The organism is Methylocystis sp. (assembly GCF_051061225.1).
GTDB lineage: Bacteria > Pseudomonadota > Alphaproteobacteria > Rhizobiales > Beijerinckiaceae > Methylocystis.
In genome coordinates this window covers 1-49,279 of record NZ_JBPFEB010000128.1, presented here as the reverse complement: position 1 = coordinate 49,279, position 49,279 = coordinate 1, and the positions used below count along the sequence as shown (strand labels likewise).

Sequence of the window (49,279 nt, the reverse complement as noted above, 5' to 3'; positions counted from 1 at the left end):
CGCCGGATAACGCTCAATAACGCCATGTCTATCACTCCGTCGACCCCCGCTGAAAACAGCCAGGGCGGGTTCAGAACATGGGTCAATTCTCAGCGGAAATTTCCCGCTCTCCCGGGTCAACTCTCAGCGGAAATCAACATCCATTGCGTCGTAGCCCGTGGTAAGTTCCGGGAACGTTGTCGTGTAGCTTCTCCAGAGAACCGCCTCGTCGGATGGCGATAACGCTTCATGGTCGCTGCAATCGAGACGCAGACTCTGAGCTCCGAAAGCCGCCCCGACATAATCGCAATGGTGCGGCGTCTTTGATTCGTTATGGACGTTGGGGCGGAAATACCGGCAGGTGACGCACATGCGTTGGGGCGAAAGCGCGCCGGCGATTTGAAGCGCGCGGATTGTTTTGATGACCAGTTGCAGTAACTCGGTTTGTTCCCGGTCTGACAATGTTTCAAGGGCGCGCTCGGTCGCGGTTATGACGAGACCGATCCCTCGCACGATGTCGCATCCGGCTTGGGTGATGCGCATGGTGACGGCTCGGGCATCTTGTGGGTCAGATGTCTTTGTCAGCAAGCCTTTGCGAACCAGAGCCGCGATCGAGTCGGTCGCCGTAGGCTGAGACACGCCAAGCTGCGCGGCGATCGCGCCGACGCGCACACCTTTTTCCGCTCGGCCGGCAATAAACGTCAGAACATATGTCTGGGTCGGATTAAGCCCAGCCGTCCCGGCGATCGCCCATTGATCCGCGCGCATGACGGCGCAGATGCGATCCAGACCGTCGCGAATCCGGCGGGTTAAGAGGGGATCTGACGCAACACAGGTCATGTCATATACATAGGACACCTATATATTTAGGTCAAGAGAAATTTGAAGCGGGGGCTGCAGCGGAAACGCGAGCGCCGAGGACTTGCGCGTTTTGCTGCCGGCCATCGTCACTGGCCCGCGCGCTATTGGGGCGCGGTGGATAGTTTGTTTGGGCCTTTCCGCGATTCAATGACAGTCGAGAGGCCTGGCTTTTCGCGGCCGGAGGCCGCGATTCTTAGCCCTTCTCTGACACGCGCAAGCGCCTCATCGGCTCGGCCGGCGGCGTAGACGGCGTGAGTGGAGTAAGAGAACTCGGGAGCTCCTCGCACCCGATGCAACCGTCCATCGTCGACGAAGGGTTGCGCCGTGCCAATGCGGAAGTAGCCAGAACCGCCGACCGACAGAAGGAAGGTCAAAGCAAGCGGTCCTAGGGAGATTGACGTAGCGGGACTACCAAGCTCAGGGAACGCTGCTTGATGATTAGCTTGGAACGCGTTGCCCCAATCTACGAAAATGTAACTGCTCGGATCGACGCTTCCGTCAGGCGAACTCGTCACTTGGACAAGTTTTTCTTCCATAAGTAACTCACAAACGAGCCCAGAGCGCTGAGGCGGGCTATAGACGACCGCCAAGTCTAGAGATCCCTCTTCGACTCGTTCGACGAGGCGCGTCGCAGCATCGACTTCCGCTCTGACCGCGATGTCAGGACACTTCAGGCGCATCCAAATTAGCCAATCGGCAAGTAGGGGATGCCAAAGGCTCAGTTCGCCTCCAAGGGTGATTTTGTCGGCCTTGTTGGCGGGAAGAGCGACCTGTTGCCGGGCCCTCTCCCATATCTGCACAAGCGTCTCGGCAAAGCGCTTGAAGCGTTCACCAGCTGGCGTCAGCCGGGCGCCCGCCTTGTTTCGAATGAAAAGCACCCGGTCGAGTTCCATTTCCAGCGTTCGAATTCGGGCGCTGACGGCAGTTTGGGTCAGGTGCAGGCGCTCTGCGGCCGCAATGAAGCTTCCGCTTTCAGCCACCACCAGAAAGGTCCGAGCAAGGTTGATGTCCATGAGTTAGTATGAAAAAGTTTGATAATAAAATCAATAAAACACATTTGTCTGTTCCTAAATCAAATGCGAACCTGTTTCCGACCGGCGCCCCTTGCGCACGGCAGAAATTGTTCGTGCGAGCGCCATGTTGCAGAGATTGTTGTCCGATCAGTCGCCATTTCCCGAGCGCGCCGGTCTTGGGACGCACGATGTTCGTTGACAACAGGCCGTTACGCGGCTGGCGTCTCTGGCTGTTCACTGCCGCGCTAGCGCTTGGTACGGTCGTTGTCCTCTCCAATGTCCCCGGTTACACGATAACCGTACCCTATGTGGCCGGCAGTCTCGGCGGCGTCACGCCGAGTTTCGGCGCCTGGGGGACGACCGACCATATGGTTGGGCTGGCGCTTGGCCTGCCGTTTGCGCGTTGGTTCTCGGGCCGCTTCGGCGACTATCGCGTCTATGTCGTCGCGTTCCTCCTTTACGCCTGCGCCGCATCGGTTTGTGCGGCGAGCGAAACCCTTTGGATGTTTCTGCCGGCCCGCATTGCGCTTGGTTTCGCAGGCGGTGTGACCCTCCCGCTCGCACAATCGCTGGCGCTTAGGGAGTTTCCCGAGCGCCGACGTACCTGGGCCGTCGGATTGTGGGGGGTGTTGAGCATGACACCCTTAACGATCGGCGTGTTTCTCGGTGGATGGTACGCCGAATTCTTGAGCTGGCGCTGGTTGTTTTATACCGACGTCGTCGTCGGCGTGCTAGTGGCCGCCCTTGTGGGCGCGCTGCTCTATGGCCGGGGTTTCAATGTGAGGATCGTGCGCTTTGACTTCGTAGGCGTCGCCCTGCTTACCGTCATCGTCTATGGCGCTCAGACTGTGTTTAATATGGGTAACGATTTTGACTGGTTCGCGTCGCCGATCCTTCTGACAGCCCTCGTCGTTGTTGAAATTGCGGTTCCGGCATTTGTGATTTGGGAGCTCGGCGAGCGCAATCCCGTGCTTGACTTGCGCTTGTTCGGGCATCGCAACTATGCGATCGCGACCTTCTGCTCCGTGTTCGGATTTCTGATCATCCAGGGGCTCTTGTCGGTATTCGTCTTTCAGCTGCAGCTGCTGATGGGCTATACCTCATCCCTTGCGGGAATGGTTTACCTATTGATGTTCGTCGTCGCGGGGCCGGCGGTCGCCATTCTCCATGAACTCAACAAAACGGTCGACGGGCGCCTAATCAGCTTCTTCGATTTTGTCGGCCTCGCTGGGACCCTTACTTGGTTGGGGCTGTTCGACCGGCTTGCCTGGTTCGACCAGCTTTTTTGGCCGATGCTGTTCTTCGGCTTTTTCATTGCCCTCTTCTTTGCCCCGCTTGCCAGCCTGGCCATGCACGGGCTCTCTGGAGCGAAGCTTATTCGCGCCGCCGAGGAACTGGCGTTGCTGCGCACCGTGGCGGGCTCTTACGGCATCTCTTTACTCGCTGTCGTGCAGTTCCGCCGGTTGCCGTTCCACCAGCTCGATCTTGCCGATCACCTCGGTGGGCGGCGGTTCGCATCACTGGATCTTTTCGCGCAGACAACCGCAAAACTTGAAGCTGCGGGTCTCAACTCCTCGACGGTGATGCGCCGGCTTGCAAACCTCATACGTGAGCAATCAGCCCTGCTCGCGTTGAACGACGTGTTTCTGGTCGGCGCTGTCGTCTTCGTGTTGCTGGCCGTCCTCCTCTGGTTCGCACATCCGACGATGATCGCCTTCTGGCGGCGTGGGGATGCGGCGCATCTGCGAGCGGAGGAGCTCATGGAGTCGCCATGACGTGGAGCTAGGGCGCCATCGCGTGGGTCTTGCAGCGCCGCCCGCGGGCTGCGTCTCGGGCAAGGAAGATCGCGGCCTCCGCCGCGGGTTAAACTCTGTTTGCTACGAACGACGTCAAAGACCGACAAAGGCTTCGGCTGCCGGGAACTCGGGAGCATGGCCGCCGCAACTATGGGCGATTGAAATGAGATCTTCTCAAGCGTCTTGAAGAAGCCAGAGCATCAAGCGCGGCGCGATCCGGTTAAAAAAACTTGATGCTCGGGGGTAAGAACCTCCTATGCAAATGCATCTAACAGGCGACGTCACAAGAAAGATAATCATGCATGCAGGATAAGTGACCACGTTCAATAGGACTTCGCGCGATTTTAGAGGCTCACGCTAACGCAAAGGCGTCACGTCGAGCGGGACGTGGCAGGAAACTCTGTAACGGAATTGACGATGCCTTCAGTCGCTCGATCCCAAGCAAGGTCAAAGGAGACACATCGATGAAATATCTTCTTTCTGCGCTGCTGATCCTATTCACTACGGCGCAACTTGCCGTCGCCTCGCCTCGGCATGAATTCGCTGAGCGTCCCCACCCGCATGCATCGGCCGTCTCGCCCTCCACGCAGGATGTCCGAGCGAATGTTAACCATTCGGAACGCCTGAGACAGCAGCAAGACGGACAAGCCTTAGTTCCAATCGCGAATCAAGACCTGCGAGGACTTCTTTTCGTGCTTGCTGGATTGGCCGGCCCCGCAGCGTTTTTATTTGCAACGCCATAGCTTAGAGGCTGCGGCCAATCATCGACTTCATGCGCTTCGAAAGTCGAAGTGCATTTAGCGTCTTATGTCGATGATCAAGAATCGCGCCATCGCCCCCCAAATACCTCTCGATGGCGCGATAAGGGGGCGCGGCGTTTCTCGCGCCCCCGCCCTTAACCTGAATGGGTTGTCGGATGCGCATGAGCGAAAAAAAATCGAGGGGCACAGAGATGCTATATCGGCGATATTTCGAGGCGGCCGTCTCTCGTCTGAAGGACGAACGCCGCTATCGCGTCTTCGTCCATCTCGAACGCGACGTCGATAGCTTCCCGCTCGCGGGCTGGCACTGCGACGACGGCTCCGTCCAGGACGTGACGGTCTGGTGCTCCAACGACTATCTCGGCATGGGTCAGCACCCCGAGGCGATCTCCGCCATGGTCGAGATCGCGAGCAGGGTCGGCGCCGGGGCGGGCGGCACCCGCAATATCTCTGGCACGAGCCACGCCATCGTCGAACTCGAGCGCGAACTCGCCGATCTCCATGGCAAGGAGGCGGCGCTCGTCTTCACCTCCGGCTGGATCTCCAATCTCGCGGCGATCTCGACGATCGCCGATCTGCTGCCGAACTGCCTGATCCTGTCCGACGCCTCCAATCACAATTCCATGATCGAGGGCGTGAAGCGGTCGCGCGCCGAGCGCAAGGTCTTCCGCCACAACGATCTCGCCCATCTCGAAGAGCTTTTGATCGAAGCCGGCGACCGGCCGAAGCTGATCGTCTTCGAAAGCCTCTATTCGATGAACGGCAACATCGCGCCGGTCAACGAGATCGCCGATCTCGCCGAGCGTTACGGCGCCATGACCTATGTGGACGAGGTCCATGCGGTCGGCATGTATGGCCCGCGCGGCGCGGGCATTTGCGAGCGCGACGGCGTGATGGACCGCATCGACGTGATCGAGGGCACGCTCGCCAAGGGCTTCGGCGCCATGGGCGGCTATGTCGCCGGCGACGCCGTGGTCATCGACGCGATCCGCTCCTATGCGGGCGCCTTCATCTTCTCGACGGCGCTGCCGCCGCCCGTGGCCGCCGCCGCCTGCGCCTCCGTGCGGTTGCTGAAGCGCCGGCCCGATCTGCGCGCCGCCCATCAGCGCGCCGCGCATATCACCAAACATGCGCTCGCCGCCGGCCGCCTGCCGGTGCTCGAAAACGGCTCTCATATCGTGCCGGTGATGGTGCGCGACGCCGAGCTGTGCAAGGCCGCGAGCGATCTGCTGCTCACGCGTCACCACATCTACATCCAGCCGATCAACTATCCGACGGTCGCCAAGGGTTCGGAGCGCCTGCGCGTCACGCCGACGCCGCGCCACACGCAGGACCACATCGCCCATCTGGTCGAGGCGATGGTCGATGTATGGCACACGCTCGGCATCCCCTTCGTGGAGCCGCCGTCGCATCTGCATGTCGATGAGAACGGCAAGGAACACTGCGCCTATCCGGGGATCAAGCTCGCGGCGCAGTAGCGGAAGAAGTCGATGTCGCAGACGACGTCGGCGCCTATACCGTGCGGCGTGGGCAACAACAAACGGAATCGTTGGTTTGGCGCTGCGGTTTCCAACCTCACGCCAGAGGCCGGTTTATTGGGGGCCGACCGACCTTGTCGTTGGCTGGTTGGCTCATTCTGGGAATTGGCGCTGTAAAATCCACTACCATGGTGGCATGGGCCTGCTGTTTGACGCCCGGATGGGCCTCCGATGAAGGGCCGCCGTGGTGATTTCGAAACCAGGCGTTCCATGTGAGCGAAGGAAAATATCCCGCTGAAATTTTTTATCTATCGACCGGCCGCTAGTCTGCGATGAGAAGCAAATCAGACTTGCGCCTGACCGGTTGATCTTTGTAAATTCCAGCAACCATCGACAGCAGGGGAACTTCGCCTCCAGCTGCAGACTAGAGATGATCTGGCGTCCATTGGACATCGTCGATGGCCTGTGAGGGACCGAGCGTGTGGCTAATCGTCAACTCCAGGGGCGTCGGTGACGACAAGATCCAACACTGAGTGGCTAGCGGCTCTGCGCCAGACGGGGCAGAGGCAGGAGAACGCCGTCAAGGAGCTGCGGCAATTGTTGCGCCGCGCCATTTTCAGTTTCCTGTCCCGCAAAGGCGCCACCAACGCCGCCGGCCCTAGCTACGATCATGAGGATCTCGCGGAAGACTGCGCACAGGAGTCCGTGCTCCTCATTCAGTCCAAGCTGGATCAATTCCGCGGCGATAGCCAATTCACGACATGGGCCTATTCGATCGCCATCCGCGTCACCCTCAACGAACTGCGGCGTCGCCGCTGGCGAACCTCGGCCATCGAAGCCGCACGCCTTGGCGACGCCATGCCGCATTGGCCAATCGACAATCCCGGACCCGAACGAAGTCTCGAGCAGCAACAAGCTTGGGCGATACTGACTGAGCTAATCGAAACAACGCTGACCCCTTTGCAGCGCAAGGCGTTGATTGCCCACGCATTCCAGGAAATGCCGCTCGACCTCGTCGCGGAATGGCTGGGAACCAATCGAAATAGCCTGTATAAGCTCATCCACGATGCGCGCAAGCGGCTCCAGGCGGCCCTCCTCTCAAGGGGCGTCACACATCGCGAGCTCATCGCCATTTTTGATACGCCTCGGCCCGAGCGGCCCTATTTTGAAGACGGTAAGAAATCTTTGTTTCAGGCATCTAATGATTAGCGACGAGAATCCAACATGAAACGGACCGAGTTCGGACGCCTGATCGACACCATCTTCGCCGCGAAAGCCGGCGAGGAGCTGTCATGCAGCGATTATTTCGAGCGATTGCCGCGTTATGCCGAGCTGGAGGCTGCAGGCGAGGACGCCGCGGCGCGCCTCCCGAACGTGCGCCATCATATGCATCAGTGCCCGGAGTGCGAAGAGGTTTACCTCGGTCTCCTTGAAGTCGTTCTGGCTGAAAAAAAATCCGACGCCTCCAGGTAAGAATCCTCCCTGACGCTCCTCTAAAGGAGCGTTCGAAGAAAATTGGCCGCCGTCGAAACGCGGTTGGCCTGAGGGAGGGATACGCATGTCTAGTCTTTACGAGCGTCTCGGTGGCGAAAAGGCGGTGGACGCCGCAGTCGACCTTTTCTATCGCACGGTTCTCGCCGACGGTCGCATCGCACGCTTCTTCGAAGGCGTGAATATGGAAGACCAGCTCGCAAAGCAAAAATCCTTTTTGACCATGGCGTTTGGCGGCCCCAATAAGTATACGGGCAAAGACATGCGAAAGGCACACGAGAGGCTTGTCGCCAAGGGCTTGAACGATTCGCATGTCGACGCGGTGATCGAAGACCTGTCGAGAACGCTCCGGCAGCTCGGCGTCGCTGAAAAGGAAGTACAAGAAGTTGCGGCGTTGGCCAATTCCGTTCGCAGCGACGTACTGAACCACTGAGGCCCGAGCGATGACGCTGCTGACTTATCGAGAAGCAGCCATCGAGATCGAGCCGGGGGAGGACGTCCTTTCCGCGCTGCTACGCGCTGAAATCGACGCGCCTCACTCCTGCCGATCCGGGGTCTGCCAGAGTTGCCTGCATCGCGCGGTCGAAGGCAATCCGCCGACCGCCGCGCAGAAGGGGCTCAGCGACGCGCAAAAGGCGCTGGGTTATTTTTTGCCTTGCGTCTGCGTGCCCGATACGCCTCTGACCGTCGTCCCTGCTCAGGAAACCGGGACCCGATCGGAGGCTGTCGTCCACTCGATGGAACGCCTTTCTGGCGACGTGGTGCGGCTGCGGCTGGAACATGACTCGAACTTTGCCTATCGTCCCGGTCAGTTCCTGGAGCTCATCACCGACGACGGACTTGGACGGCACTACTCAATCGCGAGTCTGCCGGAGGACGATCCCTTCGTCGAGCTCCACATCCGTCTTCATCCGGGTGGGAGAATGAGCGGATTCATCTCCGACGAGCTTGTGCATGGCCGTCGGCTTCATATCGCCGGTCCTCTCGGAACGTGCATTTATGAAGGCGTCGATCCCGATCAGCCGATGGCGCTGATCGGCTCGGGGACTGGCCTAGCGCCTCTGATCGGCGTCCTGCGAGACGCTCTGAGGCGCGGACATCGTGGTCCAATTCGGCTCTATCACGGGGCGCGAGAGCGCGAAGGACTGTATCTGCACGATCATCTGCGGGCGCTGACGAAGAGGCACGCCAACCTCCACTATATCCCGCGCGTCCTCAGCGACACCGGACCTCACGGCGGCGACGTGGCGGCGGCGGCGCTGGAGCATGAGAACGCGCCCCCCCACACGGCGTTCTTCCTCTGTGGCGGCGAAAAATTGGTAGGCCGTCTGAAACGCGATCTCTATCTGAAGGGCGCCAGCCTCAAGCAAATGCGTTCCGACACCTTTCTTCCCGCGGGCTCTGGCCGTTGAGGATACGTGGCCTGCCGCCACGACATTCCTTTTGATTCATCGGCCAGGCGTGCCGGTATGGCGGTCGATGTCCTCGTCCGTCGTCCCGTGGATTTTCGGAATGGCGCTCATGTAAGGCAGCGCTGTGGCAAATCCCGCACGACAAAGTTTCGGTCGGGCGAACAGAGTAACCACCAACGCTTTTCAGCGTCACCTCGACAGGCTCGAAGCCGACCACGGGCCTTGCTCTCCTCGGCCTATGCGACAGCCCACAAACGGGCTTCTTTCTCTGCGAGGTGGAAAAAATGTTGGAAGCGTATATCAGCGATAGAAGCGGAGTTTTAGATGCGCGGTGAGAGCCCTCAACCGACTCGTTTCGACGCTTTCATGCAAGGCGCTTGAGCAATGAGTCCTATCTCCACAGACGACTCCCGAACTGCGCCGCAGCTAAACCCAGAAGTCGTTGAATTCAGAAATCGCCGCGGCCGTAGCCTAGTATTATGGCTCTATCCTGCGATTATGTCTGGGTTAGCCATCGGGGCTATCGGAGCGCTTACGTTAGCAGCCGACCAACCCTGGCTTTTCCCCAGCCTTGGGCCGACCGTTTTTCTACAGGCTGTCACGCCGCACGAACCTGGCGCAAGGATCTGGAATACAATCGTTGGCCATGCTATCGGCCTTTGCGCGGGGTTTGTGGCGCTGTTTGCATTCGACGCCCAAAGCACACCGGCGGTCATGAGCGGTGAGATTCTGTCACTGCAGCGGGCGGCGGCAACGGCTCTTGCGGTGTCTGTAACGGTTTGCCTGCAATCGGTTTTGAATGCTCAGCATCCCCCTGCCGCGGCGACCACCATGCTTGTCACGCTCGGCGGCCTGAAACCGAACTGGAACACGGTTTCTATCGTCACAGTCGGGGTTCTATTCGCTTCCGCTATCGGCTTGATCGTTAGAATATGCCATCCTGCAATCTCTCGAAAAGACCAATGCTGGCGACATCTGTGACGCAGAGGGAATGCCGCCCAATTTTCGGATTTTTGTGTCATCTAAACGGAAGCGGCCGGGTGCAGACGATGAGAAGGGATAAAAGGATTGTCAGCCCGAAGGTGAACGTCGCCGGGTCCTACAAACCTACGGTCATCCCTGTCCCTCGGAAAAATTCCACAACGGGAAATCAGCCTTTCCCAAAAGCCGAATGGGGCGCACGTTTGGATAACGTCGCCTTGCGTCCATACATGTCACAAAAGGCCTAAACACGGGAGGCGGCCACCGTGAGGCGGCCTCCCGTGGTTGGAAGATCAAAGCGTTCCCGAGCGTCCGCGAATGGCGTCCCGAATTTCTTCGAGCAACAGTTCGTTGCGCGGCGGCGACGGAGGAGCGGCTGGAGCCTGCTTCTTCAGCCTTTCGAACTGGCGGATGACGATAGAGAGGATAAATGCAACAATAAGGAAATTGACCGTGATCGTCACGAATTGTCCGTAGCCGATCGTCGCCCCAAGTTTTTTCGCTTCGTCATATGTCATGTCGGAATGCGCCGCGGGCGAAAACGAGTAATAATAGTTGGAGAAGTCCAACCCCCCGTCAGCTTGCCGATGATCGGCATGATGATGTCGTCAACAAGCGAGGAGACGATCTTGCCAAAGGCGGCGCCAATGATGACGCCGACGGCGAGATCGACGACGTTGCCTCGCATGACGAAATTCTTGAAATCCTGCAGCATGCTGGTCTCCATAGATATTCTGAAGCCGAAGCCAAGGGTGCGCCGCATGTCCCGCTCTTACAACGAGTGCCGCGCTAGCGGACGCAGGAAAGAAGAGAACAGGGCCACGCCCGCGGATTCTGCGCCGATGCCTAGGTCGGCGCAAACGTCGATTTTTTAAAGAGCATCCCTAAAAGCCGAAGCCGAGGGCCTTTCCCGCGGGATCTCAAGCGCAAACGGACGCTACTCCCAGAACTTCACAAGCTGGAAGGGTTCGATCAAATCAGGACGCTTTGTCATCTGGGGGTCAAAATCAAGGGGACCGCCGAATGTCAGACGCCAGGATAGCTTCTCGACCGGATGGCCGACAACGCCCATCTGGCCAAGGCTGCAGATCGCGTCAGTCGTCGGAATATTGAGCGCGCCCGTGCATGTCCGGAAAGGCGGATCGGTGGCAAGGAATGAGCCGGAGCCGTAAGCGATCTGCTGAGACCGAGAGTTGAACATAATGAAGACGTCGAGGTGGAGCGTCCAGCGCTCTTTCCACCGATAGCCGACGCGCGCGTTGACACTGCCAATCGCAGGACTTTTCAGAAATCCATCCTCCGTGAGCGCGCGCGGCGCGATGTAGTGGTAATTAAAATTGCCAAACCACCCCGTCGCCTCACCCTATTCCAGAACTGCAGCGGCGATGATGGCGTCGCATTGACCAGATAGTTGCCGGGCGCATTGCTCACCCCGCCTCGGCCGCCTTGCAGCGCTCCTGAACGGGGGCTGGGTTCAGAGTTTGACGCTTTCAATGGAGTGGAGAACTCGCTGTCGCTGACGGGCGTCGCCGAGGTAGTTGGCATAAAAAATCCAAGCACAAGCGCTGCTGCAGCCATGCGAACGGCGGCGCTCACGGCAGACCTGCCCTCGAGAGGACGCCGCTTCCGATCCCACGGCCTCGCGCCGAGCGCCTCCACAGATGCAGCGAGGCGATTGATCCAAAATGTGGAGAGGCCGGAAATATCTGTTCCCGCCGCATCCCACGAGGGCGTTCTTGCCGCATGGCAGACGGAAGGTCGTCTCCGCCATTCGGTGGGATCACCTAATCACTGTCCCCGCTATGTCGCTTGGCTCGCCCCAGCCTTGCCGCCGCCCGAGCCTGACCTAAGTAACCTGCCAAGTTCAAACTTAGGGAGGCGCTCATGGCTAACTCGAAGCGAGGCTTTGCTTCAATGGACCCGGAGAAACAGCGGGAGATTGCCCGTAAGGGCGGGCAGAGCGTGCCGAATGAAAAACGCAGCTTCTCGCAGAACCCCGAACTCGCGGCGCGCGCCGGGCGAAAGGGTGGACAGAGTGTCGACCCGACTAAACGGAGCTTTGCCAAGAACCACGCTCTTGCATCAGAAGCGGGCCGCAAAGGCGGGCACGCGTCGCACGGTTCACATAGAGGCTGATAAGCATTCGGCCTGAGCGCGGGCCAGCGCGCTCAGGCCGCTTAAGCTGATAAAGAGGCGACAATCAGCGGAATGGTTATTGCGCTCCGTAGTTGGTGTGGCAAGCTTTGCCGCGTACACCATGTTCCAGCGACATATGCGAGTGCGGATGTTCCACCCTAAGCAGCTTGTCCTCATCCCGATCGACATGCAAGAAGCCTTCGATCTTCCCGGTCGACCGCGAGGTTGGAACGCGGATCTCGATCAAAACGGCCTCGCGCTGCTAGCCGCGTGGCGCGGGTCGCGCGCCTGAACGACGGCGCATCACCCCAAACCGCATTGGGCGTGGCAAGCGCCCACGCCGCTCAATAATCAGGCGCGTTGAATTGCCGCGACGATAGTCAACAAGGCTGCACCTAACTTCTCGGACAACGCCAAATCGGACACGATGGCATTCGCGGCCCGGTCTCTCGCCTTTCCTTCAATTGGGATAGTGAGGGACGCCGCCTCAATGAGGCTGGCGGACATTGTGGCGAGGGTTTCCCGAAGTTGGGCGTCTGCATGGACCGCGCGCGCCGAGGTGTTGATCAGCGCGACGGGCTTTTCGGGAAATTCAATGCTGCCGACGAGCCAGTCGAGCGCGTTCTTCAAGGAGCCGGGAACGCCACGCGCGTATTCCGGGGAGCAGATCATAACGCCGTCGCTTTGACCGATGTTTTGGCGTAACTCGCCAACTGCGCGGGGAAGAAGATGAGGAGCATCGGCGCGATCGAGATCGGGATTGAAATGCGGCAGGCTTGCGAGCCGATCGTAGAGAACAAAGTCGACGCCAGGAGGCGCAAGCAACGCCATTGCCTTTAACGTCGCCGTGTTCGTGGACGCGCATCGCAAACTGCCAGAAATCGCCAATAAGCGCATGGCCGCCTCTATGCGTCACTTGCAAAAGATCGAGCCGTGGCGGCGGCTCCGACCTCCAGCGGCGTCGGGTCGGACCAAAAGCGAGAAGAGAACTTGCTCGCATCGACCCTATAGGGACGATCCCAAAGAAATCGCATCTCGGTCATTTCGCGCAGTAGAGGGGAACCCAGGCCAAGGACCGGCATGAGCGCAAGCGGCAAAGCAAAAATGCCTGGCGCGCTATCGAGCGCCTGGGCGCCGAGAGATACGATTTCGCGCGGCGTGCGCATCGGCGCGCAAGGGAGGTGCCAAGCGTGGCCGTAAGCGTCGTCCGGCGCATCGAGCAGGGTGACGACGGCACGTGCGACATCCGGGACGTAAGCGAAATCATGCTGCGTGTCTGGCGGCGCCAGCAAAAGGGCGCGCTTCCTTTCCGCGATTGCGCCGAAGGCGTTCGCGCCCAAATGAGATAAAGTGATGCCGGGTCCATAAAAATCTGAGGCGCGTAGAGCCGCTACCCGAGTTCTTCCGGCTTCTGTCGCCGCCATCCAGATGCGGGTCGTCTCGACGCGAACGGCCGGCTTCACGCCGAAAGGAACAAGGGGCATATCCTCCCGCAAGGGCGCGTTTTGTGGACCATCCATGTAAAGATTATCGACAAAAACCATACGCGCCCGCGCCCCCTCGCAGGCGTTGATAAAATTGGTCATTGCGCGCGGCCAGGCGACGCGCCAGAAATCCCCGTCGTAGGGAAGTCCAACCGCGACGACGATTTGCTGCGCGCCTTCTGTCGCCCGTCCCACAGCTTCGGCGTCGAGGACGTCGCAAGCCATGAAACTGGCGCCTTGATGTAGATCAGGCGGCGTGTGGCGCTGCGCAACGCGAACGGAGCCCCTTGCGCGAGAAGCCGCCGCGTCGTCTCCCTTCCCACAGGGCCGAAGCCGAAGATAGTAATATCAGTGCTCATCCGCCTCTACTTTCAGTCTTACGATATTAACGCGGCGCGCGCTCCCTCGGGGGCGAGGCTAGGACTCCGCGCGCACCAATCGTGAGCTGTTCTGCCCGGCAAAAACTCAAATCGGAGCGGCGGCGGTAGCTCTCTTCCCCATCGAGATGCTGTGCGAGCGTATCGCCGCGCCTTGCATATCCAAAATGCATTGTTATGATCCCGGCTATGCGTGAAACGAATTTAGCCGGCGTCGACCTCAATCTTTTACCGGCGCTCGACGCCTTGCTTCGGCGGCGCAACGTCACGCGCGCCGCCGAAGACGTCGGGCTCAGCCAACCGGCTATGAGTCGCGCGCTCGCGCGGCTCCGGCACCTGCTCGGGGACCAGCTCCTCGTTCGCGCGCGCGAAGGCTATGCGTTGACTCCGAAAGCGCAAGCGCTGGCGCCGCGCGTCATCGCAGCGCTCGACGGCCTGAAGCCAGTATTCAATCCGACGCCATTCGATCCCACAAAAGAGCGCCGAGCTTTGCGCGTCGCTGCAGCCGATACGCAGTCGATCTTGCTCGGCCCAGCGATCATGAGCCGTCTGTCGCGTGAGGCCCCCCTGGTCGATCTTTGTTTCGAGCCCTACAACGACGTTCTCAAGCGATTGGAGCGCGGCGCGCTCGATCTCGCTTTCGCGCTGGCGAGCACGCCTCTCCCGCCTGGGGCCGTGAGCGAGACCGTCGCGCGCGATGAACTTGCACTTATTTTGCGCCGAGGTCATCCGGCCGCGAAGCGCCGGTGGAAACTCGAAGATTACGGTCGCTTCGATCATGTCGGCGTCGCGCTGCTTGGCGACGGAACGTCCGAAATTGACGCCATGCTCGCCGCGGAGGGCGTTTCCCGCCGCATGGCCTTCACCGCGCCGCATTTTACAGCCGCGCTCGCCTGCGTTGCGGCGACCGATATGGTGACGACTCTCTCGGCCACGTTCGCTCGCCGTTTTGCCGATCATTTCGGCCTTGTTTTGTTGAAGCCGCCTTTTAAGAACACAGCATTGCCGATGACACTCGTCTCCTCTCAAATTCGGGCTACCGACCCCCTGCTAAAGTGGTTCTGCGCGCTTGTGCGTGGTGAGGCTAAGGAAATATACGAAGGAAAAATTGAGTCGCGTAGACAGTCAGAAGCGCCAGGGACAACAGGAGAACCTGGCGAATTGGCGAAGGCCGTCGAAGTCCGTGCCAGGAATCGGCAGAATCTTAGAGGCGTTTAGTCCTTCGGCTTACATTCGCTGTTTGCCGATGTAGTTTATGAAGGCGTGCAAGAGTGATGGCGTCAACCGGCTGCAGCATTAAAGTCGTGGCCGGTCAAATTCAGGCGGCCATTTCGTGGCGGACGAGGCGCCAGATTATTTCTGCGAACAGCTCGGCGGATTTCTGTCTGATTAAGAGCAATTGCCTCATTTACGCGTTGGTAGCCTGGATAGGAGCCGCGGCGTTGGAGCTGCGGCGCGGTAGTTCACACTGGGGTCAGCGTCGCTGCTCGTCCTTCTCCGGCTGATTAGGTTGATCTCAGCATTTCGAACAAGCCGAGTCATATTGCTTCAACACTTCGATCAGGTCCGCGACGTAGTGTCTTGCGCCGAGTTCTGTAAACCGTTGGATGTCCGAGCAAATCATCTCGCGGACAGACGCCGGGCCGCGCGGGCAGTTGAACAAGTAGCTTGTGAGCATACGACGAACACGCGCGGCGACGACGTCTTGACCGCTGTTAGGCGGACGGCTGAGGTCGATCATCTGGCTTAGTTCTCCTCTTCGGTGAGTTCTCGTGCGCGATGCCGTTCGCAGCGCCACAGAACGCCCCTCTAGGCTTTGGTGATGGAATCAGTTTGGGCGGGATTGTGGAACGTGAGGAGAAGCGGGGCATGGAAACCAACGCCCGGCTCACTTTTGAGGTCATCTGCTCGCCCAAGCCCTGTCCGCAATATCCCGAGAATAGTTGCATGCGACAGCGCGAGAATAATCCGAATAGAGGCCCCTGAGCGAGAAGGCATTCTTCGTGACCGACGCGACAGAGGTCGGCGAGAGGGGCGCCCGATCATTTAACAGGCTAATAAGGAGTTCGCCTCCACTCCCAGTGTTGGCATGAATGCAGAGGAGTATGTCTAACATTTAAATCCTCCGTAAATTCCGGCTTGATGTGTGCTCAAGCCGCCAATGGCGGATAATCCGTGTAGCCTTCAGGCCCCTCGGCGTAGAAGGTCGCCGACTGGGGCTCGTTTAAAGGCGCGCCGCGGCGTAAACGCTCCGGCAGGTCCGGATTGGCGATGAAGAGCTTGCCGAACGCCGCTGCGTCGGCGTCGCCCGCGGATATTGCGGCTTCCGCCGTTGCGGCCGTGAATCCCTCGTTGACGATGTAGGCGCCGCCGAACTCCTCTTTGAGGTAGGGGCCAAGGGCGTCTGGCCCCGCATGTTCGCGGGCGCAAATGAAAGCAATATTCCGCTTGCCGAGCTCGCGGGCGACATAGCCGAAAGTCGCCTTTGGATCGGAATCCCCCATTGAGTGCGCATCGCCGCGCGGCGCGAGATGCATGCCGACACGGCCCGGCCCCCAGACCTCGATGGCGGCGTCCGTCGCCTCGAGTAACAGGCGGGCGCGATTTTCCACTGAGCCGCCATAGCGGTCCGCGCGCTTGTTCACGCTGTCCTGAAGGAATTGGTCGAGCAGATAGCCATTCGCCCCGTGCAATTCGACGCCGTCGAAGCCGGCCGCTTTGGCGTTGGCCGCGCCGCGTTTGTAGGATTCAACAATTCCCGGAATCTCGGGAAGCTCCAGAGCGCGGGGAGTAGGATAGGATTGATGCGGGCGCAGGAGGCTGACATGCCCTTCAGGCGCGATGGCGCTCGGCCCGACCGGCTCCGCTCCGTTGAGATAGACCGGATGCGACACGCGGCCGACATGCCAGAGCTGGAGCATGATGCGGCCGCCGGCTTGATGAACGGCCTGCGTGATCTCCTTCCAGCCCTCAACTTGCGCCTCCGACCAGATGCCTGGCGTATCGGGATAACCGACGCCCATGGGCGAGACCGAAGTGGCCTCCGTCAGAATCAGGCCGGCCGAAGCCCGCTGCAGGTAGTAATCCTTCATCAGAGCGTTTGGAACGCGGCCTTCGCCGGCTCGGCAGCGAGTCAACGGCGCCATGACGATGCGGTTTGGAAGTTCGAGATCGCCGAGACGAAGCGGCTGAAACAGCACGGACATGAGAAAGCTCCGGTTTTGTCGAACGCTCATTGGGAATCTTGTCAGCGCAGGTCGCGCTGGCGCTGATTGCTGCTCCGCGGGTTTTGTTCTACTATGTATATAACTCGGCGCTAGCCATTTGTCCACCTGTGGACAAAAATTCGGGAAAGGGGACATGCAATGGCGCGTCCGTCGAAATTCGATCGGGACGAGGCTATTCAGACCGCTATGCGGGAGATATGGCGCGAGGGATACGAAGCGTCATCGGTGAAGCATTTGTCCGAGGTGCTCGGCATTACCCGCTCGAGCTTCTACAACGCCTTCAAATCGCGGGAGGATTTGTTCCGTGAAGCGGTCGGCGCCTATCTCGCTTTGATGCCGCCGGCGCCGACGCTAAATTCCGACGCCGCGGTTCTGCCGCGCCTCACGGACTTCGTGCGCGAGGTCTGCCGCTTCAACGCCCAGCATGGATGGCAAGGCTGTCTCATCGCGAACACAATCGCAGAATGTTGTCCCGCTGAAGAGGGGCCGGCTGCGGAGATGTCGAAGATGGCCTGCGAGTCGGTATGGAGCTATCGCGCGCTTCTCGACCGCGCAAAGAAGAACGGCGAAATCCCCGCAAACGCGGATACGCGTATTCTCGCTCTCGCGCTTCAGAATCTGATCATGGGCCTCGGGGTCTTCGCAAAAGCGCTGAAATGCGAAGATAAGCTTTGGGAGTTGGCCCGGATGACGCTGTCTGGTCTCGGGCTCTATGCGGATTGGTCAAAGGAGGCGACCCAACACGAAAAACGTAATGTGCGGAAGAAACTCAAGAGCCGTTAATGCGGAGCTCAGATGCTTCGCTTTTTCGGCGGGGGCATTTGCATATCTTAGAGGACAATCTTGGCCAGATTGCCGCTCATTCATCGCCAGAGTGTTGAAAAACTATAAGGCATCCTAAGGCGTCGTCTCGGCGCAGCCAACGTAAAAAGCGTGATCCAGCAGAAGCTCCGATCGCCGCTACGAGACAGACCGCGGTCAAATAGCAATACCAATAGCTGACCGTGCATTAGGCAATAAAAAACGTGACTGCCTATTGCGAAGGGTAAGAATGGCGTCCTTGCGTAGCTTTATCTGCAGCAGGGCCAGCCGCGGCTTGAAAGTCCGATGGTGTCAATAGCTGGCCAGTGTGCCGGTCGATGACGACCGGATCAGGCTGTTGGCCAGTTTTGCGATTGATAATCACCACGCTGGGCCCTTCGGGCGCAAAGTGCTTGTTGCCCCAGGCGAGCAAAGAACACAGGACGGGCCAGAAATCTCTGCCTTTTTCAGTAAGAATATACTCGTCCCGTGGTGGTCGGATTGAATAGCGGCGGCGTTCTAACAAGTCTGCGTCAACCAAAGCATTGAGCCGTCGGGTGAGCATATTGGGCGAGATGTCGAGGCTGCGCTGAAATTGGTCGAAGCGCGTCAGCCCAAGCGACGCGTCGCGCAATATCAGAATACTCCACCATTCGCCGACACGCTCAAGACTCCGAGCGACTGGACAAGGCATGGCCCCAAAACTTTTGCGCCTCATCGAGGACCTCAAGGTTGCTTTCATGGTGGAAGTAACATAGTCTCTACCATCATGCAAGTAACGAGGAGAGCGACCGTGGCGGCGGAAGTGTATCTGGCGGCAGGGGAGCGGTATTACTTGGAAGATATGCGCGTAGGCCAGCGATTCCGCAGCGGCGCCCATTTGCTCGACGCGCAACAAATCAAGGATTTCGCCAAACAGTTTGATCCTCAGCCTTTCCATATCGACGAAGGCGCGGCCAAGGCGACGTTTTTTGGCGCGCTCGTCGCGAGCGGATGGCATACGGCGGCGATTACAATGAGACTGTTGGTGGACGGAGGCGCTCCAATAGCGGGCGGCGTTATCGGGAGAAACATCGAAATAAAGTGGCCGCGTCCAACACGCGCGGGCGACGTTCTTTCTGTAGAGAGCGAAATAATAGAGGTCTTGCCATCGCCGTCGCACCCAAACAGGGGCGTAATCGTTGTACGGACAGAAACGCGCAACCAGCGCGGGGAGATCGTTCAAATCATGACATCTAAGCTACAGGTAATGCGTCGCCTAGATGCTGATCTGGAGCGAGAGGAGCCAAACGTAAGCCTGTCTTAGCCAGGCCGCGGCCTTCGAATGAGTCTTCAGCAACGCCGTTGGATACCCCGACAGATTTGCTCGCCATTGCGTGGCGGTAAACGGCCCATTCGCAGAAAGTTTTCCTGCCAGGGCAGGGAAGGAGCGATTGGCGTGTGGTGAGACGATTCCCGTTCCCTATGAAAAGAAGGCCCGAATTGCTCCAGGCCGACTCTGGGAAGAAGGTCGTAAGCGACTGGCTCAGGCAAGCCGCTCAACGAGGACGGACTTGCCCTCCTGCCGGACCTTGAATTTCATGCCGTGACGCTGGCCGAACATCTGGGCGGCGCTGCGGACGCGTGCGAGTGAGACGCTGTAATAGCGCCAAGCATCGCCGAGATTGAATTCACCGAAGCCATATTTCACGCGTTTGTTGGAATGCTCCATATAAGCCGTGTCCCATTTTCGATCGAGCGGAAGGTTTGTATATATAAGGCGGGTCTTATGTGTTCAAGGATTGCTTTCCCTTGTGCCAAGCGCAGGGCGTGCAACGGCCGATACCTCGTGCATTGGAAGCTGGAGGAAATCGGCGTTCACTACTCGCTCGAAGTCAAGGAGTATGGGACCTCGATAAAGGCGACCGAATATTTGGCTATCAATCCGATGGGCAAAGTCCCGGCCATCAAACACGGCGACACGGTGGTAACCGACACGGCCGCCATTTGCGCCTATCTCGCCGATGCGTTCCCGGAAGCCGGTCTCGCTACCGATGGCTCTTTTTCGCCGCTGGCTGCGTGGAAGCGGCTATGGGCAATCACGCAGTCGGCTGGGATCCGACGCCGGAGATGCAGGGACGCTTCGGCTATGGCTCGCACGCCGCTGTGGGCGATACCCTTGCAAAGGCCGTGGCAGGTCGCCGCTATATTGCGGGGGAGAATTTCACAGCCGCCGACATCTATGTCGGGTCGATGATCGGATTCAACTTGCGATTCGGCACAATCGAGAAGCGTCCGGAATTCGAGGCCTACTGGAGCGGCTTGGAGAAACGCCCTGCGCGGTTGCGCGCCGGCGCTCAGGTGGAAAAGCTCGCGGCGAAGCGCGCCTGGGAACCAGCCTGATCCTGCTCCCACTCTGAATTTCTGGGTGCGGACCAACCCGCCTTGCGACGGGTTGGTTCCTCGTTCCACAATTTGAGCTTTGCAGCGCCGAAGGTTGTTGTTAGTTCTGTGTTACAGAGTGCTCTAACAATGGACATCCAAGACCAAGCGACCGCCGCGCTCGCGGAAATCGCAGCCGTCGAACGACGGAAACTGGGAGGCCTGGGCACGACGCCCCTCCATGTTTCCTGTTTTGCGGCCTGGTCGGTCGCAGGCCATTCTGCGATGCTCCATGCTTCCCGGAGAGCGGCGTATCATGCCGCCCCTCCCGCGCTACCTCGCCCACCGACCGTCAAGCTCTCGGGCTTGAAACTGAGCCACCATCGCTTCCGACCAGATGCCCGCGCCCATGCCAAGGCTACAACCTTGGACCGGAATTTTTTGGCTTCGCGCTTGTTGATTTTGTTGCAGGGCTCGCCCTTATCATCTTCGCCGAGCCGGGCGACCATTCCATCGTCAATCAACCGACCGCCGCGCTCTGTTGTTGTGCGCATGCAGCACGCAGATGCGATGTAATATTCTTCCCGCTCGATTGTTTCATGCCCATCGATGTGAGTTCAATGGCGAAGCGCTTCAACCAGGTCAGACGAACTTCTCGCCGTTTCAGGAAAAGTTCCTACATCTTCAGAATGAGCGAGACAGGGAAACGCAGATTTTTAGGTATCGTAAGGACGCAGGGCTCTTCGACGAGCATCCCGGTCGATGCCAAGGACGAGAGATCGGCAACAAAGGCTCTACAAGATCGGTACGGAACCGAAAACATAATCGAAGTCCGGGGGGTCGAGGGGAGCGAGCTTCCGGAAGCGATGTCTCAGGCCGAAGCCGACGTTCGCAATAAGGTAATGCTCGGCTTGCCGGCGGCATGGTTCGCTATCGTCAAATGGGTGCTGCTGGGTCCCTTGCGGAAGTAATTTTCGGGGTGCCGTCTGAAGGAGTCAATTTCCAAAACGCAGCTTCGCGACGGTGCACGCTTGTGTGGAAATTCGATGCCTTGTCACGCCCCAAGCATGCGCCCGCTCCCAAGTTTAGCTGCTCACCCTGTTCACTTTGGCCACCTACGTCAACTACAGATGCGGGTCGGCCCCATCTAGCGCAACGCGGCCCGCCGGGATTGCGCTGCTCCCCTGCAATGCTGACGGAAGTGTCCGTGGTGTCATTGAAGAGTTAGACATCCCGTCGACGTGGCGACCCTCAGTTTCCGATGTTCCCAGGGAAAACCCTCGTCCGGGAGACAATTTCAGGGCTCGGTTCGTCGCCTTTGTCTCGGTCTGGGATCGCCGTATACTAGCCCGCCTTCTGCCGCAGCATTCGCGAGCTAAACCTTCCGGTCGCTCGAAAAGCGATAGAGGCCGGGGCCGCCGGGCGAACGCCCAGGTCACTTCTCGAGCGCTTCGGCCAGCAGCTGCCAAGAGTGCGGCGTCTTATCGCCTCTCCTCGAGCGGTAACAAGCAACGCTTGTATTTATGCGGAAAAGGTAATTAGCTTTCTCCACATCGAGTTTCGGCCACAAGCCCAATATCGATCGGGGAGCCCATTAGCGTTTCTGCCGGGTGCTCTCAACCCTCAAAATCTGAAAAGGAAAACCTATGGGAGCTATTCTTGAGCTGACCACCTACGCGGCTACGCCAGTCGGAATGTTGGCAATCGTCGCGATTGGCGCAGCCGCCTATTTCGCAGCCCGCTGGGTTCTGGTTGATTGATTGAAGTCTGATGCACGATCGGCGCGATCGATAGCATCGTAAACAAGCATCGGTCGCGACATCTCGATCGCGACCGTTATCACAATCTGGAGGCGGGACAGGCGTTTGGAACGTCTTCCAAGCTGTGCGATTCCGATTATAGCGCTTACGACGTCGAGCTGCCGAGAGCGATTCACCGCACCCGGGAGGGGTGCAAAACACGCTCTGCAACGACGCTTCCACCTCACTCCTCGTCTCATATTCATTGCCTCCGGCTCCCGCGCCCCTCAGCCCGGCGCGCCGCTCGCTCGGGTGACGACTGCCCGCTTCCTCGAGGTCTCCACGCTCGGAAGTCTACGGGATTTGCCCGATCTCGATGGAAGTTTGAGGAAGTTCCTGTCAACTCGATTGCTTAGCCTCGGACTGAATTGTATGGCATTCCCCCGGGCCTCAGAGTGAAACCGAAGTTGACAATACGACGCCCTCTGTTTCCTCAGCAGTGAAACTCGCGATACAAGGAAGGCTCAGTGGCAAACAACTGCCCGAGCCGGTTCAGTCAGATCAAACAAGCGCGCAGCATTCCTCAACTACACCCTAGGGGCGCCGAGTGGAGGCAATTTTGCGAGCCGGCTTTTCACGCGAGGGATGGCGTCAGCGCTGCCGCTCAATCTTGGTCATATTCGCTATGGTAATGACAGCTTTCGTGTTGGGATCTATCATGCGAGCTAGCCCCAGACCGGGCCCTGACAGTGGCGCGCAGCGAACTTCAGGGGCTGAGTGACGGAGTCAACTCGATGTGTATCACGCTGTCCGGCGGCCCGTCCCCCATCCCGAGTTGGGCCACCGCCAGTCTCAATCTGCCCACCCCCGATCTATGCGGGCCGTCGCCAATGTGTGAGCTTTGCGAAAGCGAGGCTGGTTAGTCTGGCCTGGCAATTGTCCGTCTTTACGACCAAGATCGCCTCAGTAGTGCCGCCGGGCTACACGACGCGTGGTGCGGCGGGCAACCCTTCGAACAACGCGCGCCTCCTGAACCACAGCCCCTGTGTAGGCCGACATCTCGACCGTGTTCGATGGCGCAGCGGCCGGAAGAGCTTCCGCGGCAGGCTCATAGCCTATTAGCAACGATGCGCCGATCAAGAAGCCAAGCGTTTTGTTGCGAATCATAGTGATGCTCCTCACTTCGGGTCTCACGCCCGTTGCCCCTCTTCCCAACCTGCGAAGCGCGCGCGTGTTCCGCTTCTATATTGCCGATCATAGGGATAATTCGGCATGGCGTGCCCGAGGCCGCCATGTGGGCGGCGATCTGCTCGGCCGAGGGATCTTGGCCGCCGCCCATGCCGAGCGGGTGAAGGTCGAGCTAAGCAGGAGGCGGCCGCGAGGTGTAGCCCTTATCAGCAGCCCGTGTATTCCTGCCGCCAATGGATGGCGGCTGAGTCACCCGTGGTCTGCATAGTCCCTGACTGATGGGCTATGGTCATTTTCCTTCCGGGGCGAAAGTGAGAAGCTCGCGCGAAAAAGGGATCGAAACAAGCGGAGAGCAGCATGCGGCCGTTCTCATCCGAGATGGGCGATGTATGCTAGATTAAGGTGCTCTCCCGCGAATTAGCCGCCGCTCGTTACGAGGTCTAATGCCTTTGGCTCCAGGAATAGAAAACTTTTCGCTGCTTGGCGGCCCGCTGCACCGACTGGGTGCGCGGTGCGCTCTTGTACGCGGCGACAAGAACACGGTCCCGCTAGGATTGGCGCTGGGCTGGCTTCTCTGGCTCGTTCTAGTCCTTCTCGCTTTGGCTCAGGGCGCGAAGATTATTTTTGCTCTGTCGGTCGTGGCGGTTCATGCGCGGCTGCTCCTGGCGCTGCCGCTGCTCTTCGTCGCCGAAACGGCGTTGGACGCAAAATCCCGTGAATTTGTCTTGTTGTTGGTGCGCTCAGGAGTCGCGGGGGAGCGCGCTTTGCCCGAACTGGAGATGGCTGCTGGTCGCCTCTTGCGTTGGAAGAACTCATGGCTGCCCGACGCGACAAGCCTGATCGCCGCCGCCGCCCTGTCTCTGCTCTGGGTGCGAATGCGCATGATAGGAGCGAACCCGCATGAATCCAGCCAGTCGCTCGCCGCCATGCCTCTCGCCGCGGCGTGGTATTGGTTTGTTTGTCTACCGCTCTTTCGGTTCTTGACGTTTCGCTGGGCCTGGCGGCTCGCGCTCTGGTGGGTTTTCCTGTGGCGGCTGGCGAAGAGCGATCTTGCAATGCAGCCTGATCATCCTGACCGCGCCGGAGGGCTCGGCTATCTCGAGATCGTGCACACGCGATTTGCGATTCTCGCTCTTGCAATCTCGATTATTGTTTCGGCGACCTTCGCCGAGGATATCGCTTCCGGCAGAACTAGTCTGCAGGCCGTCTATCCAGCGCTGTTCATGACGCTGCTGATCGACGTTGTGTTGTTCGTCGCGCCGCTCTGTCTCTTTGCTTTCAAGCTGAGGGCGTGTCAGGAACGAGGGCTATGGGACTATACGACGCTTTCCTCTCTCTACGTCCACGCCTTTGAGCAAAAATGGATTAGGCGCGAGGGCCCGCAGGAACCGCTGCTCGGAACGCCCGATCTTCAATCCCTCGCGGACCTTGCGAACAGCTTCACGGTGGTTCGCAACATGCGCCTTGCTCCCATCAGCTTACGCCTATTTGTGATTATCGGTGGTGTCGCTTTAGTGCCGATGGCGCCATTGCTTCTCTTCGACTATCCGCTCGTGCAACTGGCTCAGATGCTTCTGCGCAAGCTCGCGGGGTATAACTTTCTGCTCTTTCTCGATGCGTGTTGCTTTCGTCTTTCTGCTTCAGGGGGTTATTCATCCTTGAAGTCCCGAGTGTGGCCACTCTCGGCCTTCAACTCGGTGTACAACTCCTTGGAGGCCGCAGTTAGATGCTGGATCGTCGGCGTCAGCACGCCCCCGTGTCCAATCCAGGCATCGTGGCAGATTGTGCATCAACTGTCCTCGTAGCACTCGACACTCTCGTCTGGGCTACGCGGACTTTATATGCCATATGATTTCTTCGAGGCTCCGCCGCCTAGTGCTGCGCGCTCGCTCCAAACTGACCAAAGTCCTGTTGCTTTCCGACTTCGACACGCATCGAGGAAGCGAGGCCGTCGACCGCCGGAGGCGACGCCTTGGCCTCCTCCGCCAGTTAGCCTATCCTCAGCGCCATGTGCGGCTGCTTACGCAGCCCTATGCCGGGAGCGAGGGCCACGCCTTCTTGATCGTAATCGGGCCGGCTTGAATCACCGATCGGGCGCTGGCGGCGACGAACCGAGGTTGATAGAGGCTCTTTGGCTAGGAAGCTATCCGTCGTACCATCGATCTAGCTCGATAACCGCGTCACTCCTGCCGCCATGATCTAGTAATGGAAGCGATCAGGAGAGGGTCAGGCGACAAATAATCGACTTGCCTAACGGGATCACATCACAAGAGCACCGGAGGATGCGACTCCGGTGGTCTCGGTTGGGCGGCCATCAGTGCTTCTTCCCGGAGAAGCCAGGTGGGGCGTGCTCCCACGGATAGCCCTGCACAGCCTTGTCATAGGCGTAATGGTAAAGGGCACGCATAAAGGTCTGATCGAATTCCTCCGGATGGGGCGCGCGAAAGTCATCGTCGACATAGGCCAAGTTGAAGGAAGACCCAGCCCGTTGCGTAATGAGATACATGCGATAGAGATCTCCCACGCCATTGTAGTTGATCATGGTGGAGACCGCCTTCCCGGCGATGGGCAGCGTGGTCGGCGCGACGTCGGTATATTCGGTCGTTAAGCGGGAATTACGGACGATGTAAGCAACCACGGATTTGCGCTTGTATCCTGATCGGTTGAGAACATCTCTAGTGTTGAGACTCGGCGGAACGAGGAAAGCTTGGCTCACCGCGCCGCCGTCTACGTGCATCTCCTGATAGGGCTTGCCGTCTGCTTCGACGTCAAAGATCACTGGTGGGAAGGCGGCAGGAATCGAAGCCGACGCGAGCAGGATATGGCGGATAAGATCCGGCGCGCGCGGATCGTCGCTCGCGGCGATGGCGCCGATGTTCCAGATTGCCGGTCTTCCCGCGTCGAGATCGGTCGTCTGGATCAGCAGCAATCTGCCCTTGCCATATTCCGCGGCAATGCGCGCGAGCATGGGCCCGTCGAGATAATGCGAGATTGTTTGGTAAAGTGGCGCGCTGTCGGACAAAGCGTCCTGCGCCAGCGCGGCATAGGGCAGGATCCGCTTCTCATATACGCGCGACGGGTTAATGTTCGTGTAGACGTCTGTAAGCGCGGCGTCGTATTCTTGGCCCAAAAAGGCGAAAGGCGCGATCAGAGCGCCCGTGCTTACGCCGGTGACGAGCTTGAATTTGGGGCGGTCGCCACGGGCAGTCCAACCGGTTAGAAGGCCGGCGCCGAAAGCGCCATTGTCGCCGCCGCCCGACAGCGACAGAAGATGTGCCGAGGGCAGAACGCCGCCTTTCGACACGCCCAGCGTCTTAGCCTCGCGCTCGAGGGCGAGTTTCTGTTCGGCCGCCAAAGCAATCGGTTGATCGACAAAGAATCGGGCATTTGGGATGCCGAGAACGACCGTGTTTTTCCGCTCATCTGCCGGAACGACCGCCCGCGGTCCTACCGAGGCGCAGGCAGCGAGAAGAAGAGTTGAAAGCGCCAAAAGGCTGACGAGGATGGCTCCTGCGCTGCCGCTACATTGCTTAACTCGACACATAGAGCCACTCATTTCTCGAAAACGCGGCGACGAAACCCAGCCTGACCCAGGTTTCTGCGATCCCACCCGAAGCTTGAATACCCGATTGACAACGAATACACAAACTGTCTTGCACCCGCAGGGTTTGCTGAGGGGTTACGGGAGGAACGAATTTTTCGACCTCCTGTATCTGCTCGGTATCACGCAGGGCTTGGAGGTTGCGAATGATGAGTTGATGGAGCGTAAACATCCGCGCATGTTCTGCATTCCGTCGAGGCTGGCGTTTACCGGAGAGCAGTCGCATGAAATTTTGAAACGTTTTGTCGAACGTTATCCTCCAAAGGAGAAGGCGCTCGTGCCAGTCGCGAGCCTCGAAGCCCTCAAAGAGGCCTTTCCTTGCGGAAAATAATTTAACACCCCAACGCCGTGATATGACGTTCTCGACGCAGGGTGAATTTCTTGGCCAAGCCATTTTCCATCGAACACCTGGCAAGATGACCGCAACCGTTCTTCATCGACCGGAGAGCGTACACTATCGTTAGCAGCCCGTTGACGAAGTCGCGTCTGACTGATTCCGTTTCCAAGTGAGATTCGGCTGAGGTTGGTTCCATGGCGATGCGGCGTGAGACGGGGACGCAGGGGGATCTGGTTGTCGGCTGGGCCGAGCTACCGCGCTCTCCGGGACACGCATTTTACGACGAGCTTCAGAAGGTTTTACTGGACGCGGGCTTCGACGTTTTCGTCGAGAACGCCTGCAAGCCCTACTACGCGGCGAAGATGGGCGCGCCCTCGCTGCCACCAGGGCGCTATTTCCGCATGCACATGGTCGGCTACTTCGAGGGGCTCGACAGCGAACGCGGCATCGTATGGCGCTGCGCGGATTCTTTTTCGTTGCGGGATTTTTTGCGGCTGTCGACGCGCGAGAAAGTTCCGGATCATTCATGGTTGTCGAAGACGCGCTCACGTCTGCCGCACGAGGTTCACGAGAAGGTATTCGGTTTCGTCTTGAAGCTCGTCGCCGAGCGCGGCCTCGTGAAGGGCGAACGCATCGGCGTCGACGGCTCGACCATGGAGGCGAACGCGGCGCTGCGCAGCATCGTGCGACGCGATAATGGCGAGACCTATCGCGCAATGCTCGAGCGCATGGCGGAGGAAAGCGGGATCGCGACGCCGAACGCCGAGGATTTGGCGCGTTTCGACCGTAAGCGCAAAGGCAAAAAGCTCTCGAACGACGACTGGACGAGCGCCACGGACGCCGAGGCGAAGATCGCGCGGATGAAGGACGGGACGACGCATCTCGCCTACAAGCCGGAACATGCGGTCGACCTCGACACAGGCGTGATCGTCGCCGCGCTGATCCACGAGGCGGACAAGGGGGATACGACGACGCTCGGCGACACACTGGAGACGGCGAAGGCCAATCTCTCGGCTGTCGGCCTCGCGCCGACTCCGGACGATCCTTGCGAAATCATCGCGGACAAAGGCTATCATTCGCGCGAGGTTTTGAAAGGCCTCGACGACGGCGAGTGGAAGAGCCGGCTCAGCGAGCCTTTGCCGGCGAAGGGCTATTTGCGCTGGCAGGGAGACGAAGAAGCGCGCGACGCCGTTTACGCCAACCGCGCACGGCTGAAATCGGGCGTTGGACGCGCCGCCATGCGCAAGCGCGGCGAGCTGGTCGAACGCAGCTTCGCCCATGTGCTGGATCGCGGCGGCATGCGCCGGGCTTGGCTTCGCGGTCGCGAGAACATCGCCAAGCGCTATCTAATCCACGTCGCAGGCTTCAATCTTGGCGTCCTGATGCGCGCCCTCGTCGGCTGCGGGACGCCAAGAGAACACTCCGAGGCGGCCAGAAACGCCTTTTTGTTCGTCATTCGGACGGATAGCGCCACGGGCATCGTCATCATCGCCGAGATCGGCGGCGCGCTGGCCATGCTCGCCGTCATCGCCGCTCCGGAACCAGATTAATCAAGCTGCGACTTCGTCACCGCGCTGTTAAGGCGGAGACTAATTCTTCCAAACCGACTGCCGAGTGTCCGGCTACAAGATAGGAACACCGGAGCCTGGATTTAGCTGGGGACAAAGATGAAAACATTTTGGCGGATATGCATTCCTCTCGCAGCTCCTGTTTTGCTAGCCAGCACTGCCGTCTTTGCAGACGATCTGCAAAAAGTTCGCAGTGCCGTAAATTCTTTCCTCATTAAAGCTGGCAGCGGCTTGGTCTCCAACGAATCGATGTGTCCCAGCACGGCGGGAAATCTCTCCGAATACGTTACGCGCATCGAGTTCGTTCCGGTAGACGCGACGACGAACGCGTTGCTTCTCTCGAGCGAAACATGCGGGGGCGGCAACAAACATGGGCAGTATCTCTACATTGCAAAATCCTGGGGCGGTGGCGAGCTGGTCATTGACGCTGAAATCGGGGACTTGAGTTTTATTGGCGCGATAAGCCATGTCAAAGATGGGGTCGTATATCTCGTGGGCAAACGATGGATGCCCATCGATCCTCATCGTTGCCCTTCGACCGAGGCGACGCTCGAATACAACGTTCTAACGAAGAAGCACATTTTCAGCGCCGTACTTGATGCGAAGAAAAGTGAAACGCGCTGAGTGATGAAGAGCGTCACGACACGCTAGCATTTCTAGCGTGGCCTTTAACTGCTTTACCAAAAGGCGTATATCGAATCGGGAACCAGTCTGCTTGCGACGGTGAGCGCATGCCCGTCGGAGGGCGACGCTGCAACAGCGCATTCATATATGAGAAAAGGCACTCTATGAAAATGCGGGCGAAGCCGGATTCCGCGGATACCTCAACTCCTGACCACGGCCACGAACGGGGCGGCCCCCTTGGTCTGATCATCGGATCTATCGGCGTCGTTTACGGCGATATCGGCACCAGTCCCCTGTACGCCCTACGCGAATCGTTGGCACACAGCGTGAAGGCGGATCGTCTTACCGAGGAAGCAGTGTGCGGGGCGATATCGCTTTTAATTTGGGCCTTGATCTTTACTGTTACGGTCAAGTACGTTCTCTTTCTCATGCGCGCAGATAACCGCGGCGAAGGGGGAACATTATCCCTTATGGCCTTAGCATGATCTAGAGTTTGCGGTCGTTGCTTGAATTCCTTGCCAGTTTGGGCGGGCGACGCCATAAACAGACAAAAGAAATCGTCCCCTATCTTGAGACCGGGGAAGGCGCGGCGCACATTCGAAGGGGAGGATTGGGGCCAATCGCCAAGTCCGGCGGAAGAGTCTCGACCAGTGACGGACGATCTGGGCTGAGGGACTGGAGAACACAAAAATGAAGAATTATTTTGCGATATTGCTAGGCCTCTGGCCCATATTGGCCCAATCCGCGGCTGCGCATCACCTGGATGAATATGATGAGCGTATTCGGCGAGAGGCGAACCTGCCGTCAGCATGGTTCCAATGTAAGTCGGAAAAGGATTGCGACCTAGTTTCTGTTCCCTGTCAATCGGATCTCGCAGTGAATGCAAACCATAAGGAGGAAGCGCGAGACGCGCTGATCAAGCAATATCCTTTCTGCTTGGGAACGAGTCTGCACGACACAAAAGCTTCTTGCCAGAAACATGAGTGCGTCACCGAAGGGACAAAGCCAAGCGACCAAAACCAATGATTTCCGACGACGCTGGCGCGCCGACCGGCGTTCAGAAAGCCGCCCGAAGCCGCAGGGCGAATAAATTGACAGGGCCCCTGTCGAGATTATGTGCAGGATTGACAATCAGTTGGTAGTCGAAAGTTGCGTCCAGGTTCTTTCCAAAGCCAAGCTTATAATAGGCTTCCAGGTTCTTCTCGCCACCATAGGTTAGCGTGCCGTCGTTGATGAACACGCCGGGACCGCCAAGCGCCAAATAGCGGACATGATCGCCCATCAGTCCGCTGAGCGCGCCTGCGACGCCGATCTCGTCGTCTTCCCGTCCCCAGGCCGTTCCGTCGGCGACCAGACCCATGGACAGTTGCCGGTCGACATCGGTGTAGTCGACAATCTCGTAACGCCCATTGGAGGCGCTGGCGCGCAAGAAGAAGCCCAGATTTTCGATGATCTGCTGCTTGATATTGATGCCGCCGCCGAGCTTGAAATGTCGTTCCCGCACAGCGCTCAGATCGGGCGGCAGAGCGTCGGTCGACAACGCAAGATTGATCGCGTCCTGGTATGCGGCGAAGCGGCCGTTGTCGCCAAAGACCAGAAACTTGATCGCGCCGGGTTGTCCTAGCAACTCATACCGCGCTTCGAGCTCGGTCACGCCCATATACTGCCGAAACAGTTCCTGCTCGATGACAGGGCCGTTCGGTACGGTCGAAAGTTGGAAGACGCCGCCTCTAAGCGTCCACCAGTTCTGCTTCCATTCGACCGCCAGCCCATGCGTATAGCCCCAGGCGTCCGCAGCATAATCAAAAGCTCCCATGGAGTTGAAAGCGAAATTCAAAAAGCCGGTTGTCGGATCGTGGGCATAGACATTGTCGTCGAAGACGTCGCCGACCGCGAATTTGCCGAGCGTGACGATAATGCGATCCCGATCGACCTTGCCGGAGACCTGATTCTGCACCGATTCGAGCACTTCGCTCCGTGAACCTTCGTCAGGGTCGTTTATCCTGTCGCCGTCCGTGTCGAGGCCGATGATTTGCCGCAGGAAATAGCGCTGGAACCTCATGTAAGGCGCGGCGCGTCCGATCTTCTGGGCAATTCCGTTCGGATAGGCTGCCGCGCCGAGTGCATTATGCGGCCCGTAGCCTTCATCGACCTCAGGATTCAGATACGCCGCCCCTCCCTCCCAGAGGCGCAGGCCCAAAAAGAGATTGTTCTGGGTTAGAACATTGCCGATCCCGTGGGAGGGAAAACTGCCGGGGCCATCATACTTGGCAGGAAATCCAGGAAGCACTTGCCCGACATTCGCCGTTTGGGCGTGAACGCTGTAGCGTTCGGTCTTGACGTCTTCCTTGTCGCCGCCGCCGTCCCCAGCGTCTCTGTGCGCGCCATACTCCAGCGCCCCTGGAATCCGCTCGCTTGCGCCGAAGTGATAATTTAGGCCGAAGCGGAGAATGTGGTTCTCGTTGCGAATTCGCGAGAAGTACTGGTTGCCCGAACCATCGTCGAAGACCTGCGTATTCAGCGACTGACTAAGAAACAGATATTCCGCGCGCGCCGACCAGTCGGCGGCGAAGGCGTATTCGAAGCCCCCGCCGAGAGCATATTTCATTCGCGAAGACTGGGACCAGTCGGCGGCAAAAGCGCTGCCGCCGCCGAGAGAAAGCATCGTGGGTCCCCGCGCGCCGCCCGCCGCGACGCCGCCGGTGAGGTAAACCAGGCCGCGGTCGTAGGCGACGCCGACGCGCCCGCGGATGCTGGCGGAAAAATTCGCGCTCGTTTGCGGCGTCAACGTGAAGACGGGCATGCCAGGATAGGCGGCGGATGTCGGGAATAGGCCGCTGGGCGTTCGGCGCCCGTCAAGCAGGCTCAAATCGGTCTCGAAGCCCCAGACCCACGGTCCGCGCTGCCAGTTGAAGCCCACCTGAGCGCCACCAGTCACCCCAGACCGGGTGTTACTCGTCGGATAGAGGTCATAGATGGGAGACTCGAAACCACTACCGGCCTGCAATCGCTCTCCGCGATGCAGAGGAACGCCCGCGCCCAGGCTTGCTCCGAGGTAGAGGCCCGCCCAGTTGAAAATCGGCGGCGTCGTATCCGTAGCGCTCGCCGCCGCGGGCGCCAAACCGATGGCGGCCACGACGTGCCTGACCAGGCGCGCATGCGAGGTTCGCGGCAGGGTATTTCCAACACAGCGCATGCGCCAAGCTAACTGACCAGGGTCTTGAATTGGAATTCCAATCTCGCGGCGCCCCCGCCCACTCCTCGAAAAGATCTGAACTGTGCCTTTGGCGCAACATGGATTTCGTAGAAGTCGTAACAACGAAATCGGTTCATCAAATCGTCATACACATACTCTGTGTCGGGGCGTACCCGGCGGACGTTTGAAGCTCCTCGCTTGATAAAAGGACAATATGCACAAAAACTCCCTGGGGTTTAGAGAGGCCTGGGTCACCTGCGCCTGTGGGTCCTTCGAGGCATCACCAAAATCTGGGAATTTTAGCGAAGGCGCGTGCAGGACGAACGCCGTTAGAAGGAATTGCTCGTATGAGCGAGCCGGCCCACAAGCAGTCGAATGGGCTGCCCTCGAAAGAAATTGACAATAGTGACAAATCTTGCTGTGCAATTGCAGCCGAACTGCGGCTATAGCGCCTGAGGCTACTGCAAGTGACGAATCAGACTGCGCCAATCTCGGTCGGGAAGATCCCGCGAACGCCGGTGTACTGGGATTTAATCGCCATCGTTCTTGTGCTCGGCCTAATCGTCTTCTTTGCCGAGACGAGCAGCGGCCTCATGATCTCGCTCCAGGAGCTCAAGAAAAACCCAATTTCGCTCGATGTTGCCAACCTTCCTGGTTTTGCGGCTCGAACAACTTTGCGCATGTTGGCCGCAATGGCCTTGTCGTTGCTCTTCACCTTTACCTACGCGACATGGGCGGCAAAAAGCCGGCGTGCCGAGGTCATTTTAATTCCATTGCTCGACATCCTGCAGTCGGTGCCGATTCTCGGCTTCATCTCTGTGACGGTCGTTTACTTCATGTCGCTCGCGCCGGGGTTAGTGCTCGGGGCGGAATTCGCCGCAATTTTCGCAATTTTCACGAGCCAGGCTTGGAACATGGCGTTCAGCTTCTATCAGTCGCTGCGCACCGTGCCTGAGGAGCTGGTGGAAGCCTCGCGGAATTTCGGGTTCAACGCCTGGATGCGCTTTTGGCGCCTCGAAGTCCCCTTCGCCATGCCGGCGCTCGTTTGGAACATGATGATGTCCATGTCCGGCGGCTGGTTCTTCGTCGTCGCCTCGGAAGCAATCAGCGTCGGCGATACGACCGTCACGCTGCCCGGCATCGGATCCTATATCGCGGCCGCCATCGCCGAACGCAATCTCGGCGCGGTGGGCGCGGCCATCGCCGCCATGCTCGTCGTGATCCTCATCTATGACCAACTCCTGTTTCGCCCTCTCGTGGCATGGGCCGATCGGTTTCGCTTCGAACAGGAAGCCAGCGCCCAGGCGCCGCGCTCCTGGGTTTTAACGATCTTGCGCAAGTCGAAGCTTGTGACGCGCATCTTGGCGCCGTTTTCGGCGGCCTGGCGCTGGTCGTATCGAGCCATACCCATTGCCGGCGATCCAAAGACGATCGACCGGACGAGCGGCGGCGCGAACCGGATGGTGTTGATTTGGTATCTGCTTATTATAGCGGCCGTCTTAGTGGCGGTCCGGCAGATCGTCCAATTCGTCACGGAAGGCGTTCCCGTTTCCGAGATCGCGACAGTCGGTTTGTTTGGGCTAGCCACAATGGCGCGCGTCTTCGTCCTCATCGCGATTGCAAGCGCGATTTGGGTACCGGTCGGCGTATGGATTGGCCTGCGTCCGAACGTTGCACGCGTTGTGCAACCGATCGCTCAGTTCTTGGCCGCGTTCCCAGCCAATCTGCTGTTCCCCATCGCCGTCTCGGCAATCGTCCTGTTCAGGCTCGACCCGAATATATGGCTGAGTCCTCTAATGATCCTGGGGACGCAATGGTACATTCTGTTCAACGTCATCGCCGGCGCGTCCGCCGTACCAAGTGAGCTGCGTCAGATCGGCGCCAATCTCCAGGTTCGCGGCTGGCTGTGGTGGCGACGCATCGGATTGCCCGCTGTCTTTCCCTTTTATGTGACCGGCGCCATCACGGCTTCGGGCGGGTCCTGGAACGCCAGCATCGTCGCCGAAGTCGCGAGCTGGGGCGACGACAAACTGCAAGCTTATGGCCTTGGCGCATACATCGCGCGAGCGACTGCCGCCGGCGACTTTCATCGCATCGTGCTCGGCATCGCGGTCATGAGCGCTTTCGTCACTATCATCAATCGCGCTTTCTGGCGCCCGCTCTATTATTACGCGGAACGCAAGTTCCGCCTGGGCTGAAGGAACAAGGCTCATGGATCAGTCTCCGCTGCTCAGCCTCCAAGGCGTTCGCAAGTCTTTCCCCAAGCCAGACGGCGGCGAACTGCTCGTCCTCGACGACATTAATTTGACCTTGCATGAGAGCGAGGTCGTCGGTCTCCTGGGCCGTTCTGGCTCCGGAAAATCGACCCTGTTGCGCTTGATCGCGGGATTGTCGCGACCGGGCGGCGGCTCGATCAGCTACCTCGGGCGCAAGGTCGAGGCGCCGGCGCGGGGCGTCGCCATGGTGTTTCAGGGCTTTGCGCTCTTTCCTTGGCTCACCGTCTTGGAGAATGTGGAAATCGGGCTCGAGGCCTTAGGGCTGCCTCGCAAGGAAATTCGTAGCCGGTCACTCGCGGCCATCGACCTGATTGGCCTCGACGGCTTCGAATCCGCTTATCCGCGCGAACTCTCGGGCGGCATGCGGCAACGCGTGGGCTTTGCCAGGGCGCTCGTCGTTCATCCGAATATTATTCTAATGGATGAGGCCTTTTCAGCGCTGGACGTGCTCACCGCAGAGACATTGCGCACCGACTTTCTTGATCTTTGGTCCGAGGGGCAGCTTCCGATCAAGGGCGTGATCCTGGTCACGCACAACATCGAAGAAGCGGTCCTCATGTGCGATCGGATTCTCGTCTTTTCGAGCAATCCGGGCCGGATCGTCACCGAGTTGAAGGTCGACCTCCGGCACCCGCGCGACCGGCTCGATCCTCAATTCCGGAAACTGGTTGAGCGGCTTTACTCGGAGATGACCGCCAGGCCCGCCGACGATCGAGCGGCGGCGCGCGCCGAGCGGTTTCCCGGCGTCGGAATCGGCACCATTTTGCCGCAGGTTTCAACGAATTCTCTTTCCGGCCTGCTCGAAGCCATCGCCGCGTCGCCTTATGACGGCGTCGCCGAGTTGCCCGCGATCGCGGCAGCACTGCTCATGGAGATCGACGATCTTTTTCCCGTCGCCGAAACCCTGCAAATGCTGCGGTTCGCGGACATCGCGGGCGGCGCCATTAAGCTCACGGCGGAGGGCGCGACCTTTGCGAACGCAGCCGTCGACGAGCGCAAAAAGCTGTTCGCGCAACGCCTCCTCGCATACATCGACCTTGCGGCGCATATTCGACGCATCCTTGACGAACGCCCCAGTCACAAAGCTCCGCGTAGTCGCTTCTCGGACGAAATTGAAGACTACATGTCTCCAGAAGCAGCCGACCAAACCTTGCGCGCTGTGATCGACTGGGGAAGGTACGCCGAGGCGTTTGCTTATGACGATCAGACGCAGATGTTTAGCTTAGAGAATCCTTAGAGTCGGTCCGCGCCGATACCTTTTCGTCGCATTTGATCTGCTCAGTTGCGATATGCTCAGACGAACCCGCTACGTCGTCGGCTGTTCGATACAGTTGCGTCGTTTCATAGTTGAGCTCGGGCCCGGCGGTCATCGTTCAGAAATACGAGAACGCCTGCAGTCGAGTATGGTGACATTTATGCAGCGCAATCTTTCATAAATGGTTGGCGACATTGCCTGGCCTGACGCCATCGCGAATCCCGATTTCTCTGACGCTAGCGATCTCTCTTGGCTCCGCCAATGCAGCTGTTGGAGCACAGGTCAAATCCGGCGCGTGGGAATTCCAGTGCAGTCAACCGACGGAATCGTCGAGGCAGCATTGTGTCCTATCCCAAGCAATAACTGCGGTAGACAATCCCGACGTGACTGTCGGGATCATTGTCATCAAAAGGGCCGATGCAAAAAACGGAATCATGCAGGTGATTGCACCGCTGACCGTGCTGTTGCCTAATGGCGTGAGTTTCAAGATCGGCCAATCGGAATTAAGTCACTTACCGTTCTATTGATGTTTTGAGGCAGGCTGCCGGGCGGAAACCATCATTGACGAGAATCTTCTCGAGCGCCTCAACAGCGGCAAAATCGCGACGATTGTGATCTACATGGATCCCGGTCACAGCGTTAGGCATCTCGTGCCGCTGCGGGGCTTCAGAGAGGCCTACGAGAAGCTTAAGTAAACGCTACGATAAAATGTTTAAGGCCTGGTGTTGAGGGAGGAGCTCGGTTTCTTCCACGGTCACACCTCTCTCCGTCTTTTCTCACATGACCATTAGGATCCTCCACCAAAATACCAAGTTAAAAACAATTAATAGCGAGATCGCTATACGAATCAGCCTAAGCTGACGCCAAATGCTTAAGTGGCACGCTACTCGCCTCCGCATCCTTGCCTCGCGTTCAAGTCGCTTTTTGAGATCGATTTGCAAGGCGAGGATCAGCAAACTGCACACGCAAGCAATCGCTGCAGCGATTGACGCGAGGTTAGGGTGGGAGGCATGCACTTAACCGCTTGCTCTCATCTGAACGAGTCAACTGTCGGTCATACGGCTTGAGAAAAGTCGCATGTGAAGCAATTCAGCACAATAGACGCAATAAAAACACAGGCATGCAGAGCAAATTTGCCCGGTTTATCGGGGATTTAACCTAGATGCACAGCCTTTGCTTGCCTGCGTTGGCTGAACGCTTTGAAGGCCCTGGCTATCTCGCTCGCGTCCGTGAGCCTAGGACCGGTTCACTTCTAAAGGTGGAAGAGTGCCCACCCCCGGGCCCTTGGGCCCGCGGGTGAGCCCGGTCGGGCCCGTCGTTGTTCATCAGGGCCCTCCTTTACGCCGCCCTCTGGAGTGCTGGGGGAGGCTCCTCGGCATCGATTGTCGCGGAGCCGCTCTCCTTACCTGGCCTCCGCCAGGTGCAGATGAGGCGGCCTGTCTCTGGGTCGGGAGTCCAGACGCTAATAAGCCGCTCGCGACGGCGGTCAGCTATATGCGCCGCGGTGTGGCGCGGGCTAAGGGCGCCCCGAGCGACTGGGCGCGGCCCAAAAAGGATTTTTGTAAGCTTGTTCATCGCTCATCTCCTTAGCCGTTTAGATCCACGGCTCGGAGCATGAGCGGCAGGCAGGAGCTTTAGGCTCGCGCGACGCCTCTCACGCGGCCACCGAGACCGCGGGTGGGTTCGATTTGCGATAGCGTCGTTCGCGCAGACAAGGCTGCGAGCGCGTCGCCGAAGCTGCTACTGCCCATGTGTCTTTCGTGGGTTAGGGAAGTCGATGAAGCGTTAGGGCCCGCCGACTTTGGCGATATTGTCCTCGCTTCTCGGCTTGTCAAGCCGAAATACAACGTCGCACAATGATCTGTAAGCGCCTGCACATCCGGCGGCTATGCTAAAGCTAGCCTAAACCACCGGGGGTAAACGTGGAAGCTTTCACGCATTGGGACTCGCAGGAGTTTCTCAACACCTTCCTGTCGCTATTCGTGGCCTTGCTGCTCGGCACGATCATCGGGGCTGAGCGTCAATATCGCCAGCGCAATGCGGGCCTGCGCACCAACGCGCTCGTTGCTTTGGGGGCGTCGGCGTTCGTCGATCTCGGGATGCGATTGAGCGGCGATGACGGAGCAACACGGGTCCTCGCGTATGTAGCGTCGGGTGTGGGCTTTCTGGGAGCAGGCGTGATCCTCAAGGAAGGGATGAACATCCGTGGCTTGAACACAGCCGCGACGATCTGGTGTTCAGCCGTCACCGGCGCATATGCCGGCGCGGATCGTGAGGCCGAAGCCATCTTGCTTGCGTTCTTTGTCCTCGCGGGCAACACCTTCCTACGTCCCCTGGTCACCTTCATCGAACGGCGACCCATTGACGAAAGCGCGACCGAAGCGACCTTTGAGGTTCGATTGACGGTTTCGGAGCCCGACCGTGACGCCATTCGAGAGCAGCTTTTTGACAAGCTTGAGGCGGCGAGCTATCCGGTTCGGAAAATCGAGGAAGTCGAACGCGAAGGCCAACTGGAGATGGTAGCCACCCTTTCGCCAACCAGTGTTGTCGCCTCTGAACTCGATGCGGTGACTAGCGAACTTGAACAGGTAGCAGGCATCAGTCACGCTACGTGGTCGACCCGCGCGAGCGACTGATTCTAAGAATGGACTCCGATCTCTCTGTGATGGATCGGTCTGGCTCCAGCAGTATGGAACCACTATGCGAAATCAAGACGGGCCATCAGAGCGCGCCCGTTTATGGCCGTGCCGATGGTGGATATCGGGGAAGTGCGGGTGCCGATGCACGAAAGCTTCATGCCGGTGCTTGTGGCTGTGGGGCTCGCCGGCAGGAACGTCCGGTCCGTGCGCATGTTGGTGATGTTCGTCATGCCGGTGCCGGTGCTCATGTTCAATTTCGTCATGAACGTGGTCATGATCGTGGCGCTCCGTCAGGTGTAGCCAGAGGCCGAGCGCCATGAGGCCGCCCGCCGCGATTAGACGCAGGGTCATAGGCTCCTGGAGCAGCGCGAGCGAAAGGGTCGCGCCGATGAAGGGGGCGAGAGAAAAATAAGCTGCTGTCCGCGCCGTTCCGAGATGGCGTAAGGCCAAAACGAATAGAACCAGACTCACCCCGTAGCCGAGGAAGCCAACCGCCAGGACAGCGAGAATATCGCCGATGGCGGGCAGCGCTGCGCCAAGCGCGAAGGCTAACGTCAAATTCACGGTTCCCGCGCCCAACCCCTTCAGCATGGCGATTTGCGCAGGGTCGGCGGAGGAAAGCTTGCGCGTCAGATTGTTATCAATTCCCCAAAAGAGGGAGGCGGCGGCAATCAGCAATGCGCCGCGATTGAGGGACGCGCTTCCCTGCCACGATAGCAAAGCCGCTCCTGCCAAAATGGCAAATGCTCCCATAAGCAACCGCTTATCGACATTCTCATGAAATGCCAGCCATGCAATCGCCATGGTGGCCAGCCCTTCGAGATTCAGCAGCAGTGAGGCGCTAGCAGCGTCCGTTCGCGCTAATCCGAACATCAAACACAAAGGCCCGAAAAACCCGCCAGCCGTAATGACTGCCGCGAGCCAAGGAAGGTCCGATTTGCGAAGCGGCGCTTCGGCCACGGCTCTCCCAACCACGCGCCGACTGACGTTAACAGCAGCAAGCCCAAGCCCCGCGCCGATGTAGAGCAGGCCCGCCATCAGCCAAGGGCTGACGCTTCCCATGAGAATTTTCGCAAGGGGCATACTCGCGCCAAAGAGCGTGGCAGATAGGAGCGCGATGAGGATTCCGACGTGCATGCAGAAATCTCTATTGGATGGTGGCCGGCAAAGCCCGCCAGATGCGGCCTTTAAGCATTATAGGCATTTTCGAGGACGTCGGCGGATAAGCAATGTTTCTGCGAACAGCAGAGTGAGCACGCTCGATAGCGTAAGCTTCCTCCCAGCGGCGTCGCTGAGCCCCAACGACTCTGCATTGTCTTGAGCAATTCACCCATACCCGCCCGTGAGTGTGCTGCCCGCGCCCTCGAACGATCTAAACTCATTCTCAAACAGTTGAAAATAGCGGAGCGTAAGCTGGGTACTGGCCCGCCGTGTTTTGAGCGGAGCTTTTGACGAGGAGATTGTTGGAGACTTTCGTTGGTCCAAAGCCGAGGACGACTGTGACTAAAAATGCTAAGATCTCCGCTAACCGCTATAGCCGGTAGATGGTACAGATTCGGCTGTGGCGACCGCGACCGACTGTGAAGCAGACACTTCGGGGTGCTCCCACACTACAGATGCGGAGCGTCGAGCCGATATCGCTATGGGTGCCGTCGCAGGAGTGGTTGGAATTGGGTTGGCGTTGCCTCCGGGCCAACGCTCGGTGGGGCGAAGCCTATCTGCCCGGATCTGGTCCGCCGGTGCGGGCCCGAGCAAGCATAGCCGCATCGTCAGAGCCGATACGAAATCTCTTCCCATCGCGCATGACGATCTCAACCGCTTCCAGTCCACCCACATTGTAGAGCCAGCCCCGCGGCGTCAGATGGATGCCCCACCCCCACCACCAGCTATTCTGCACAGGCGCGGCGCTCACGATCTCGTCTCGGGGAATATGCTTTTGGAATAACCCCGGCCCGAAATACCAAGCCAACTCGCCGGGCGAGACCTCGACACTCAATGAGGAGAAGGCCCAGCCCGCCAAAGCAAGAACGGCCCCCACGGGGAGGGCGATGTGCGCTCCGCTGGCCATCAAACCCAAAACGAAGACCCCCGCCGCCGACGCTATGAGCGCGCGCTGCACTACGTCACCCGAATTGCTTATGGCGATAAACAGGTCTCATTTGACGGGGGATCCATGAGAAATCGTGTGTGGGCCGGGGTGCCCACTCAGCTGTTCTAGGAGCGATCGGACGGCGTCGAGTTCCCTACCAAACCCGCTCCAATCCCCGCCTTTGAGCTGAGTCGTCGCGCGGTCAAAATGGCCAAGTGCCTCGCGCGCTCGAGGGTCGGGCGGAATCTTGGAGCTCGGTCCGGTGGGCACAGGCGGAGCAGGTAGGAGCGGCGAGGGTCCCTCAAAAAGGGCGGATAGCACTTCGGCGAGCGTCTCCTTCATGACGACACGATCGCCATAGGCGGCGATTACTCGCTTGAGTTCGGGCAGCTGGCCCGTTTCGGCGCGCAAATAAAGCGGCGAGACGTACAGGATAGAGTTTTCTATTGGCGCCACTAAAAGATGCCCGCGGATGACCCGCGAGCCCATCTGATTCCAAAGCGAGATTTGCTGGGAAATCTCCGTATTCTGGTTGATCCGCGCTTCGATCTGAAAGGGTCCATAGATGAGCTTGTCTTTGGGAAATTCATAGACGACCATCTTTCCGTAGTTCGGTGGGTCGCAGCGCGCCGCGAGCCACGCAATCATGTTCTCCCGCTGGCTAGGGACCATCGGGAGCATGAGGAAAAACTCGGCGCGAGCTTCCCCCGGCAAGCGCATGATAATGTAGTAGGGAGCCATCCGAGCGCCACCGCCGGCGTTGAGGCCATCGAGGCCAGTAGGCTGGCGAGGAAACTGCCAGAGATCCTCCCGGTTGTAGAAGACCTTGGGATTATCCATATGATAGCTGCGAAACATCTGCGCTTGAATAAGGAAGAGGTCCTCGGGGTAGCGGATATGCTTTTGCAAATCCTCTGACATGGCCTCGAATGGCTTGAACAGCTCGGGGAAAATGCGTTGATAAGTCGCGATCACAGGATCTGTTGGGTCCACCACGTAAAAGCCGACCGCTCCGTTATACGCGTCAAGAACGATCTTTACTGAATTTCGAATATAGTTCGTCTCCGCTTCGGGCAGACGCTCGGCGTAAGGGAACCAGTCGCTAGTCGTATAAGCATCTTGAATCCAGAAAAGGCGCCCCTCGCTCACCACAATGTAAGGATCGTGGTCCAGCCGCAGGAAGGGAGCTATTGTCTGAATACGATCAGCAACGCTGCGGCGAAATAAGATACGGCTTTCGCTCGTGATGTAGTCGGAAAGCAAGATATTCAGATCGTTGAAGTACCACGCGAAAAGCCACCTTTTCAGCGCACTGTCAATCGCCACTCCGCCCGCGCCTTTATAGCTCCCGTAGACATTGTCTTTGCCTTTCGGAAAGTCGAACTCCGGGGCGGTTCCATTGACAATCACGTAGGAATCGGCGCGCTCTCCGAAATAGATACGCGGCTCATGGATATCGGGACCGCCGGAAGCGACTGGCGGGATGTCTTGAAGATAGAAAATCGGCAAGCCTTCGGGTGACTTCCGGGTCACCGGCGACATGACGACTCCGTCGCCGTGGGTGAACACGAGGTGCAAGTTGACCCACGTTTGCGCCTTCGATTGAAGCCGGTAAGGCGCCAACTCTCTGGGCGACAGCATGACCTGTTGGTATGAGCCGCCGAGCTCATAACGATCAATGTCAACACCATAAAACCTGTAATAGGTCCTGATTTCTTGCAGCTGCGCATACGTGTCTAGCAGCGGCTGGTAGTCCCACAGCCTTATATTGTCGATGGTCGCGCGGTTTTCCTGCAGGGATTGGAATGTCAGTCCTTGTTCCGCAGGAAAGAGTTTTACCGTGAATTGCCGGAGATTGTAGGCTTGTTTTGTCAGCGAAATATTGCGCTCGAGGTAAGGCGTTTCCAGTTGCAGTTCGTTGGGCTTGACATACAGGCGCTGGAATAGAATCGGCAGCGCTAGCGTTAAAAGGAGCCAAGATCCCACGACGACGGTCACCGAGCCTGCGAGAACCTTGTAGGATCGTACCCGGATGTTGATGCACGAGACGAGGGCGAGCACCGACGCGAGCCCGGCAAGCGCCCAGAGCGCCGGCAGCTCGACATGGACGTCCGTGTATCCTGCGCCCACGACCACCGAATTATCGTCGTAGAGAAGGAGAAAGCGGTCGAGCCAGTAGGACCAAGCTTGAATTAGGAAGAGAAGGCCGAAGAGAAAGGAACCATGGGCGACGACCCAGGGGCGCGCCGGCTCGGGCTTATCGAACGCAAGGTCGCCGTGGGCCCAATAGATCGCGCCGGCAGAAAGGATGCTTAATGCAAGGGCCAGCAGCATCCAGTTCTTGAGGGCGATCAAGGCCGGAAGCGCGAAGAGGTAGAAACCAATGTCTAATCCAAAAAGGGGATCGGTTTGTCCAAACGGCGCTTGGTAAAAAAAGCGAAGAACCACGTCCCAGTTTCCAGCCTCGCTTAGGGCGACAACCGCTGCGAGCGCCAAGCTAGCTCCCGCTATCAGGAGGCGCCAGCGGGAGCGTAATGGCAACGTAAGAGATAGCGAAGCGAATGTCGGGGCGCTCATTGAAGCCCTAATAGGGATGACAGCAGGGAGCCGCTCACCTTGCTGGGTAAATCGATTAGCTAGGGAACCATTCAGCCACAAGAGGATAGCCGAGACTGTGAACACGGCGCAGAAGAGCGCAAGTTTTGTCTCGAGCATCGTCCAAAAGACATTGGAAAAGCCGATCGCAGAAAACCAAAGCCAGTCAATCAGGAGGTAAAAAGCGAAATGAAGGATGATCAAGCAAGCTGTAACAAGAATGATCGCCAGCGCGATGCGGTTCCCCGTCATCTCCGTCTCCTTACAGCGCCTTCTCTCAATGATAAGCACGAAAATCTTGAAACTTGCAGTCCGACCCTTGGTAAGCGAGACGGCGGGCCATTTTCTATAGACATCCTGGACGCGAAGTCCTTAGTCCGCCAGGCCGACAAACGGAAAGGCTAAATCGTGACGGTAAGCTGGTCCTATCAGTTCAGCGCGACGGACTAGTTTCCAAATAGGGCGCACGCAGCCGCAGGCAGCGTCACGTAGGGCCGCCAAGCAATTATCTTCATAGCCTCAGTGACGATCGCGCTGCACGACACATGGCGCATCCCCCTTCATCCCGCAGCCAGAGAGCAGGATTGCCCGCTCTGGTTTCGTTTGATTGCGCCAAAAGACAGACGGGCTTATTTGATCGGTTGAAGCTATCCGTTCAAACCGCGTGCTAGGAAGCCGGGAGGGATCGAGATCTCAGGCGGGTCCCCATGCAGGGACACCAAGACGCGGCGAATAAATGCGTACGACGCCAAGATACAGACTGCGCCCACGATTTCGAACCCTGCGGGCCTTCGCGTCCAGTCCCAACGAACAGCGTCGAGGGCGCTGATGACGAACGAGCCCAGGCAAAGGAGCATAAAGAGCGAGAGGAGCGACTTGGCCCAATGGGCTGCCCGGCCTGGAGCGGCCTTGATAAACGCTGGTTCAATAGATCAGGGTCATGACGGGCGAACCATAAGCCTGCGGATCCTGCTCCTCCTACGGTAGCCGGACATCAAGGCAAGCGAGACGGATGTCTCGCCAGATCAGTTTCTTTTAGCATGTCTACGTCTCCGTTAATCCACGAGACCGCTATATGCACACGAGCAGCTGTGGCCTTTTTCGAGGATGGATGCGCGGCATATGGAGGAAACCATGATCATCATCTATGTCATTGCGGCTGCCATCATGGCCATTGGAAGCCTGTATTTTGCATTGCGCAGCCAAGACTTTTGCAAGTTCCTATCAGGCGCGTTTTTTTGTTTCGTCGGGCGTTTTGCTCTACCTTTATCTTGCAAATGTTTCCGTCCCCCTGCTGGGCACGGATTTTATCGAAACACCAAAGTTAAGCGGGGGCCGCTCCGTCGTCCAGTTCGGACTTTTCATGATCTGTACCTATTGCGGTTTCCTCAGGGAGCCCAAAAACTGAATGAAAAGGTGTACAGCGGCTAAAAATTGACCGGCTGATGCCGAAGCAGTCTGCCGCCAGGACGATATATCCTGAAACTCGGTTAGGCTCGGACCCGTGTTGATCCGCACAGGATAGACCAAACATAAATTAGCGTGCCTGGCCCTATTGCCTACCGGGGGCATCAGAAGGCCATGTAATGCAGGTGATCAAAGTGACGGGCGAGGCTCCTTGACATCCTCGCCCGACGAATTTTCCAAACTTGTCGAGGTTCGTCGACAAGCTGGGGATTTATGCCTTAGCTCCTCGCCGCAAGATGCAGGGCGTCAAGCCCTGCCCGCAACCCATGCGCTAGTTTGATGGCGTCATCGTTAGCCCAGAAATGGACGAAGAACAGCCTAGGTTCGTCGTCGAGCATGTGGTTATGGAGCGCAGTGACCTCGATTCCGTTGGTCTGCAGGGCTTTCAGCAGGGGCTCTACTTCCTTGCCTTCCGCGACGAAATCTCCGCTGATCGCTGCTTTGCCATCACCCGTCGGCTGAAAGTTAATGCCGATTGCGGTTCCCATGGCCGGAGCGACAGCCATTCCTCCTGCTTTAATATGCTCAGCCCTCGGGACGCTGAATTGATAGATCCCTCCGTTGTTCTTCCCCGCTAAGCCGAGGGCCTCGTCGACCTGCGCAGTGTCAAAACCCAATTTCGGTGGTTCGCCGGCTGGCGCCGGCGAAGCTTCGAAGGGCGTTTTCGTTTCGGCAAGGGCGTCGCGAACAATTCCAGCCAGCTTTGCCGGATCGCCGCGGCCGAAGATGTGCATATAGTAAGTGGCGGGGTTAGCGCGCAGCAGATGGTTGTGGACGCCCGTCACGGCGACGCCATTGGCCAGCAGCGACCGCATAACGGGTGTGACCTCAGTCTCAGTCAGCACGAGGTCGCCCATCATCATCTCGTTGTGACCCACAGGCTCGAAAGCGATCCACCCGCCTAGCGCTAAGCCTGGCTTGACAGTGACGCCATCCAGAGTGACGTGGAGATCGCTGCGCGGCAGACCGTATTTATGGACCGTGCCCGTAACACCGCCCTTCTTGCCGATCGCCGCGTCAACTTGTGACCAGTCCATTTCCGCCGCTAGAGCAGGCGCCGCGATGAGAACGCCGAGCGCAGCGAGCGTGGTGAGAGCTTTCTTCATTGATTTGTCCTTTCTGCTGATTGCCGCCGCGAGAAAGAGCCGGTCCCGCCGAAGCGGCGGGCTACGAGGGTTTCGAGCATTCCTTCCTGGAAGCGGAAGACCGCTGTCGCAGCGGATGCCGAGAGAGCGAGGGGCCCGAAATCCATGCTCGTTACCATGGGTGCGTCAAAAACGAGCCACTTCGAAAGACCGCACGGAGGGCGGACTGAATGGCGGTGTTTGAGCATAGCGCCCACCACGGCTGATCGCAGCCAAGGCGCCCAAGACCGCCTTGTTGGCGTGTGTTCTTGCGATGTAGGGCTCGCCGAGGAAAATCCAGAGGAAGCGGCCGGCAAACTTACGTAGCCGACCGCGACCCGACGACAAAGCCAACGAACTGTGATACTATTAGCAGTAGGCCATGCATGGTTTCCGCCATCCCGGATCCGTTGAGGATCTCGCGCGTCAGCCATGATTGCTCGCGGCCGCCTGCTATGCGACGTGGTCAAGAGGCGCACAGGGGCCACAGAAGCCAACGACCGTTCCCTTAAGAGAGGAGAAAGGGCGGTGCGGAGCCCTGCTAGAGCGCTCAGGAATGCATCATACGGGATCCGATTAATTCAAGCGATGGCTGAGACGCTGAAGTGTGAAAGGGTGGCGGATGATATTTTCGAAGAAAATGGGGGATCTTGGCCGATGCCTTGCAATAGCGTTGCTGCTGTCGGTCGCCAGCGCTCCTGCGGAGGAGACGGTCGGGGCGCGCGGTCACAATCGCGCCGGCGAGGGCGAGATGCGCCTTGTCCTCACCTACAAAGCGCCGATAGAGAAGCGGGTCGCCTTTCGCAAATATATGGAGAGCTCCGGCGTCACACAGTTCGAGGAGTGGAGGAGCAGGGGCGTATTCTCTGGCTACAAATTTCTGTTCGCGACGCAGGTCAACGAACATTTGCCCGACATGTGGGTGATCATAGACTTTGCCAAGTTCAGCGATATTGCAAAATGGCAGGGAATTGAGCGTGACTATCCGGGCGGGCTCGGGCCGGAAGGCGTTGTTCTCGCGGCTCCCAGGACCGAGATCTACGCCAACCTCGGTTGGCAGGGCGGAACGCCAAAGGCCGACCAGTCCAAGTCCCTTTACATGATTATCCCGTACATTTCCTTCGTGGCCGGCGAAAAGTACGAGGACTTCGCCAATAAATATGTGGTCCCGCAGCTGAACGGCTGGGTCGAGTCCGGCCTGATGCCATCCTACGCCGTTTATTTAAATCAGAACCCGACCAACGCGCCGTGGCATTCGCTGCTGGTGCTTGAATACGATGGAATACGCGGGGTCGCGCTGCGCGACTCGCTCAAGGGAACAATCCGCGCGAAGCTCGCTAACGACCCAGGCTACGCCCAATATAGCGAGATCAAGACGACGATTCGTAAAGAGCTGGAGCCCGCCACCTTTGAAGTCATACTGCCACATTAGGAGTGGGATGACGTGTCCGAAAATTGGCCGACCTCTCGCTATCCTGGGTTGCCCGAGGCGCATCGGGACCCAATCGCCGCTGTCGCCTCGCGTTGCTAATCCGTTGCGTCCGTCACGGACAACATCTTGTCAACCAGAGCCGCCATGAAGTGCTGGATTAAATTATAGAAGATAATCGGCAGCATGACGCTCGGATGATTGGAAAACGCAAGCGACGCCATTACAAGCCCAGCGCCATTGTTATTCATGCCGAGGCCGAACATCATTGACGCCATTTCGGCGCGGCCCGCTCGCAAGAGGCGCGCCAAAAAATATCCCGCGCCAAACATGACGGCACATAATAAGATCACGATGATTAACATCACAATCACGAAATCGAGATCAGGCTGTGCTATGACTCCAGGCAGAGTAAGCGACGCATTTGAATAATTCAGCAGCGCCAAAACAATAAAATTGGAGAGCTTCAGGTAGGGCGAAATCGCTGCAGAGCGCCTTTCTCCCAAGATGCGATGCGTTAGCATGCCTAATAAGGACGGTAGGATGACCCAAACTCCGAGGAAAAGGTCGGCGCCGCTACTTGCGAGCTCGTGCAGGTCCTCGGAATAATGGCCGGTTGTGATAAAGCCTCCAGCATGGAGAACAAGCGGGGTGAGGATCGGACTAGCTAAAGTCGTCAGCAAAATCAGGCCAAGGCTTAACGTGAGATTGCCGTTCGCATTTTGCGCCCAGGCCGTCGACGCCCCCGCGATTGGCATAGATGCGACCAGGGCAAGGCCAGTTAGGATTTGCTGAACCTCCTCGGGTTCCTGCCAGAGTTTCATTGTGACGTTGACGCAGACGATGAACGCAAGCGGCACAAGCAGGTTTCCCGCCGCGCCGGCGACGAGCAGAGAAGGCTTGCGCTTCAAGTCAGTCAGTTCATTCGCTCTGATTCCCAGGCCGGCATTAAAAAGTAGAAAGGCTAGCATCGCGGGGGGCAGCGAAACGCTAATCTTCGTTCGCAAAATATCGACGCTTCCGAGCTCGGAGTGGCGCATAAGAAGCCCCAGCTCAGGGAAAATGGCCGCAACAATGTAAGCAGACACGATGATCCATATAAAATGTTTGTGAATGAAATGGAGAATCATAGCGTTCATCTGGGTAAGGCTGTGACACACTTTGCTCGTCTCCCGCGATACTTGGGTATGCCGCTTTGAATCAACATTCCTCAGGCGGTTTCACGTGCCGAAATTGGTTGAGCAACAAGAGGTCGTAAACGACTTTCAACGCCCCACAGATAATCAATGGCGACGCGGTCCACGAAAGAGAAAAGAGGGCGCCGGAGAGCGCCGGACTCAAGGACGCAGCGAGGCTGCGAGGGATCGATGTAAAACTCGCAGCGGCCGTGCGTTCCGCGTCGGTCACGACCGCCATCACATAGGATGAACGCGTCGGCACGTCCATTTGCGATAGCGCCGCCCGAATAAGCAATAAGCTGAGAGCGAGCGGAAGCGTTGGCGCGACGGCCGCGAGGATCAGGCACAGGCTCGAGGGGATATGTGTGAAGACCATCGTATTGACCAGACCGAAGCGCCGCGAAAGCCAGGCAGCCACGGGATAAGAAAAAGCAGAGAGGACTCCGGACCAGAAAAAGAAGAGGCTGGCTGTAGCAAGCGATAGATCGAAGCGTTGGAATAGCCAGAGGGCCAACAACGATTGGACCACAAATCCGCCGGCGAACGCGTCGAGGCTGAACAAAGCGGCGAGCTTGTAGACAATCGTGCGAGACGGCCCAAGCGCCACTGACTGAAATGAGGACGGGGACATTCGAGGCATGCGCGCATAGAGCAACGCTCCGACCAGGCCCAGGATCGTAAGCGCTGTTTTCAGGCCACGTCTTTGAGAGCGATCGGCTGCGCGTAAGCCCAGGGCATGAGCTCGTCGAGCTTGCTGGCGAGATGTCCATCGACGATCTTATTGAGGACATCGGCGATATAGGCCTGCGGATCGAC

Annotated in this window: 41 protein-coding genes and 5 pseudogenes; 27 read left to right on the top strand and 19 right to left on the bottom strand. The window is 58.5% G+C overall.

The window, feature by feature from the left end; translation table 11 throughout:
• Positions 1-123 precede the first annotated feature (123 nt).
• The gene (locus ACR652_RS22020) at positions 124-837 is read right to left on the bottom strand and encodes a MarR family winged helix-turn-helix transcriptional regulator (RefSeq protein WP_434508615.1); all 714 of its coding nucleotides are present in this window, start codon (positions 835-837) and stop codon (positions 124-126) included.
• Positions 838-941: 104 nt separating this feature from the next.
• A complete protein-coding gene (locus ACR652_RS22015) occupies positions 942-1,853 on the bottom strand; it encodes a LysR family transcriptional regulator (RefSeq protein ID WP_434508614.1) in 912 nt (303 codons plus the stop codon).
• A gap of 8 nt (positions 1,854-1,861) precedes the next feature.
• On the opposite strand from ACR652_RS22015, the gene ACR652_RS22010 reads away from it, so the two are divergent.
• The 8 genes from ACR652_RS22010 (at position 1,862) to ACR652_RS21975 (ending at position 9,772) form a co-directional block, all read left to right on the top strand.
• Positions 1,862-3,628: a DHA2 family efflux MFS transporter permease subunit gene (locus ACR652_RS22010; protein WP_434508613.1), complete on the top strand. Its 1,767-nt coding sequence runs from the start codon at positions 1,862-1,864 to the stop codon at positions 3,626-3,628.
• 485 nt (positions 3,629-4,113) lie between these two features.
• Positions 4,114-4,392: a hypothetical protein gene (locus ACR652_RS22005; protein ID WP_434508612.1), complete on the top strand. Its 279-nt coding sequence runs from the start codon at positions 4,114-4,116 to the stop codon at positions 4,390-4,392.
• 209 nt (positions 4,393-4,601) lie between these two features.
• On the top strand, positions 4,602-5,888 hold the full coding sequence (gene hemA / locus ACR652_RS22000; protein ID WP_434508611.1) for a 5-aminolevulinate synthase: 1,287 nt from the start codon (positions 4,602-4,604) through the stop codon (positions 5,886-5,888).
• A gap of 510 nt (positions 5,889-6,398) precedes the next feature.
• Entirely contained in the window at positions 6,399-7,097 is a 699-nt protein-coding gene (locus tag ACR652_RS21995; RefSeq protein WP_434508610.1) for an RNA polymerase sigma factor, read from the top strand.
• Positions 7,098-7,112: 15 nt separating this feature from the next.
• The gene (locus ACR652_RS21990; protein ID WP_434508609.1) at positions 7,113-7,361 is read left to right on the top strand and encodes a hypothetical protein; all 249 of its coding nucleotides are present in this window, start codon (positions 7,113-7,115) and stop codon (positions 7,359-7,361) included.
• Positions 7,362-7,446: 85 nt separating this feature from the next.
• Positions 7,447-7,812 (top strand): group I truncated hemoglobin, encoded by a 366-nt coding sequence (locus ACR652_RS21985; protein ID WP_434508608.1) that lies wholly within the window; start codon positions 7,447-7,449, stop codon positions 7,810-7,812.
• A 10-nt stretch (positions 7,813-7,822) separates the two neighbouring features.
• Positions 7,823-8,791: a 2Fe-2S iron-sulfur cluster-binding protein gene (locus ACR652_RS21980; RefSeq protein ID WP_434508607.1), complete on the top strand. Its 969-nt coding sequence runs from the start codon at positions 7,823-7,825 to the stop codon at positions 8,789-8,791.
• A 384-nt stretch (positions 8,792-9,175) separates the two neighbouring features.
• Complete coding sequence (locus tag ACR652_RS21975; protein ID WP_434508606.1) at positions 9,176-9,772, top strand: HPP family protein; 597 nt, start codon at positions 9,176-9,178, stop codon at positions 9,770-9,772.
• A 293-nt stretch (positions 9,773-10,065) separates the two neighbouring features.
• On the opposite strand, the pseudogene mscL reads toward ACR652_RS21975, so the two are convergent.
• Positions 10,066-10,487, bottom strand: a pseudogene (mscL, locus tag ACR652_RS21970) (large conductance mechanosensitive channel protein MscL).
• 1,169 nt (positions 10,488-11,656) lie between these two features.
• On the opposite strand from mscL, the gene ACR652_RS21965 reads away from it, so the two are divergent.
• Positions 11,657-11,908 (top strand): general stress protein, encoded by a 252-nt coding sequence (locus ACR652_RS21965; protein WP_434508605.1) that lies wholly within the window; start codon positions 11,657-11,659, stop codon positions 11,906-11,908.
• A 351-nt stretch (positions 11,909-12,259) separates the two neighbouring features.
• Here ACR652_RS21965 and ACR652_RS21960 read toward each other — a convergent pair whose 3' ends face one another.
• Both ACR652_RS21960 and ACR652_RS21955 read right to left on the bottom strand, forming a co-directional pair.
• Positions 12,260-12,805 (bottom strand): NADPH-dependent FMN reductase, encoded by a 546-nt coding sequence (locus ACR652_RS21960; protein ID WP_434508604.1) that lies wholly within the window; start codon positions 12,803-12,805, stop codon positions 12,260-12,262.
• An 8-nt stretch (positions 12,806-12,813) separates the two neighbouring features.
• A complete protein-coding gene (locus ACR652_RS21955) occupies positions 12,814-13,617 on the bottom strand; it encodes an NAD-dependent epimerase/dehydratase family protein (protein WP_434508603.1) in 804 nt (267 codons plus the stop codon).
• Positions 13,618-13,946: 329 nt separating this feature from the next.
• Here ACR652_RS21955 and ACR652_RS21950 point away from each other — a divergent pair, with 329 nt between their 5' ends.
• The gene (locus tag ACR652_RS21950; protein ID WP_434508602.1) at positions 13,947-14,987 is read left to right on the top strand and encodes a LysR family transcriptional regulator; all 1,041 of its coding nucleotides are present in this window, start codon (positions 13,947-13,949) and stop codon (positions 14,985-14,987) included.
• Between the two features lie 298 nt (positions 14,988-15,285).
• On the opposite strand, the gene ACR652_RS21945 is transcribed toward ACR652_RS21950, so the two are convergent.
• Both ACR652_RS21945 and ACR652_RS21940 read right to left on the bottom strand, forming a co-directional pair.
• Complete coding sequence (locus tag ACR652_RS21945) at positions 15,286-15,510, bottom strand: hypothetical protein (protein WP_434508601.1); 225 nt, start codon at positions 15,508-15,510, stop codon at positions 15,286-15,288.
• Between the two features lie 409 nt (positions 15,511-15,919).
• Entirely contained in the window at positions 15,920-16,975 is a 1,056-nt protein-coding gene (locus ACR652_RS21940; protein ID WP_434508617.1) for an alkene reductase, read from the bottom strand.
• A 159-nt stretch (positions 16,976-17,134) separates the two neighbouring features.
• Here ACR652_RS21940 and ACR652_RS21935 point away from each other — a divergent pair, with 159 nt between their 5' ends.
• Entirely contained in the window at positions 17,135-17,779 is a 645-nt protein-coding gene (locus ACR652_RS21935; RefSeq protein ID WP_434508600.1) for a TetR/AcrR family transcriptional regulator, read from the top strand.
• Positions 17,780-18,029: 250 nt separating this feature from the next.
• Here ACR652_RS21935 and ACR652_RS21930 read toward each other — a convergent pair whose 3' ends face one another.
• The gene (locus ACR652_RS21930) at positions 18,030-18,491 is read right to left on the bottom strand and encodes a winged helix-turn-helix transcriptional regulator (protein ID WP_434508616.1); all 462 of its coding nucleotides are present in this window, start codon (positions 18,489-18,491) and stop codon (positions 18,030-18,032) included.
• Between the two features lie 75 nt (positions 18,492-18,566).
• Here ACR652_RS21930 and ACR652_RS21925 point away from each other — a divergent pair, with 75 nt between their 5' ends.
• On the top strand, positions 18,567-19,103 hold the full coding sequence (locus ACR652_RS21925; protein WP_434508599.1) for a MaoC family dehydratase: 537 nt from the start codon (positions 18,567-18,569) through the stop codon (positions 19,101-19,103).
• A gap of 219 nt (positions 19,104-19,322) precedes the next feature.
• Here ACR652_RS21925 and ACR652_RS21920 read toward each other — a convergent pair whose 3' ends face one another.
• The gene (locus tag ACR652_RS21920; RefSeq protein WP_434508598.1) at positions 19,323-19,508 is read right to left on the bottom strand and encodes a hypothetical protein; all 186 of its coding nucleotides are present in this window, start codon (positions 19,506-19,508) and stop codon (positions 19,323-19,325) included.
• Here ACR652_RS21920 and ACR652_RS21915 point away from each other — a divergent pair.
• From ACR652_RS21915 to ACR652_RS21905, 3 genes and pseudogenes are all read left to right on the top strand, one after another.
• Positions 19,500-19,754: pseudogene (locus tag ACR652_RS21915) on the top strand (hypothetical protein); the annotation flags it as partial. The gene ACR652_RS21920 and the pseudogene ACR652_RS21915 sit on opposite strands and share 9 nt — an antisense overlap.
• A gap of 113 nt (positions 19,755-19,867) precedes the next feature.
• Positions 19,868-20,179, top strand: a complete 312-nt coding sequence (locus ACR652_RS21910) for a glutathione binding-like protein (RefSeq protein ID WP_434508618.1) — start codon at positions 19,868-19,870, stop codon at positions 20,177-20,179.
• 578 nt (positions 20,180-20,757) lie between these two features.
• Positions 20,758-21,129, top strand: coding sequence for a hypothetical protein (locus ACR652_RS21905; protein WP_434508597.1), 372 nt, complete (start codon positions 20,758-20,760; stop codon positions 21,127-21,129).
• 1,731 nt (positions 21,130-22,860) lie between these two features.
• On the opposite strand, the gene ACR652_RS21900 is transcribed toward ACR652_RS21905, so the two are convergent.
• Positions 22,861-23,064: a hypothetical protein gene (locus tag ACR652_RS21900; protein WP_434508596.1), complete on the bottom strand. Its 204-nt coding sequence runs from the start codon at positions 23,062-23,064 to the stop codon at positions 22,861-22,863.
• Positions 23,065-23,528: 464 nt separating this feature from the next.
• On the opposite strand from ACR652_RS21900, the gene ACR652_RS21895 reads away from it, so the two are divergent.
• Complete coding sequence (locus ACR652_RS21895; protein WP_434508595.1) at positions 23,529-24,890, top strand: hypothetical protein; 1,362 nt, start codon at positions 23,529-23,531, stop codon at positions 24,888-24,890.
• Between the two features lie 509 nt (positions 24,891-25,399).
• Here the strand turns inward: ACR652_RS21895 and ACR652_RS21890 are convergent.
• Positions 25,400-26,695: a patatin-like phospholipase family protein gene (locus ACR652_RS21890; RefSeq protein ID WP_434508594.1), complete on the bottom strand. Its 1,296-nt coding sequence runs from the start codon at positions 26,693-26,695 to the stop codon at positions 25,400-25,402.
• A gap of 19 nt (positions 26,696-26,714) precedes the next feature.
• Between ACR652_RS21890 and ACR652_RS21885 the strand changes: the two genes are divergently transcribed.
• The 5 genes and pseudogenes from ACR652_RS21885 to ACR652_RS21865 all read left to right on the top strand — a co-directional run bounded on the left by ACR652_RS21885 (position 26,715) and on the right by ACR652_RS21865 (position 30,241).
• On the top strand, positions 26,715-27,017 hold the full coding sequence (locus tag ACR652_RS21885) for a hypothetical protein (protein WP_434508593.1): 303 nt from the start codon (positions 26,715-26,717) through the stop codon (positions 27,015-27,017).
• A gap of 200 nt (positions 27,018-27,217) precedes the next feature.
• Positions 27,218-28,573 (top strand): transposase, encoded by a 1,356-nt coding sequence (locus ACR652_RS21880; protein WP_434508592.1) that lies wholly within the window; start codon positions 27,218-27,220, stop codon positions 28,571-28,573.
• A gap of 117 nt (positions 28,574-28,690) precedes the next feature.
• Positions 28,691-29,215 (top strand): hypothetical protein, encoded by a 525-nt coding sequence (locus ACR652_RS21875; RefSeq protein ID WP_434508591.1) that lies wholly within the window; start codon positions 28,691-28,693, stop codon positions 29,213-29,215.
• Between the two features lie 170 nt (positions 29,216-29,385).
• Positions 29,386-29,697 (top strand): annotated as a pseudogene (locus ACR652_RS21870) (KUP/HAK/KT family potassium transporter); the annotation flags it as partial.
• Between the two features lie 208 nt (positions 29,698-29,905).
• Entirely contained in the window at positions 29,906-30,241 is a 336-nt protein-coding gene (locus tag ACR652_RS21865) for a hypothetical protein (protein WP_434508590.1), read from the top strand.
• 31 nt (positions 30,242-30,272) lie between these two features.
• Here ACR652_RS21865 and ACR652_RS21860 read toward each other — a convergent pair whose 3' ends face one another.
• Positions 30,273-32,351: a carbohydrate porin gene (locus ACR652_RS21860; protein WP_434508589.1), complete on the bottom strand. Its 2,079-nt coding sequence runs from the start codon at positions 32,349-32,351 to the stop codon at positions 30,273-30,275.
• A 527-nt stretch (positions 32,352-32,878) separates the two neighbouring features.
• Here ACR652_RS21860 and ACR652_RS21855 point away from each other — a divergent pair.
• The 4 genes and pseudogenes from ACR652_RS21855 to ACR652_RS21840 all read left to right on the top strand — a co-directional run bounded on the left by ACR652_RS21855 (position 32,879) and on the right by ACR652_RS21840 (position 38,578).
• Positions 32,879-34,609: an ABC transporter permease gene (locus ACR652_RS21855; protein ID WP_434508588.1), complete on the top strand. Its 1,731-nt coding sequence runs from the start codon at positions 32,879-32,881 to the stop codon at positions 34,607-34,609.
• A gap of 13 nt (positions 34,610-34,622) precedes the next feature.
• Positions 34,623-35,924: an ABC transporter ATP-binding protein gene (locus ACR652_RS21850; protein ID WP_434508587.1), complete on the top strand. Its 1,302-nt coding sequence runs from the start codon at positions 34,623-34,625 to the stop codon at positions 35,922-35,924.
• Between the two features lie 203 nt (positions 35,925-36,127).
• Positions 36,128-36,637 (top strand): annotated as a pseudogene (locus ACR652_RS21845) (invasion associated locus B family protein).
• Between the two features lie 1,227 nt (positions 36,638-37,864).
• A complete protein-coding gene (locus ACR652_RS21840; protein ID WP_434508586.1) occupies positions 37,865-38,578 on the top strand; it encodes an MgtC/SapB family protein in 714 nt (237 codons plus the stop codon).
• A gap of 72 nt (positions 38,579-38,650) precedes the next feature.
• Here ACR652_RS21840 and ACR652_RS21835 read toward each other — a convergent pair whose 3' ends face one another.
• The 3 genes from ACR652_RS21835 to ACR652_RS21825 all read right to left on the bottom strand — a co-directional run bounded on the left by ACR652_RS21835 (position 38,651) and on the right by ACR652_RS21825 (position 43,517).
• The gene (locus ACR652_RS21835) at positions 38,651-39,718 is read right to left on the bottom strand and encodes a DMT family transporter (protein WP_434508585.1); all 1,068 of its coding nucleotides are present in this window, start codon (positions 39,716-39,718) and stop codon (positions 38,651-38,653) included.
• A 577-nt stretch (positions 39,719-40,295) separates the two neighbouring features.
• Positions 40,296-40,700, bottom strand: a complete 405-nt coding sequence (locus tag ACR652_RS21830; RefSeq protein ID WP_434508584.1) for a hypothetical protein — start codon at positions 40,698-40,700, stop codon at positions 40,296-40,298.
• Positions 40,701-40,736: 36 nt separating this feature from the next.
• On the bottom strand, positions 40,737-43,517 hold the full coding sequence (locus tag ACR652_RS21825; RefSeq protein WP_434508583.1) for a UPF0182 family membrane protein: 2,781 nt from the start codon (positions 43,515-43,517) through the stop codon (positions 40,737-40,739).
• 882 nt (positions 43,518-44,399) lie between these two features.
• Here ACR652_RS21825 and ACR652_RS21820 point away from each other — a divergent pair.
• Positions 44,400-44,696: a hypothetical protein gene (locus ACR652_RS21820; protein WP_434508582.1), complete on the top strand. Its 297-nt coding sequence runs from the start codon at positions 44,400-44,402 to the stop codon at positions 44,694-44,696.
• A 254-nt stretch (positions 44,697-44,950) separates the two neighbouring features.
• Here ACR652_RS21820 and ACR652_RS21815 read toward each other — a convergent pair whose 3' ends face one another.
• Positions 44,951-45,838 (bottom strand): DUF1259 domain-containing protein, encoded by an 888-nt coding sequence (locus ACR652_RS21815; RefSeq protein WP_434508581.1) that lies wholly within the window; start codon positions 45,836-45,838, stop codon positions 44,951-44,953.
• 640 nt (positions 45,839-46,478) lie between these two features.
• Here ACR652_RS21815 and ACR652_RS21810 point away from each other — a divergent pair.
• Positions 46,479-47,288, top strand: a complete 810-nt coding sequence (locus ACR652_RS21810) for a hypothetical protein (protein WP_434508580.1) — start codon at positions 46,479-46,481, stop codon at positions 47,286-47,288.
• Positions 47,289-47,383: 95 nt separating this feature from the next.
• On the opposite strand, the gene ACR652_RS21805 is transcribed toward ACR652_RS21810, so the two are convergent.
• The 3 genes and pseudogenes from ACR652_RS21805 to ACR652_RS21795 all read right to left on the bottom strand — a co-directional run.
• The gene (locus ACR652_RS21805) at positions 47,384-48,415 is read right to left on the bottom strand and encodes a bile acid:sodium symporter family protein (protein WP_434508579.1); all 1,032 of its coding nucleotides are present in this window, start codon (positions 48,413-48,415) and stop codon (positions 47,384-47,386) included.
• 70 nt (positions 48,416-48,485) lie between these two features.
• A pseudogene (locus ACR652_RS21800) lies at positions 48,486-49,136 on the bottom strand (MFS transporter); the annotation flags it as partial.
• 17 nt (positions 49,137-49,153) lie between these two features.
• The coding region (locus ACR652_RS21795) for a transposase domain-containing protein (protein WP_434507738.1) at positions 49,154-49,279 on the bottom strand (126 nt) is incomplete at its 5' end.

What these genes read in the sequence shown, in the direction of transcription:
- ACR652_RS21875 (WP_434508591.1), top strand. Translation starts at nt 28,691, where the DNA reads ATGAAAACATTTTGGCGGATATGCATTCCTCTCGCAGCTCCTGTTTTG.
- ACR652_RS21835 (WP_434508585.1), bottom strand. Translation starts at nt 39,718, where the DNA reads ATGCACGTCGGAATCCTCATCGCGCTCCTATCTGCCACGCTCTTTGGC.
- ACR652_RS21920 (WP_434508598.1), bottom strand. Translation starts at nt 19,508, where the DNA reads ATGGAGCATTCCAACAAACGCGTGAAATATGGCTTCGGTGAATTCAAT.
- ACR652_RS22015 (WP_434508614.1), bottom strand. Translation starts at nt 1,853, where the DNA reads ATGGACATCAACCTTGCTCGGACCTTTCTGGTGGTGGCTGAAAGCGGA.
- ACR652_RS21850 (WP_434508587.1), top strand. Translation starts at nt 34,623, where the DNA reads ATGGATCAGTCTCCGCTGCTCAGCCTCCAAGGCGTTCGCAAGTCTTTC.
- hemA (WP_434508611.1), top strand. Translation starts at nt 4,602, where the DNA reads ATGCTATATCGGCGATATTTCGAGGCGGCCGTCTCTCGTCTGAAGGAC.
- ACR652_RS21895 (WP_434508595.1), top strand. Translation starts at nt 23,529, where the DNA reads ATGCCTTTGGCTCCAGGAATAGAAAACTTTTCGCTGCTTGGCGGCCCG.
- ACR652_RS21805 (WP_434508579.1), bottom strand. Translation starts at nt 48,415, where the DNA reads ATGATTCTCCATTTCATTCACAAACATTTTATATGGATCATCGTGTCT.
- ACR652_RS21950 (WP_434508602.1), top strand. Translation starts at nt 13,947, where the DNA reads ATGATCCCGGCTATGCGTGAAACGAATTTAGCCGGCGTCGACCTCAAT.
- ACR652_RS21940 (WP_434508617.1), bottom strand. Translation starts at nt 16,975, where the DNA reads ATGTCCGTGCTGTTTCAGCCGCTTCGTCTCGGCGATCTCGAACTTCCA.
- ACR652_RS21965 (WP_434508605.1), top strand. Translation starts at nt 11,657, where the DNA reads ATGGCTAACTCGAAGCGAGGCTTTGCTTCAATGGACCCGGAGAAACAG.
- ACR652_RS21905 (WP_434508597.1), top strand. Translation starts at nt 20,758, where the DNA reads ATGCCCATCGATGTGAGTTCAATGGCGAAGCGCTTCAACCAGGTCAGA.
- ACR652_RS21960 (WP_434508604.1), bottom strand. Translation starts at nt 12,805, where the DNA reads ATGCGCTTATTGGCGATTTCTGGCAGTTTGCGATGCGCGTCCACGAAC.
- ACR652_RS21990 (WP_434508609.1), top strand. Translation starts at nt 7,113, where the DNA reads ATGAAACGGACCGAGTTCGGACGCCTGATCGACACCATCTTCGCCGCG.
- ACR652_RS21945 (WP_434508601.1), bottom strand. Translation starts at nt 15,510, where the DNA reads ATGATCGACCTCAGCCGTCCGCCTAACAGCGGTCAAGACGTCGTCGCC.
- ACR652_RS21980 (WP_434508607.1), top strand. Translation starts at nt 7,823, where the DNA reads ATGACGCTGCTGACTTATCGAGAAGCAGCCATCGAGATCGAGCCGGGG.
- ACR652_RS21880 (WP_434508592.1), top strand. Translation starts at nt 27,218, where the DNA reads ATGGCGATGCGGCGTGAGACGGGGACGCAGGGGGATCTGGTTGTCGGC.
- ACR652_RS21815 (WP_434508581.1), bottom strand. Translation starts at nt 45,838, where the DNA reads ATGAAGAAAGCTCTCACCACGCTCGCTGCGCTCGGCGTTCTCATCGCG.
- ACR652_RS21910 (WP_434508618.1), top strand. Translation starts at nt 19,868, where the DNA reads ATGGGCAATCACGCAGTCGGCTGGGATCCGACGCCGGAGATGCAGGGA.
- ACR652_RS21935 (WP_434508600.1), top strand. Translation starts at nt 17,135, where the DNA reads ATGGCGCGTCCGTCGAAATTCGATCGGGACGAGGCTATTCAGACCGCT.
- ACR652_RS21865 (WP_434508590.1), top strand. Translation starts at nt 29,906, where the DNA reads ATGAAGAATTATTTTGCGATATTGCTAGGCCTCTGGCCCATATTGGCC.
- ACR652_RS21975 (WP_434508606.1), top strand. Translation starts at nt 9,176, where the DNA reads ATGAGTCCTATCTCCACAGACGACTCCCGAACTGCGCCGCAGCTAAAC.
- ACR652_RS21955 (WP_434508603.1), bottom strand. Translation starts at nt 13,617, where the DNA reads ATGGCTTGCGACGTCCTCGACGCCGAAGCTGTGGGACGGGCGACAGAA.
- ACR652_RS21930 (WP_434508616.1), bottom strand. Translation starts at nt 18,491, where the DNA reads ATGCCTTGTCCAGTCGCTCGGAGTCTTGAGCGTGTCGGCGAATGGTGG.
- ACR652_RS21985 (WP_434508608.1), top strand. Translation starts at nt 7,447, where the DNA reads ATGTCTAGTCTTTACGAGCGTCTCGGTGGCGAAAAGGCGGTGGACGCC.
- ACR652_RS22005 (WP_434508612.1), top strand. Translation starts at nt 4,114, where the DNA reads ATGAAATATCTTCTTTCTGCGCTGCTGATCCTATTCACTACGGCGCAA.
- ACR652_RS21925 (WP_434508599.1), top strand. Translation starts at nt 18,567, where the DNA reads ATGCAAGTAACGAGGAGAGCGACCGTGGCGGCGGAAGTGTATCTGGCG.
- ACR652_RS21810 (WP_434508580.1), top strand. Translation starts at nt 46,479, where the DNA reads ATGATATTTTCGAAGAAAATGGGGGATCTTGGCCGATGCCTTGCAATA.
- ACR652_RS22010 (WP_434508613.1), top strand. Translation starts at nt 1,862, where the DNA reads ATGAAAAAGTTTGATAATAAAATCAATAAAACACATTTGTCTGTTCCT.
- ACR652_RS21900 (WP_434508596.1), bottom strand. Translation starts at nt 23,064, where the DNA reads ATGATTCGCAACAAAACGCTTGGCTTCTTGATCGGCGCATCGTTGCTA.
- ACR652_RS21825 (WP_434508583.1), bottom strand. Translation starts at nt 43,517, where the DNA reads ATGACGGGGAACCGCATCGCGCTGGCGATCATTCTTGTTACAGCTTGC.
- ACR652_RS21820 (WP_434508582.1), top strand. Translation starts at nt 44,400, where the DNA reads ATGATCATCATCTATGTCATTGCGGCTGCCATCATGGCCATTGGAAGC.